This window comes from Pyxidicoccus caerfyrddinensis (assembly GCF_010894405.1).
Classification (GTDB): Bacteria; Myxococcota; Myxococcia; order Myxococcales; family Myxococcaceae; genus Myxococcus; species Myxococcus caerfyrddinensis.
In genome coordinates, this window is sequence record NZ_JAAIYA010000017.1 from 171,860 (window position 1) to 227,598 (window position 55,739).

A 55,739-nucleotide genomic window follows, 5' to 3' on the forward strand; every position below is an offset into this window, starting at 1 on the left:
TGAGCAGGTCCCTCCGGTCACTGATGGAGCTGGCGCCAGCCAGCAGCGACGTGGAGAACCAGATCCACGGCAGCAGGCCCACGAACACGAAGTACGTGTAGCTCTCGATCTTCTGCCGCATGTAGACGGTGAAGAGGAGCGAGTAGACGACCATCTGCAAGGTGGGATTGAGGAACGTCCACAGGAAGCCGAGCACCGAGTTGCGGTACCGGGCCTTCAGCTCCCGCTGGGTCAGGCTGAGCAGGAGCCCCCGGTACTGGTAGAGCTCACGCAGGTTGCGAATCATGCGGGCGTATCCATACAGCAAGCCGGCCGCATGAAGCGAGGATACGGGGCGAAGACCGTACCCACCGCTGGCCCGGCCGCATGCTGGGTGGCCGCGGCCGGGAAGCCATTCTTGGCGTTGAAAACAAAAAGGCCCCCTGGTTTCCCAGAGGGCCTTTTCGTTTTGGAGCGGGAAAAGGGATTTGAACCCTCGACCCTCGCCTTGGCAAGGCGATGCTCTACCGCTGAGCTATTCCCGCATCAGGAAGTTCAATTGGAGCGGGAAAAGGGATTTGAACCCTCGACCCTCGCCTTGGCAAGGCGATGCTCTACCGCTGAGCTATTCCCGCTTTTTGAACTTGCTTCCTGCTGACTTCTGGCCGTGGGGTGCGGCAGGCCAAAAGCGAAGGGGGGTATACAAAGCCGTGTCTGCCCCGTCAAACACTTTTCGCACCCGTGGGCTCGCCTCCACGCTTCGCGAGCATGGCGAGGAACGCACGGAAGTAGACGACAGCGCTCCACACCGAGAAGGCGCCCGAGAGGTAGACGAGCACCTTGCCCACGAGGTTGTAGTCCACGGGCACGTCGGTGGCGCCGATGCGCAGCGGGTGAACGTAGTGGACGCAGAGTGAAATGATGCCCACGAGCTGGAGGGACGTCTTCCACTTCCCCTCCTGGCCGGCGGCGATGACCATGCCCTCGCTGGCGGCAATGGTGCGCAGGCCGCTGACGATGAGCTCGCGCGCGAGCAGGACGATGACGACCCACGCGGCGATGCGGCCCAGCCGCACCATCATCACCAGGGCGGCCATGGCGATGAGCTTGTCGGCGAGCGGGTCCATGAACTTGCCGACGACGGTGATGAGGTTCCACTTGCGCGCCAGGTAGCCGTCAATCACATCGGTGATGGAGGCCACGGCGAAGACGAGCCCCGCCCACAGCGAGTTGAGGGGGTCCGCGTCGTAGGTGAGCCAGACGAAGAGCGGGATGAGGAGGATGCGCCCCAGCGTGAGCATGTTGGGGAGGTTCCAGAACTCCTGCACCAGCACGCTGGGCTGGCGCTCCGCGCGGCGGCGCGCCCGCTCCTCGCGCTTCAGCTTCTTCCGGGTCGCTCGGTCCGAGGCCATGGCACGCACCTTCTAGCGGACACCGAGGGCGATGAGGGCAAAACCTTCACCGCTCAGCTCCACCGCTGTCCGGAGCACTTCACCCGTGGGGGACTTGAGCAGCGGGACGACGCGGGGCGTGAGGTTTCCCTGCCAGCCCACCAGGTGCGTCAGCGGCACCGTCACCGCGCCATCCAGCCCCACCAGCACCGAGCGCAGCGGCCCCGGCAGGCTCAAGAGCACCCTGCCCTGCCCGCGCAGGTGCACCAGGTCCAGGTCCGGCGCGATGTCCGACGGCACGCGTCCGTTCTCGAACATCACCGGCTCTTCGAAGGCGAAGATGCACTCGTCGCGGAAGTAGGCGGACTCGTCGCCCAGGTCCACCGCGAGGAAGGTGCGCTTCTCGGAGGGCTCCACGTAGAGGACGCCCTTGCCCCGGGCGCGCACCATCCGCGCCGGGCCCTCGCCGAAGGACTTGTCCGTGGCGCGGCCCCGGAAGCGCTTCATCTCCGGCTGGAAGGCGAGCTGGCCGCTGAAGGCCACCAGCCCGTCCAGCCGCGTGAGCAGCTCCCCATCCACCGCCACCGAGAAGCTCCCCTCGCCCAGCATGAACGGGTGCGCCGCGTCCGCGCCCGCCAGCGCCACGGCGGGCGCCAGCTCGGCCAGCGGCGGCACGGTGGTCACCGCGAGCGACTCGGCCGGTGTGGAGGGTGCCTGCGTCGGGACGGCGCCGGCCTCCACGGAGACAGGCGCGGCGCGGGGGGCGGTCTCCACCGCGGCACTGCTCGCTTCAGCAGGAGCCACCGCGTCGGGTGCCGACGGAGCGGCCGGGCCCGAGCCCGCCGTCCTGGGCACCATGCCGGCGGGCCTCGCCACGGCGCGCGTGAGCTGCAGCTTCGTCAGCGGCACCGGGGTGAGCGGCACGCTGGCGGCGAGCGCGGCGGACGTCTCCTCGAACTCCGACTCCGGGGTCCGCGCGGCCGGAGGCTCGTGCTGCGCCTCCATGGCCAGCTCCTCCGCGTCCTCGGGCGTGGCGGTGAGGACCGGCAGCTCCTCCCCACCCGACGGCGACAGGGCGCTGGGACCTTCGTCCTCGGCGAGGCGGATCTCCTCCTCTTCCGGCTCCTGTCGGGCCGCGGCGGCCAGCGCCGCGGCGCTCGACGTCGGCTTCGCTCCCGCGTCGAGGCCAAGCTGCGAGCCCCAGTCCCCCTCCGTCAGCCCGCCGGAGCGGGGCTGCGCGCGGGGAGGCTCGGTGGGGGCCGGAGCGGGCGCGGCCACCGGCTCACCGCCCTGCTCGCTGCCTTCCAGCTCGCCGAGGCCGCGGGCCCTCGCGGGCTGCGCGGGCGAGGGCCGGGAGAAGCCCTCGCCGGCAATCGCGCGGCTCATCTTCTCCGCCATGGCGTCGCTGCCGGCCAGGAGGAAGTGCTCGCGCGCGCGGCCGTACTCGCCCATCTGCGCGAGCGTGAGGCCCAGGTAGTTCTGCGCCTTCTGGTGCTCGGGGGCCAGGTCGGTGGCCGTCTCGAACTCGCGCGCGGCGCGCTGGAGCGCGCTCGTCTTCAGGTACACGAGGCCCAGGTTGACCCGCAGTGTCGGGTCCACCGGGTTGTCGCGCACCAGCATCTCGTAGAGCTCCGCCGCCCGGTCGAACATGCCGAGCTTGAAGTAGCAGAGGCCCAGCAGGTTCTGCGCCTTCTCCTGGCGGGGTTGGAGCTGGTGGGCGCGCTCCAGGAACTCCTTCGCCTCGATGACCTTCCCGGCGGCCAGCAGCTCGCCACCGCGGTAGAGCTGTTGGAGGAACTCGTCGTCAGCGGGGCTCGTCTCCCCCCGCCCCTTCGCGCGCGTCGTCATTCTGGGATGTGGGCTCGCGGGGGCCGCTCTCGTCGGTCCGCTCGCGCTCCTTGTAGTGGAAGTAGAGCTGGAGCACCTTGCGCACGTACCCCTGCGTCTCTTCGTAGGGGGGCACCTTGCCACCGTAGCGCTTCACCGCCTCGGGGCCGGCGTTGTACGCCGCAATCATCTTCACCATGTCGCCGTCGAACTGGTTGGCGAGCACGCGCAGGTAGCGCACCCCGCCCTCGATGTTGTCGCGCTCGTTGAAGATGTCCTTCACGTACATGTCCGACGCGGTGGCCGGCATCAGCTGCATCAGCCCGCTGGCGCCCTTGTTGCTCAGCGCGTTCGGGTTGAAGTTGCTCTCGGTGTGCATGATGGCGCGCACCAGCGCCGTGGGGATGCGGTAGCGCAGCGCCGCCGCCACGATGTGCGGGTCCAGCTCCGGCGGCGTCTTCCTGCGCCCCACCACCGGCGCGCTCTTCGTCGGCGCGGGCGTGAAGGAGCCCTTGAGCTGCTTCGCCTTCTTGGCGCCGGCGGGCGGGACATTCGTATAGACGATGGTCCCGTCCTTCTCGACGTAGCGGTAGATGGACTCGGACGCCCCCGCCGTCAGCGGCAGGGTCAGCAGGGCGGCGGATGCGAGGAGCGCGGAGAGGGCACGCATATCGGCAGCCCTCAACCTTAGACAAGCGCCGGAAAGTCCTCAAGAAAACGCCTTGTTTCCAGCACTTACAGTCGTTAAGGCTGTCCGCCATGCCCCATCGGTTCGACTTTCTCGTCCTAGGGAGCGGCGTGGCGGGCCTCTCGTTCGCCCTCCAGGCGGCCCGGCACGGCACGGTGGCCGTCGTCACCAAGCGGGAGCGCGGGGAGAGCAACACCGCCTACGCCCAGGGGGGCATCGCCAGCGTGCTGGCCCCCACCGACAGCTTCGACGCCCACATCGAGGACACCCTCGTGGCCGGCGCGGGCCTGTGCCACCGGGACGCGGTGGAAGTCACGGTGAAGGAAGGCCCCGAGCGCGTGCGCGAACTGGTGCAGCTGGGCGCGGACTTCAACAAGCACCTCTCCGGCGAGTTCGACCTGACGCGCGAGGGTGGCCACTCCGCCCGCCGCATCATCCACTCGGGGGACATCACCGGCCGCGAGGTGCAGCGCGCGCTGCTGGCCGCGTGTGACGAGGCGCCCAACATCGCCTTCTTCCCGCACACGGCCGCCATCGACCTCATCCTGGACCGGCGCATGCCCAACCCCAGCGCCCACCGGTGCCTGGGCGCGTACGCGCTCCTGGAGAACGGAAGCATCGAGCGCTTCCTGGCGAAGGTGACGGTGCTGGCCACCGGCGGCGCGGGCAAGGTGTACCTGTACACGTCCAACCCGGACGTGGCCACGGGCGACGGCGTGGCCATGGCGTACCGCGCGGGCGCGCGGGTGGCGAACATGGAGTTCTACCAGTTCCACCCCACCTGCCTGTACCACCCGGAGGCCAAGAGCTTCCTCATCAGCGAGGCGCTGCGCGGCGAGGGCGGCAAGCTGCGGCTCAAGGGCGGCGCCACCTTCATGGAGCGCTACCACTCCATGGGCGCGCTCGCCCCGCGCGACGTGGTGGCGCGCGCCATCGACGCGGAGATGAAGCGCACCGGCGACGAGTGCGTCTACCTGGACATGACGCACCTGGGCCGAGCCTTCCTCACCGAGCGCTTCCCCAACATCTACGCCACCTGCAAGGCCTTCAACATCGACATGGCCGTGCAGCCCATCCCCGTGGTGCCCGCGGCCCACTACCAGTGCGGCGGCGTGGTGACGGACCTGGACGGGCGCACCAGCGTGCCGGGGCTCTACGCCATCGGCGAGGTGGCCTGCACCGGCCTGCACGGCGCCAACCGGCTCGCGTCCAACTCGCTGCTGGAGGGGCTGGTGTTCGGCCACCGCGCGGTGACGGTGGCCTTCGAGGAGATGGCCGGCCTGCCCGCCCGCACCGAGGACCCGCCGGCCTGGGACGCGGGCAGCGCGGTGGAGTCGGACGAGAGCGTCGTCGTCACCCACAACTGGGACGAGATTCGCCGGCTGATGTGGAACTACGTGGGCATCGTCCGCACGGACAAGCGGCTGATGCGCGCGCGGCGCCGGTTGGAGCTGCTGCGCGAGGAGATTCGCGACTACTACTGGCACTTCAAGGTGACTCGCGACGTCATCGAGCTGCGCAACATCGCGGAGGTGGCCTACCTCATCGTCGACTGCGCCAGCCGCCGCAAGGAGAGCCGCGGCCTGCACTTCACGCTCGACTACCCGCACACCGACGACCACCACTGGCTGCGCGACACCGTGCTCTCCCGGGAGCTGTGAGTCGTCATGGCGTCCCGCCAGCGCGGCAGCATCCTGGATTCGCTCCCCTCCGGCCCCGGCCGTGGGGAGGGCGCGCCTCCTCCTCCCACAGGTCCCCTGCCCCGGCCCTGGGTGTGCCAGGTCCTCCTGGTGTGCGCGATAGCGCTCTTCGGGGCGGAGCAGTTCCTCCCGCTGTCCCGGTTCATCGCCGTGGACGGGGCTCGGGTGGGCGTGCTGCCGCCGCTGGGCCTGTACGGGCCCGCCGTCCAGGCCGGCCAGTACTGGAGACTTCTGGGCGCGGTGCTGGAGCACGGTGGGGCGCTGCACCTCGTCTTCAACATGTCGGTGGTGGTGACGCTCGGCTTCACGCTGGAGCGCGGCATCGGCAGCCTGCGCTTCCTGGGGCTGTCGCTCGTCGCCGCGCTGGGCGCGTCCACCTTCTCTCTCCTCTTCAACTTCAACACCATCACCGTGGGCGCGTCCGGGATGATTCTGGGGTGGGCGGGCGCCATGCTCCCCATCTCCACGCAGCAGGGCCGGCGGGAGCTGTTCATCTGGCTGGCGCAGGTGGCCGTCTTGAGCCTGCTGCCCTTCGTGAGCTGGGCCGGGCACCTGGGCGGCTTCCTCTTCGGGCTGCCTTGCGGGCTGGCCCTGCGAATGGGGGGCCGGGTGTACGCGCGCGCCCTGCCCATCCTCCTCTTCCTCAGCCTCGTGGTGGCGCTCTTCGCCGCGCACCCCGAGCGGCGCGGGGGCCTGTGACATGGAAGTGAAGAGCGTCTGTGTGTTCTGCGGCTCGCGCCCCGGCGCGCGTCCCGAGTACGTCGAGTCCGCCACGCGGATGGGCGCCGAGCTGGCGCGGCGCGGCCTGACGCTCGTCTACGGCGGGGCCAGCGTGGGCATCATGGGCGCGGTGGCCGACGGCGCGCTGTCCGCCGGTGGCAGGGTGGTGGGCGTGCTGCCCGGCTTCATGGGCCCGAAGGAGCTTGCCCACCCGGGCCTCACGGAGCTGCACATGGTGGGCTCCATGCACGAGCGCAAGGCGCTGATGGCGGAGCGCGCGGACGCCTTCGTCGCCCTGCCCGGCGGCTTCGGCACGCTGGACGAGCTCTTCGAAATCGTCACCTGGGCCCAGCTCGGCTTGCACCGCAAGCCCATGGGGCTGTTGGACACGCGCGGCTACTTCCAGCCGCTGGTGGCCATGGCGCGGCACATGGCGCAGGAAGTCTTCGTCCCGGAAGCGCAGGCCCTGCCCTTCGCGGTGAGCGCCCTGCCCGAGGTGGTGGTGGACCGGCTGCTCGCCGGCCCCACCCTGCCGCCCGTGGAGAAGTGGCTGCGGCGCGGCACCCAGACGTGAGGCCGCGCGGGCCCGCACGCCGAGGCGGCTACTCCGCGGCCATCGTCATCTCGGCCTTCCCGAGCGCCGAGGCCATGCGGAACGTCACCTGCTTCGTCCCCGGGGGGATGACGGGCTGGCCGTTGGACAGCGTGGTGGGGAACTGCACCTTCCAGCCCGTCCAGAAGACGTCCGTGTACGGGTAGTACGCCCGCGTGTCGAGGTTCACCCGGCCGACCCGGATGATGCGCGTGGGCGTCACCTCGCCCGCGGGCGTCACCAGCGCGAGGCGCCAGATGGAGGTCTTCAGGTCGAAGCCGCCGTAGCGGTAGTCGTTGAGGTGCACGCCGAGGAAGAACTCGTGCACCTCGGCGGCCGCGGTGCGCTCCTCCGCGAGCAACTGCTCCACCTTGTTGGCCGGCAGCACCTGGAAGGCCGCCCGGCGGCGCACCCGGGCCTCGCGGAAGGCCGGCGTCTGCAGCGTGACCCCCGCGAAGACGCGCGTGTTGAAGCCGTCGTAGATTTCCTTCCGGCCCGAGTACTTCTCCAGGACCGACTGGTAGGCCTCCTCGGCCTGCTCGTCCTCGAGCGACGGTGCGTGCTCCCCGACGGTGGGCGGCGTGGTGACGCAGCCGGCCAGCAGGGCCAGCAGCGCCACGGTGACGAACGGCTTCCTCACGGGATGAAGTCCTTGCGGGTGAACAGGGTGAACAGCCGGTGGCCGGCGGCTTCCACGGCCTCGCGTCCACCCTCCAGCCGGTCCACCAGCGCGAAGGCGCCCAGCACCTTCAGGCCTTCCACCTGGGCCCGCTCGATGGCCTTCAGCGTGGAGGCGCCCGTCGTGACGACGTCCTCGACGATGGCCACCGCCGCGCCCGCGGGCATGCCACTGAGGCCTTCAATCCACTGGCCGGTGCCATGGCCCTTGGGCTCCTTGCGGACGATGAAGGCGGGGAGCGGGTGGCCGGACAGGTAGCCGGTGAGGCTCACCGCCGACGCCAGCGGGTCCGCGCCCAGCGTCAGTCCGCCCACGCCCATCGCCTGGGGCGCGTCGCGGCGGATGGCCTCCAGGAGCAGCCGGCCAATGAGGAAGTGCCCCTCGGCGAGCAGCGCCGTGCGCTTGCAGTCGATGTAGAAGTCCGACTCCTTGCCGGACGAAAGCACCACGCGCCGCCGCTCGAAGGAGCGCTCCGTGAGCAGCTCCAGCAGCCGGGCACGGTCGCGCGCGAGCGGTTCCGCCATGGTCTACAAACCCTCCAGGTAAGCCACCAGCTCCGACGAGTACCGCAGCTGCATCAGGAGCTCCGCCTTGCGCGAGTCGTCCAGCGCGGCGAACACGTCCGCCAGCAGCGAGAGGTCCTGGTTGATGGCCCCCAGCCGCTGCGAGACTTCCGACGCCAGCTCGTCGGCGTCGATTTCCTCTTCCACGCCCTCGGGAGCCAGCGTGTCCTCGGTGGCGAGCGCCTTCTCCAGCATGTCGCGCACCGCCGCGGTCAGCCGGCCCTGCGACTCCAGCTGCTCGCGCTTGGCCTCCAGCACCTCCGGCTCCACCGGGGTGGCGTGGATGGCATCCGCCAGGGACATGAGGAGCGCGTCCTCGTCCGACAGGCCCATGTGCACGCGCGCCTGCACCGCGTCCCGCTTGAGGAAGCGCAGCGCGGCCACGCGACGGAAGCCGCAGACCAGCTGGTAGCCGTCGTCGCCGACCGGACGCACGTCCACCGGGAACAGCTGCCCCAGCCGCGCGATGTCCGTGGCCAGCCCGGACACGTCATCCTCCGGACGCAGACGGAACGTGTCGTCGTCCCGGAGCTTCTCCAGCGGCATCAGCACCAGCGTCACCCGCCCCGCCAGGCGCTCCTCCGGAGCGGACAGCCCTTCCGGCAGCCCGCCCTCGTCGGTCTCCTGCTCGGACTCGTCCTCCGTCGCCACCTGGGACTCCTCATGCTGCTCGGAACCACCCTGCGCCTCGGCCCCGGGCTCGCCGCCCGGCGAGGCCTCGCGCGAAGCATCCTGGGAGGACTCGCCTCCCTCGACACGCTGCTCACCGGAGGAGGGCTCTCCTCCGTGCTGCTCGCCACCCTCGGGCTGACCGCCCTCGGCGCGCTGCTCACCGGGGGGAGGCTCACCTGACGGGCCAGACTCTGACGGGCCAGCCTCGGTCCGGTGCTCACCCTCAGGGTGGCCACCAGCCTGGTGCTCGCCGTGCGATTCGCCCTCGGCGCGGTGCTCACCGGGCGCACCTCCCGCGTGTCCGCCCTCCCCCGAGCGCGACTGGCCCTCGGTGGGCTCGGACGATGTCGAGCCACCCTCCGGAGAAGTCCCCGGTATCCCTTCCTGTCCGTCAACCCTGTGCTCGGCGTCCATGGCGGCACCCCTGGTCTGCCCACCCCCGCGCCACCGGAGTCGGTGGCGCGGGTGATGCGCTCTAGCGGGCCTTCTTCTTCACCACGACCTTCTTCTTAGCACCAGCACCCAACACGGACGGCGGCTCGGCACTGGTTGCCTGCTCAACCGGCGCGGGCGCCGGACGGGCCTCCACGCGCGTGGGCGGCGGAGGCGGAGGCATCGGCTTGGCCCCCGGACGAGCGGCCGGCGCCGCCGGAGCCGGGGCCGGACGCGTGGCGGCCGGAGGCGGCGCCGTGCGCGCGGGCGGCGGAGGCGGCGTCGGACGCGCGGCCGGAGGTGCCGGACGCGCCGGGGTGGTGGTGGGACGCGCCGTCGTCGTCGGACGCGCCACCGTGGGGCGCTCCGCCGGCAGCCGGCCCGGCTCCACGTCGCCCATGTCCACGCGGCCGCGGAAGCTGGCGCCGTCCACGATGATGACGCGCGGGGCGTGGATGTCGCCCACCATGCGGCCCTCGCGGGTGAGCTCCACGCTCTCCGTGGCGTTGATGTTGCCCACCACCACGCCGCTGACGATGGCGTTCTTCACCGCCACGTTCGCCTTCACCACGCCGGAGGGCTCGACAATGAGCGTCCGGCTGAGCGTCAGCTCACCCTCGACCCGTCCACGGACGGTGAGGTCCTCGTCGCCCGTCAACCGGCCGCTGATGAGGATGGAAGGCCCCACCACGGTGTTGTTGACGTTGTTGCTGCTCGAGAGCTCCTTCGGAGTGGCCACGAATCAGCGCTCCTTCATGTCCATGTCGACGTTGCCCTTGAAGGAGGCACCATCGGCGATGAGGATGCGCGGCGCCTTGATGTCGCCCACCACGCGGCAGTCCGTCTTCAGCTCGACCTTGTCGCTGGCGACGATGTTGCCCGTCACCCGGCCGGCAATCTCCACGTTCTGCGTCTCGATGTCCGCCTCGACGACGCCGCTGCCCTCGACGTACAGGCTCTCCTTGAGGGAGATCTTCCCCTTCACGGTGCCCTGGATGACCAGGTCCTCGTCTCCGGAGATTTCCCCGTCGATGACGATGCTCGAGCCAATGACCGTATTCGCCATGAGTGTTGTCCGCCCCTCTCGAAAGGTGTTTGCCGTGCGGTGCGCGGCGTGAGTCTCAGATGTCGTCCGGCAGCTTCACGTCCATCTCGATGGAGCCGTTGAACACGGCCCCATCTTCGATGACGACGCGCGGCGCCTTGATGTCGCCAGCCACCTTGGCCGAAGCGTTGATGGCCACGCGAGTCGAGGCGTCGATGTTGCCGCTCGCCTCGCCGTTGATGGTCAACTCCTCGGCCCGGATGTCCGCCTGCACCTTTCCGGTGCTCTCGATGGTGAGGTGGTTCTTCAGGGCAATCTGCCCCTCCACCCGGCCCTCGATGACGAGGTCCCCACCTCCCGTGAGGTTGCCCTTGATGACAATGCCCTTGCCGATGATGCCCGTCTCACCCGTTGCCATGCGGTGACCTCACCCAGCGCCAGCTCCTCCGTAGGAGCCGGGCGACCTGATTATGTCAGAGATGCGCGGAGATCCAGCCGGAGATATCCCGGAACACCTCGGCCCGCCCCACCTCGTTGAGCGGTTCGTGGCGCATGCCGGGGTACTCCTTGAACTTCTTGTCCGCCGCCCCCGCCGCCTCGAAGAAGACCCGCGCCGCCGCCGGAGCGGCCACGCCGTCCTCCGCGCCGCACAGGACGAACAGCGGAGCTTGAATCTTCGGCGCCAGGAGCATCGCCTCGGCCTGGGCCTTGGTGGACTCCAGGAACCAGCGGGGCGTGACGACGGTGAGGTAGAGCGGGTCCTCGCGAGTGGCGCGCTGCACCTCCAGGTCCTTGCTCAGGGCCTCCACCGTCAGCTCCGTCTTCAGGGGCAGCCACGGCACCAGCCTCCCCACCGCGCGCGCGGCCAGGAGCTTCAGGGCCGGGGGCGTAATCGCCAGCTTGAGGTAGGGGGCTGACAGCACCACCCCGGACAGCCCCTCCACCTTGCGCTCGCCCATCCACTTCACGGCCATCAGCCCACCGTGGCTGTGGGCCAGCATGAAGGTCTTCTTCCCGCCCGCGTCCTTGCGCACCCGCTCCCAGAAGGTCTCCAGGTCGTCCACGAAGTGCGGCCAGGCCTCGCTGTAGCCCCGGCGTCCGTCCGCGCGGCCGTGGCCCCGGTAGTCGAAGCCGTGCACCGCGAAGCCGTCCGCGAGCAGCGCGTCCGCGACATACCCGTAGCGGCCGAAGTGGTCTCCGTAGCCGTGGACCACCGCCACATGGGCGCGCGGCTCGCCGTCCGGGAGGCTCGACTTCCAGAAGAGCCGGGTGCCATCCCTGCCGTTGAAGAAGCCCTCGTCGTGACGCGCCATAGGCGCATCAACTTAGCGGCCCGACGAACGCGTGGGTAGCGCCTTGAGCTTGCGCTCCAGCAACGCGCGCTGTCCGGGGGGCTCCGCCGACTCGGGGTCCAGCGCCAGGACCTCCAAGGCGCGGCGCCAGGCACCCGCGGCCTCCTCGCTCCGGGAGGCCCGCTGGTAGGCGTCCCCCAGGTGCTCGAGGATGACGGGCTCGTCCGGGGACAGCAGGGAGGCCCGCTCCAGCGCCTCCACCGCGCGCTGGTACTCGCCGCGCCGGAAGTACACCCACCCCAGCGAGTCCAGGAAGGCCCCCGTGTCCGGGTGCAGCTCCAGCGCGCGCAGCACCCGCCGCTCGGCCTCGTCCAGGTTCGTCCCCGACTGGGCCAGCAGGTAGCCCAGGAAGTTCAGCGCCGCAGCGTGGTCCGGGTCCACCTCCAGCACCGCCCGCATCCGCGCCAGCGCGCCGTCCACGTCGCCCTGCCGCTCGTGGGCCGCGCCCAGCACGTAGAGCAACTCCTCGTCCCGGGGGCTCTTCGCCACCACGTCGCGGAGCAGCGCCAGCGCCTCCGTTCCCCGGCCCTGCCGCTGGAGCGTGGAGGCCAGCGCGTCGTACAGCGTGGCGGAGGGCGCGGAGACCAGCCCCTCCTTCAGGACGGACTCCGCCTTCGCGGGCGCCCCACCCCGCTCCAGCGCGCGGGCGTACTGCGTCCGCACCTCCACGTCCTCCGGCGCGTCCTGGAGGGCGGCCTTGAGCAGCGCCAGGGCGCGAGGGTGCGCGCCGGCCAGCGACAGGCAGCGGGCGCGGCGCAGGCGGGCGTCGGCGAACACTTCCGAGGTGGCGGGCACGGCGGCGAAGGCCTCCGCCGCCTCGGCGAAGCGGCGCATCCGCTCCTGCACCAGGCCCGCGTAGTAGGCCAGCCGGGGCTCGTCCGCCCCCGCCTTCCGGGCCGCCTCCAGCACCTCCGCGGCGGCGGCCGGCTCGCGCGCGGCGAGGAAGCTGAAGGCCACCCGCACCACCGTCTCCGGCTCGGTGGACAGCGACAGCAGCCGGTCGAAATACGCCCGCGCCCGCACGGCGGAGCCGGCCTTGAGCGCGACCCGGCCCGCGGCCAGCAGCACCTCCTGGCTGTCCGGGTCTCTTCGCAGGGCGCGCGCGAGGGCGTCCTCGGCCTCGGCGGGACGGCCGGACTCCTCGTACAGCTTCGCCAGCGCGGCCAGCACCTCCACGTCGCCCGGGTCCCTCTTGCTGGCCTCGCCCAGCAGGCGCTCGGCGCGGAGGGCGTCGCCGCGCTCGGCCAGGGCCAGGCCCAGGCGCCGGTAGCCGGAGGCCTCGCCGGGCAGTGCCACCGCCAGCGCCTCCACCACCTTCACCGCCTCGTCGGGTGCGCCAGCCTCCAGGTTCAGCTGGGCCAGCACCAGGTAGGCCTCGGGCTCGCGCGACTTGAGGGCCACCGCGCGCCGCAGGTGCATGCGCGCCCGGGTGAAGCGGCCGGATTCCATCAGTACGCGGCCGAGCAGCACGTGGGCCGGGTAGTACGCCGGAGCGCGCTCCACGGCCCGGCGCAGCTCGCGCTCGGCCTTGTCCAAATCCCCCAGCCGCGCGTACTCCTCGGCCAGCCGGGTGAGCAGCAGCGGGTGCCCGTCATCCGTAGCCAGGGCCAGCCGCAGCGCGTCCACCGCGCCCCGGTGGTCCCCGGCATGGTGCAGCAGCCGCGCCTGGAGGTAGTTGGCGTAGCTGGCGGAGGACGAGAAGGACTCCTCTTCCGAGACCGCCGCGTCCATCGCCTCGCGCATGGCCTCGCGGTCCACATGCGGCCGCTTGGGCGGAGGGGCCGCGAGGGCCCCCTGCGCCACGAGGGCGCCCAGCAGGACGGAGACGAGGAGACGGGAGGGGCTCACGCGAGAGGAAGTCTAGCGTGGCCCCGTCCGGCTTGCAGGCGGACCGTCAGGTCTCTTCCGGCGGCGGCGCGCCCAGCTTCTCCAGCAGCTTCTCCACCGGGTCGCTGTCCTGACTCACGTCGGCCACCGCCGAGCGGTACTCGGTGTCGGTGGCCTTCTCCACGTCCGGCAGCATGCGGCTGATGACGTTGCGCGCGGGCTCCGCCTGGCACTCGGGGAGGATGACGGCGAAGACGCCCCCGCCCAGGTGGGAGATGGCATCCGGGTGGCGCACCCGCTTGCGCATGATGTCCGCGATGCTGGCGGGCAGCGTGTCCACGGGCCGGTCCGGCCGCAGCACCGCGAGGCTGAGCGAGCGGTGGAAGCGACGGCTGCGCGCCACCTCCTGCTCCAGCCGCAGCAGCAGTCCGCGCCGGTCATGCAGGCCCGTGGCCGGGTCGCTGCCGGTGCGCCGCTGCAGGGAGCTGGCGCGCTCCTTCTCCTGCTGCTCGCGCTCGCCCTGGCGCAGCTTGAGGGCGCGATCGGTGCGGTTGAGGAGCTCCACCGCGTTGAACGGCTTGCTCATGTAGTCCACCGCGCCCAGGTTGAGCGCGCGGACCTTCTCCGCCACGCCCTGGTGGGCGGACAGGAGGATGACCGGGATGTGGGCCGTGTCCGACGAGGACTTGAGCGCCATGGCCGCGTCCAGGCCGTCCAGCTTGGGCAGGAACACGTCCATCACCACCAGGTCCGGCCGCTGCGCGCGCGCCTTGGCCAGGCCCTCGGCGCCGTCGCGCGCCACCTCCACCCGGTACTTCGAGCGCAGCACCTCCGAGAGCACCGCGGCGATTTCCGGCTCGTCCTCCACCACCAGCACGCGCGGCTGCTCGTGCGGGGCGGTGGCGGCGGGAAGCTGCGGCCTGGGGTTGCGCGGCGCCTCCTGCGCCAGCGGCAGCGTGAAGACGAAGATGCAGCCCTTGTCCTTCGGGCTCTCCGCCCAGATTTCGCCGCCGTGCAGCTCCACGAATTCCTTGCAGATGGCGAGGCCCAGGCCCGTGCCCTTGCCGCCGTGGCGGTAGCGGTCGAAGACCAGGTGCAGCTCGTCCGGGGGGATGCCCACGCCGTCGTCCTGCACGCACACCTTGGCCGCGTCGCCGTCCGGCCGCGCCAGCCGCTGCGTGCTCACCACCACCTCGCCGTCCTGCGCGGCATGGTGGATGGCGTTGGTGATGAGGTTCTGCAGCACCTCGTGCAGCTTCACCTCGTCGCCGATGAGCATCAGGCTGTCCGGGCACTCGGCGCGCAATGACACGCCGCGGTCGGCCGCGAGGATTTCCAGCTCGTTGACCGCGTCGCGGCACAGCTGCGCCACGTCCAGCACGCGCGGCTCAATGGACAGCCGCGCCGCCTCGCCCTTGCCCTTCTCCAGCAGCGACTCGACGAGCCCGAGGATCTTCTTGCCCTGGCGGATCATCGCCTCGGAGGACTGCTTCTGCTGGGGCTCCAGCGGGCCCTCCTGCAGCAGCCGGCCGTGCCCCAGCAACACCTGGAGCGGCGCGCGCAGGTCATGGCTGCAGACGGCGATGATCTCGTCCTTGAGGCGGTTGAGCTCCTTGAGGCGGCGGTTGGCGTCGTTCAGCTCCTGGTAGCGCTGCACGTACGCCAGCTCCAGGTCCTCGCGCTTCTTCTTCACCGCCGTGTGCAGGCGCGCGTTGCGGATGGAGTTGGCGAGCACGCCCGCCACTGCCTGGGCGAACTCCTGCTCGTCCCGGCCGAAGGACGCGTCCACCCGCGACACGCGCAGGAACAGCGCGCCCAGCAGGTCGTCCTGGCAGATGAGCGGCTGCACCAGGATGGACTTCACGCCCAGCGGGACGATGGAGGTGCGCACCTCCGCCATCAGCGGGTCTCGCTGCGCCTCTTCAATCAGCACCGGCTGCCGCGTCTCCAGCGCGCGGCGCAGCTCCGGGTAGCGGGCCACCTCGATGTCCAGCTCGACGAGGCTCGGGTCCTCCTGCGTGGCCACCACGCGCGCGGTGCGGGCATGGCTGCCCTCCACCAGCACCACCGAGCAGCGGTCCGTCCCGGTGACGCGGCCCACCTTGTCCACGGCGATGCGGAGGATTTCCTCCAGCTCCAGCGAGCTGGTGGCCGCCTGGGTGATTTCCAGCAGCATCCCCATGCGCATCCGGATGCGCTCTTCCCTGTCGCGAAGCCGGCCCGCGCGCAGCGCCGCTTCCAGCCGGGGCACCACCTCGTCCGCGCTGCGAATCCAATCGTCCACTGCCAGACGCTTGAAGGCCTCCGCGGAGCGTGTGCGCCCCAGGTCCACCAGGACCGGCAGTCGCTGCAGCCGCTCCAGCTTGCGCAGCGAGTCCAGCATCTCCGCCGCCCGCTTCGCCGTCACCGCCAGCAGCACCACCTCGGGTTGGAGGGCCTCGGCCACCTGCGCCAGGCCGCTCTCCTTCTCCGCCGCCGCGCACTGGTAGCCGCTCGCCGTGAGCCGCTCCATGAGCGCGTCGCCCGCCTCCTTGGCGGCCACCACCAGCACGCGTCCCCGCTGATCCGGCTGCATCTCGACTCTCACGGTGAACCTCGAACCCGCCGGCCCAGGAAGGACGGGTGGAGAGGCTGCGTCAACTCACTGCGTGCGAAAGGGTACATGGTTCGGATCCGGATCATGCCGCTGAACACGCCCTTGGGCCAGAGCAGCGGACATCGGTGGGAGGGTGGGCATGTGAGGGATGCTGCGCGACCCGGCCGCACCGTCCGTGCGGCTCGCGCCCCGTCCCCGCCAATGGCCCCTCCCTCATGCACCCCGGCTGGCTATCACGGTCCGCGTCAGTTCAGGAGTGCTTCGCGCCTCCTTGGGGGCGATGGCCGGCCGGCAGCCCCACCCACCGCCGATCAGGCGCCAGCACGGCTGCTATTGCAATCCCCTGGCGTTTACCCCTCCTAACGCCCGGTCCGAGCCCCCGCCAACCCGAGTCACGGCCCCAGACGGCCCAAGCCCCGGGGCCTTCCCCACCCGCCACGGTGATGCCCGGACGGTGGGTACGCGGTAGAGTGCTCCGCCATGTCCCAACCACCCCTGACGCGGCACGCGTGGCGCGCCGCCCTTGCCGTCGCCGCCTGCCTGGCCGCCGCCTGTGGCGACCCCAAGCCCCCTCCCACCCCGGACCCGCCCCAGGTCGCCCTCTCGGTGCCCAAGGCCGTCGTCGCGGGGACCAGCTTCAAGGTCATCGTCAACGTGTCCGGCTGCGACACCGTGACGAGCCTGACCCTGAATGACCGGGACACGCCCCTCAAGTCGTTCCCCTACACCGAGGGAGACGTCACCCTGGAGCTGCTGCCCGCCGACGTCCCGTTCCCGACGGCGGGCATGTCCGCCTACCTGTCGCTGAACGCCGAGGCGACGTGCAAGGACGGCCGGAAGAACAAGTCCCAGCCCCAGCCGGCCACCTTCCTTCCCGTCTCCCGCGTCGTCCTGGCCCCGGCCAACGGCGAGCAGGTCGTCACCGACGCCTTCGTCGTCGACGGCAGCGGCACCAGCGCCACCTTCGTCGGCTGCGGCGTCGAGGGTACGGGCATCTCCACCCTCTACAAAGTGGATGCCACCGGCAAGGAGGTGAAGAAGCAGGGGATGCCCTTCGCCTGCACCGCGGAGACGCTCATCACCGCCAGCAACGGCACCAGCGGCAAGCGCTGGCTGTGGACGCCGGGCGTAGGCGCGCTGGCCGTGGACTCCAACCTGAACATCTCCGGCTATACGCCGTCCGACCTCAAGCCCACCATGCTGTCGGTGACGCCGGACGGGGATGCCCTCATCGTCAACCGCATCAACGAAGTGCGGCGCCTGTCGCACATGCCCACCGCCACGTCGCAGACCACCGCCACGGTCAAGTGGCTCTACAAGTCCGTGGAGGGGCTACTCACCCCGCCGCTCGCGCGTGAGGACGGCATCGTGAAGATTGCCGCCATGGGGCCGGGCCCCAACGCCCTGATGACCAGCGTCATCGTGACGGACCTGAACGCCAACGACACGCCCAACGTGGAGAACCAGATCTTCGCGAAGCGCACGTACACGCTGCGCACGTTCTCCCGGAGCGAGCCCCTTCCGCTGGGCGTCCTCAACTCCGACGGCACCGTGCTGTACCTGGGCATCCAGCTGGCGAACAACCAGTCACACGTCGTGGCCTGCGTCGCGAACCCGTCGGGCGTGGAGGCGTGCGAGGGGAGCAACAACCCCTGGACGAGCGACGCCCTGCCCGCTTCGCTCGCCAGCGTGTACTTCCACCCCGAGTCCTCGCGGGTGCTGGCCATCGGCTCGCAGCGCGTGTGGTTCCTCGACGTCAGCAGCGGCGTGATTCGCACCAAGGAGAAGCGCTCCCTGGACGCGAACGGCGCGTTGATTGTGCAGCGCATCCTGAAGGGCCGCGGCTCGGAGCTCTACCTCCTCAACGCGCCCCAGCCGACCGGCAACCTGGGCACGCTGCCCGCGGAAATCGTCGGCGTGGACCAGTCCCCCAGCGGCGAGGCCCGGGAGCTCTTCCGCTACCAGGTGGTGGGCAGCCTGGGTGCCGGGGTGGACTCCGACGGTCGCGTGTGGATGCGCGACAGCGCCGACCTCGTCCAGATGTTGAGCACGGGCGAGTACCGCCGCCTCCGTCCGTAGGCGGCCGGCCAGCGCTCAGGGCATGTCGGCGACGAGGAGTGCCTCCACGTTGCCGGCGGGCCCGGGCACCGGCGAGTCCATCACCCCACGCACGGTGAGGCCCTGCTCGCGCACGAAGGCCGTCACCGTGTCGATGGCGTCCTGGCGGGCGGCGGCGTCGCGCACCACGCCGCCCTTGCCCACGCGCTCGGGGCCCACCTCGAACTGGGGCTTCACCAGCGCCACCAGCAGGCCGCCCGGCTCCAGGAAGGTGAGCACCGAGGGCAGCACCTGGGTGAGCGAGATGAAGCTCACGTCGATGACGATGGCGCCCACCTTCTCCGGCAAATCCTCGTCGGTGAGGTAGCGCGCGTTGACGCGCTCGCGCGAGCGCACGCGCGGGTCCTTCCGCATCTTCTCGTGGAGCTGGCCATAGCCCACGTCGATGGCGTGCACGCGCGTGGCGCCGTGCTGGAGCAGGCAGTCCGTGAAGCCGCCGGTGCTGGCGCCAATGTCCGCGCACACCCGGCCGCTCACGTCGAGCCCGAAGCGGTCCATGGCCGCCTTCAGCTTCAGCCCGCCGCGCGAGACGTAGGGCAGCACCTCGCCCTTGAGGCGCAGCTCCGCCTCCACCGGCACCAGCGAGCCGGGCTTGTCCACGCGTTGGTCATCCACCACCACCTGCCCGGCCAGGATGAGCGCCTGCGCCTTGGTGCGCGACTCCGCCAGCCCGCGCTCCACCACCAGCACGTCCACCCGCTCCTTGCGAGGCTTCACCGTCCGCCTCCTTCCAGCAGCTCGCGGCCCGCCCGCAGCAGGCCCGCCGCGTCCAGGCCCAGCTCCGCGCGCTGCACGCGCGCGTCGCCGTGCGGCACGAAGGTGTCCGGCAGGCCCACCAGGCGCACCCTCGGCGTGACTCCGCGCGCCGCGTAGAGCTCCAGCACCGCGCCGCCCAGCCCGCCGCGCGTGGTGCCCTCTTCCACCACCACCACGTGGCCGCACGCGGCGGCCTCCAGCAGCGCGGCCTCATCCAGCGGGGAGGCGCAGCGCGCGTCCAGCACGCTCCAGCCCGGCTCGCTTCGCGCGACCTCCAGCGCCGCGATTCCCAGCGGGCCCAGCGTCACCAGCGTCAGCCGGGGGCGCTCGGCGCGGCGCAGCCACCGCGCGCCCGCCAGCGGTGCCTCGCCGGCGAACACGTCCGGAGGCAGCGGCGGCAGCGTGCCGCGCGGGAAGCGGAGGACGGAAGGGTGCGGCGCCGCCAGCGCGGTGGCCAGCATGGGCGCCAGGTCCTCGCCCACCATGGGCGACCAGAGCTGCAGTCCGGGCAGCGGGCGCAGCGACGCCACGTCGTAGGTGCCCTGGTGCGTGGCACCGTCCGCGCCCACCAGCCCCGCGCGGTCCACCGCGAAGACGACGGGCAGGCCCGGCAGGCATACGTCGTGGATGACCTGGTCGTACGCACGCTGCAGGAACGTCGAGTAGATGGCGCACACGGGGCGCGCACCCGCGGCGGCCAGCCCCGCGCTGAAGGTGACGGCGTGCTGCTCGGCGATGCCCACGTCGTGCACGCGGTCCGGGAAGCGCGCCTTCAATTCATTGAGCGCCGAGCCCTCCAGCATCGCCGGCGTCACCGCCACCACGCGCGAGTCCTTCGCCATGGCGTCCTCCAGCACCGCCGCGAAGGCCTCGCTGAAGGTCCGCTGCCCCTTGCGCGAGCGCACCAGCTTGCCGTCGCGCCACTCGTACGGGCCCATGGCATGCCCGCGCGTCTGCGCGTCCGCCTCCGCCGGCGGGAAGCCCTTCCCCTTGAGCGTCAGCGCGTGCACCACGACGGGCCGCGAGGACACCTTCGCCTCGCGCAGCGCGTGCACCAGCGCGCCCAAATCATGCCCGTCCACGGGCCCCACGTAGGTGAAGCCCAGCCCCTCGAAGAAGGTGCGCGCGCCGCGGGTGCGCAGCAGCGCGGGAATCGCGCCCACGTTGGCGCTGATGGACATCTGGTTGTCGTTGAGCACCACCACCAGCGGCAGGTGGCTGCCCCCCGCGTTGTTGAGCCCCTCGAAGGTGAGCCCACCGGTGAGCCCGCCGTCGCCCAGCACCGCCACCACGTGCCCGCGTTTTCCCAGCACGCGGCGCCCCTCCAGCATCCCCAGGGCCGCGGACACCGCCGTGCACGAGTGCCCCGCCAGCAGCGCGTCGTGCGGACTCTCACGCGGGTCCAAAAACGGCGCGAGCCCCCCGGCCTGCCGCAGCGTGTGCATGCGCTCGCGCCGCCCGGTGAGGAGCTTGTGCGCGTACGCTTGGTGGCCCACGTCGAAGAGGAGCGCGTCCGTCGGCGAGTGGAACACGCGGTGCAACGCGACGATGAGCTCCACCGCCCCCAGGGACGCGCCCAGGTGGCCCCCCACGCGGCCGCAGAGGGAGATGATGTCCTCGCGCAGTTCCTCGCAAAGCGCCGGCAATTCCGCCTCCGGAAGCGCCCGCACGTCCGAGGGCGAGGCGATGCGTGCCAGCACCCCCGCCATCAGGACTTCCGCTCCACGGAGTACCGCGCCAGCGCCGCCAGCGGCCCGTCCGCCCCTTCGAGAGGCCGCACCGCCGCCATCGCCTGCGCCACCTTCTCCTCCGCCATTCGCTTCGACGCCTCCAGGCCCACCACCGCCGGGAAGGTGAAGCGCCCCGCCGCCGCGTCCGCGCCCGCGGGCTTGCCCAGCTGCTCCGGCGTGGCCGTCACGTCCAGCACGTCATCGGCAATCTGGAAGGCCAGCCCCACCGCGTCGCCATAGCTATCCGCGCGGGCCAGCGCGTCCGCGTCCCCGCCTCCGGCCAGCACGCCCATGCGGCACGCGGCGCGGATGAGCGCGCCCGTCTTCAGCCGGTGCAGCCGGACGAGGTAGTCCAGCGCGGACGGCCGGTCCTCGGCGATATCCAGCACCTGCCCGCCCACCATGCCCGCCGCACCCGCCGCCACCGCCAGCTCGCGGCAGAGCGCGGCGCGCACCGGCTCCGGCCCCGAGGCCACCAGCGAGAAGGCCTCCGTCAAGAGCGCGTCACCCGCGAGGATGGCCATCGCCTCGCCGTACACCTTGTGGTTCGTGAGCCGGCCCCGGCGGTAGTCGTCGTCGTCCATGGCCGGCAGGTCGTCGTGCACCAGCGAGTACGTGTGCACGTACTCCAGCGCGCACGCCGCGTCGCCCGACACGGCGGAGGCGTTGCTGGCACGGGCCACCGTGTCCGCGAAGGCCAGGCACATCACCGGGCGCAGGCGCTTGCCGCCGGCCAGCAGCGAGTAGCGCATGGCCTCCGCCAGCTTCGGCGGCGTGCCCGACGTCATGAGACGGTCCGCCCGCTCGCGCAGCAGTGCCTCCACCCGCGCCTGCTGGGCGCCCAGGAAGGAGTCCAAGTCGAAAGATGCCAAGAGTCCGTGCTCCTCTAGGAGGCCTGCGTGGCCACGAGCTCGCGGATGCGCTTGACGAGCTTGTCCATGTCCAGCGGCTTGACGAAGTAGTCCGCGGCGCCGACCTCGAAGCCGTGCCGCTTGTCCTCGGGGTCCCCGCGTCCGCTGATGAAGACGACGGGGATTTCCCGGAAGTGTTCGTTCTTCTTCACCGCCCGGCACAGCTCGAAGCCGTCAATCCAGGACATGTTCACGTCCAGGAGGATGGCGTGCGGCCGGTGCAGCTGCAGCGAGGCGATGAGCCGCAGACCGTTGGCGGCCATGGTGACGTCGAAGCCCTCGTCCTCCAGGGCCGCCGCCAAGAGCTCCCGCGTATCGCGGTCATCATCGACGATGGTGATCTTCGGCTTCGACATGCCGGAAGTGGGCGCCCGCACCGCCTAGAACGGGACGTCATCCTCCGGGGGAGGCCGGGGAGCAGGCGCAGCAGGCGCCCGGGTGGCCGCAGGCGGGGCCGGACGCGCCGCCACCGACAGGGGCGCCACCACGTCCTTGCCATCCTCGTCCAGCAGCAGCTGTTCGATTCGCTGCTCCGCCTCGGTGAGCAGCTTCTCGCCGCGGCGCACAAGCTTGATGCCCTCTTCGAAGGCCTTGAGCGAGTCCTCCAGGGACAGGTTGCCGCTCTCCAGCCGGCCCACCGTCTCCTCGAGTCGCGTCACCACGTCCCCGTACTGCTCGGGAACCTCGGCCTCCGCCGCCACCTTGTCCGCCTTGGACTTCGCCACAGCCTTCCACCTCCCCGTGTGGGGCGCGGGACTCTAGAGGGTGGCCCGTTAGCAGTCCACCGGCCCTTTCACGCCCGTGACGGTGGCTTCGACTTCCTCACACCCGCCCAGCGTCTTCGCCCCGTTCACCGCGAGTTTGATGCCCAGCCGCTCTCCCACCTGTACGTCGGTGCTGGTGCGCACCACCACGCCGTCCCGCTGGCGGAAGACCACCGAGTACCCACGCGACATGACCTTCAACGGACTCAGCGCGTCCAACCGTCCCTCCAGACGCTGGAAACGCCTCTGCGCATCCGCCAGGGCTGCCTGCTGGAGCGCCAGCAACCGCGCCCGGTGCGCGGCCAGCCGGGCACGCTCCCTCGCCACCCGCGCCGCCGGTGAGGCCCGCTCCAGCCCCAGGTGCGCCGCCGCCAGCGTCGCCTGCCGGGACGCCACACCCGAGCGCGCCGCCTCCGACAGCCGCATCGCCAGCTTGAACAGGTGAGCCCGCTGCTCGCCCAGCCGCGCCTGGGGCCGCGCCCGCTGCAGGCGCTCGGACAGCGTGCGCAGCCCGTCCCGGTGCTCGCGCACCGCGGGCCGCAATACGCGCATCATCGCCTCCACCTGCTCGGACAGGTGCAGGCGCTGGTGGTTGATGGCGCGCCGCGGGTCTTCCAGCTGCGCCGAGAACTGGCCCAGCTCCTCGCGCAGCTCCAGCACCCGCCGCTCAGTGGCGCGCCGCAGCCGCCCGGCCTGCGTGGCCAGCGTCAGCTCCAGGTCCGCCAGCACCGGCGCCAGCCGCTCCGCCGCCGCGCTGGGCGTGGGCGCCCGCCAGTCCGCCACGAAGTCGGAGATGGTGAAGTCGATTTCGTGGCCGATGGCCGACACCACCGGCACCGGCGAGGCGAAGATGGCGCGCGCCACCAGCTCCTCGTTGAACGTCCAGAGGTCCTCCACGGAGCCTCCGCCGCGAGTCACCACGATGACGTCCACGTCCGTGCGCGACAGCCGCTCGATGGCCCGGGCCACCTCCACCGCGGAGCCCTCGCCCTGCACGCGCGCGTCCGCCAGCAGCACGCTCTGCCGCGGGTTGCGCGAGTGCAGCACGCGCAGGAAGTCCTGGAGCGCCGCGCCGGTGCGGCTGGTGACGATGCCGATGCGCCGGGGCAAGAACGGCAGTGGACGCGGCGGGCGCACGCGCCGGTCGCCGATGAGCCCCTCCGCCGCGAGCCGCTCCTTGAGCTGCTCGAAGGCGAGCGCCAGCGCGCCCTCCCCCACCGGCTCCATCCGCTGGACGATGAGGCTGTAGCGCCCCTGCGGCTCGTAGAGGTCGACGCTGCCCTCGGCCACCACCTCCATGCCGTCGCGGAGCATGAAGCGCAGCCGGCCCGCCAGGGACGCCCACACCTTCGTGTCGATGGCGGCGGACGCGTCCTTCAGCGAGAAGTACCAGTGCCCGCGCGCGTTGGGCCCGCGAAAGCCCGTCACCTCGCCGCGCACGATGACGCGCGCGAAGCGCGACTCCAGCGTCTGCTTCAACTGCCGCGTCAGCTCACCCACCGACAGCACCGAGCGCTCGGGCTTCGGCGGCGGCGGAGGCGCGCCCTCCAGCGGCCCCAGCAGCGCCGTGCCGTCCGCGTCCACCGGCGGCGGAGGGGGCGGCGGCCTGCGGGGCATGGCCACGACGCGGGCCTGGGGCAGGGCCTCCTCGGAGGAAGCCGGGGGGGCCGGAGGCGTGGCGGATGCGCCGAACAAATCCCCCTGGAAGCCGGGAGGCATGACTGGCGGCGGGCCGCCCCGGGTCTTCTTCATCGCGAGAGCTTCTCGACCCAGGTCTGCGCCTTCTGGTGGTACTCGTCGTCGGGCGGCGTCATGGCCACCACGTCCTTGAACTTGGGCAGCGCGTCCTCGGGGGCGGAGTCCTTGATGGAGTAGGCGGAGAGGTACAGGTCCTTCGCCTTGGTCTTCATCTCGCTGATGATGTTGGTGGCGCCGGCATGGCCCGAGTCGGCCTGCAGCGCGCGGCGCGCGTACTCCATGGCGCGGCCCCACTGGCCCGCCGCCTTCGCCGCGCTGGCGCCCTTGTAGAAGATGGTGGCCGCACGCGTGCCCGCGTTGCGCGCCATCTTGCTGGGCCGGCCGTCGGTGATGTCCTTGTCCAGCGCCAGGAGCTTCGTCAGGTTCTTGGCGTCCAGGTCCTCCAGCTTCTTGTAGAGGTTGCTGAACTCGTTGATCTGCGCGAGCAGCTTCTTGCACTGGGGCGTGCGGGCCATGCACGCGTTGAGGATGGCCACCGCGCCGGACGTGTCACCGTCGCGGAAGCGGTCCACGGCCGGCTCCCACGGCTTGGGCGCGGGGCCCTGGATGACGGGCCTCGGCGCGTCGCGCTGGGTGATGGACTGCACCGCCGCCTCGTTGATGAGCTTCGCGTCGCGGTAGTCGGGCACGGCCACCAGCACGTCGTCGGTGATGGCCTTGGCCTCGTCGTACTGGCTGCTGTCCAGCGCCGCGCGCGCCGCCACCGTGCGCTTGCTGGCCGCAGCCGCCAGGTCCCGCTTCAGCTGGCGCACCGGCTCGTCGAGGAACTGCGTCTTGCCCGTCTTCGCCAGCGCGGCCGAGGCCTTGCCCAGCTCGTTCTTCCCGAGCGCCGCCCGCGCCTCCTCCAGGCTGCGCTGGATGGGAATCTCCCGCTCCGCGTGCCCGAGGTAGTCCGTCACGCCCGGGTAGTCCGGCGCCTGCGCCTGGAGCTCCTCCAGCTTCGCCTGCGCCTCAATCCACTTGCCCTCGCGCACCAGGTTCTTCGCGTCCTGGAACAGCGCGCTGAGCGCGTCCCGGCGGGCCTTGGTCTCCATGGCCTTCGCCAGCTCCACGGCCTGATTGCGGTTGACGTTCATCCGCACCAGCCCCAGGCCGGCGAACAGCACCACCACCACGCCGGCCGCGGCCAGCTTGATGCGCATCTTCTTCTTCAGCACTTCGGGGCTCGGCGGCGTGGCGGCCGTGGCGCGCGAGCTGCGCACGCGTCCGCCCTCGGTGCGCGGCGGCGGGCGGGGCGGCACCCCGGGTCGGTCACCGGAGCCTCTGGAGCCGCTGGTCGACGGCCGGGGCCGCGAGCCGCTGGGAGGCGCGGAGATGTTCATCGTGGAGTTGGCCACGTCCTCGAAGCGCAGCTCCGTGTCGCCCAGGGTGATGACGTCGCCGTTGGCCAGCGGCGTCTCGTCGCTGATGACGTCGCCGTTGACCATGGTGCCGTTGCCGGAGCCCAAATCACTCACCGCCCAGCCCGTGCCCAGCTTGCGCACCATGACGTGCTTGCGGGACACGGACGTGTCGGGGATGCAGATGGGGTTGTCGGTGGCGCGGCCGATGACGTACTCGCCGTCCTCCAGGGTGAACTCCTCACCCGCCTTGGGGCCAGCGACGCACATGAGTCGCGGACTGGCGGACGCGGGAGCGGGCCGGCCCGGGGCCGCGCCGGTGGAAGGCCTGCGCGCGGCCGGGCGGGACCCGGTGCCTCCCGAGGGCGACCCGCCGCCGGAAGGCGTTCCGGAAGTGGGCCTGCGACGCGCCGGAGGGGAACCGTTCGACATGGGAATTCACCGACTTCCTACGAGGGGGGCACGGGGTTACAGCTCGTGCTCGTAAGCCAACTCCAGCGCCCGATTGTGGCAGCGATGCTCGGCTGTAGGGAAGCGCCTGCTGACCTCCTGCAGGGCTGCCCGGGCCTTCTTCGCGTTCCGGAACTGTACGCTGCGTTGGAAATCGAGCATCAGCTGGCTGCACTTGTGGTCGAGCTCGGCTGACACCTGACCAAGCTGGAAGCGCACGTCCTGGTACAGGTCCGGCTTCTCGTCCAGGGCCTCCAGGGTGAGCCACGCGAAGCGGTACTGCTGCCAGGCCTTGAAGAGGTTCTCCGAGCCAATGGCCCGCGTCTCGTAGAACCGGGCCCCGGCCACCGCGTACTGGCGCGCCTTCGTCACCAGCTCGTCGCGGGACAGCTCCGGCACGGGGATGATTTCCAGGCGCAGGTTCCACACCCGCCACGACTCGTTGCCGGGCGGGTTGCGCACGTTGTCGAAGACGACGGTGTTCAGGTCGTTCCGCTTGAGCGAAATGATGGGGAGGATGAACTCCAGCTCGCGCTCCATGGCGCTGGCTGTGTCCGGCGGCACCCACCCCAGGTTGGCCCCGTTGAGCACCAGCGCCACCTCCTCCTTGGAGATGCCGCTGGCCTGGTAGTGCAGCACCGCCACCGCCCGCGTGGGCGTGACGAACTGGAACTCGAACGACTTCTGGTCCGGGCGCTCCCACTGCACGCCCTCTCCCAGGCCGAACGAGTCCGGCACCGGGTCCACCCCGAGCGACAGCGGCTCCGGTCCGCGCCTGCCGGATTTTCCGCCCTCGGGCAGGAACACCCAGCCCAGCGCCCCCAGGCCGCCCGCCAGCACCAGCGCCATGCCCAGGCCCACCACCACCCGGGCCCCGCGCGACAGCTCGCCCCACCACAGCGCCAGCTGCCCACCCCCGCTGCCGGCCAGCTCGCGGCGGCGGCGGGCGCGCTCGGCGGCCGTCATCCCCTCGGCGGCGGGCGCGGGCGCCGGACGCGCGGGCACGGAGCGGGCGTCCGCCTTCTCCAGAGCCATCGCCGGAGGCGGCGAGTCCGCGGGGCGCTGCGGGGTGACGGCGGGGAGCTTTCCGGTGGGGAGGACGTCGGGCGGGCCGTCCAAGGGGCCCCCCAGCGCCGCGGTGCGGCGGATGGGGCGGGTGGCGTCCTCGTCTCCGTCGGGGGGCACCCAGACGAAGGTGAACTCCACGGGGCCCACGGTGATGCGGTCCCCGTCCCTCAGCTGCTGCTCACCCGGGAGCAGCGTGCCGTTGAGGGAGGTGCCGTTGGAGCTGCCCACGTCCGCGGCGAAGTACAGCCCCGCGCGCTCGATGATGCGCGCATGCCGACGGGAGACGCCGTGGTCGTGCAGCACCAGGTCGTTCTCCGAGGTGCGGCCGATCTTCACCTCGGCCTGCTCGAAGACGAGCTCCCGTCCCTCCTGGAGCCCCTTGGTGATGGTCAGACGGATAGGCAGGGCAACGACCTCAGGCCAGCTCACCGAAGAAGAACTGGAACACGATGGGCCCGAACAGCACCATGAACACCGTCGGGAAGATGCAGGCGATGAGCGGGAAGAGCATCTTCACCGGGGCCTCGCCGGCCAGCTTCTCCGCGCGCTGGGTGCGGTCGATGCGCATCTGCGTGGACTGGATGCGCAGCACCTTGCCCAGGCTGGTGCCCATCTTGTCCGCCTGGATGAGCGCGGTGACGAACGTCGTCAGCGACGGCAGGTCCACGCGGACGATCATGCTCTTCATCGCCTCTTCACGCGTCTTGCCCATCTTCAGCTGCTTGAGCACCAGCTGCAGCTCCTCGCGCAGCGGGCCCTGCTTGCCCTTCTCCACCACCTTCGCCAGCGCCGCGGTGAAGTCCAGGCCCGCTTCCACCGACAGCGTGAGCAGGTCCAGGTTGTAGGGCAGCGCGCGGCTGATCTGCAGGTGGCGCTTCTTCACCTGGTCGTTCAGCCACATCAGCGGGTAGTACATACCGAAGAGCGCGAAGACGAGGCACCAGCCCAGGTTCTGGCCCAGGCCGTTGAGCATGAACAGGCCCATCAGCAGGCCCACCACGAAGCTCACCTCCTGCAGCGCCATGATGTCCTCGGGCTTGTAGCCCTGAGGCTCACCGGCCTTGATGAGGTTGCGGCGCGCCTTGGCCTCGTAGCTCGGCCACATGAAGCGGCGGTTCATGGCGCCCAGCCGGCGGATGGCCACGCCACCCGCGCCCTTCATGCCACCGGCCGACTCGTCGCGCACCTCGGAGAGGAAGCGCTCGAGGAGCGTCTGGTACAGGCCCAGGCCCAGGAACCCGATGGCCCCCGCGAAGAGCAGCGCCGAGCTGCCGACCAGCACTTGCGTCAGGACATCCACGGTGCACCCCTCAGATATCGATGTTGACGATGCGGCGGATGATGAGGATGCCCATGATTTCCATGATGGCGATGATCACCACCAGGATCCACCCGAAGAGGTGGTTCATCATGGGCTCCATCAGGTCCGGCCGCATGTAGTTGAGCACCATGCCCAGCACCCCGGGCATGGCCGCGACAATCCACCCCTGCAGCTTGCCCTGCGAGGTGAGCGCGTCGATCTTGCCTTCCAGGCGGAAGCGCTCGCGGATCACCGTGGAGATGGTCTCGAACATCTCCGCCATGTTGCCGCCAAGCTGCCGGGCGATGTTCGTGGACACCACCACCAGCTCCAGGTCGTCGCTGCCCACCCGGCGCCCCATGTTGATGAGCGCCTCTTCCAGGGGCACGCCCAGCTTCACTTCCTTCACGAAGAGGCCGAACTCCTGGGACAGCGGAGGCATGGCCTCGCGCGCCACGTGCTCGATGGCCTGCGGGAAGGTGAGGCCCGCCTTGAAGGCGTTGGCCATGGCCTGCAGCGCGTCCACCAGCTGGACGTTGAACTTCTTGATGCGCCGCTTGCGGTAGTGCTTCACCATCAGCATCGGCACGAAGAAGCCGAACACCGTGGCGATGACCGCGAGGATGGGGTTGAAGATGATGTACGAGAGGATCCCCAGCAAGCACATGCTCGCGATGTTGAGGATCAACATCTGGCGCGGGTCGATGAAGAGGAACATGTCGCTCAAGTCGTTCATCGACTTGGCGACGTAGCGCTCCTGGTACTGCTCGTACGCCTTCGACAGGACGCTGAAGATCACCAGGCTGAAGAAGAAGACAGACCCGGTGACGAGGAGGAGGACGATTCCGGCGAGCATGGGCGTGGTTCCCTGGAGGACCCGCGTGGAGCGCCGTTACGGCGCTGCCGCGCCCGCGGCCTTCTCCGCGCCGCCCTTGATGATCTGGATGATTTCCCGGCGCTTCTGCTCCAGCACGCGGGTGCGCTCGCCGGACAGCAGCGTGCTGATGGTGGCGCGGCCGCGCTCCTCGATGAGGTCCACGTCGTCCTCGTTGCGCAGGGTGAGCGTCAGCGCGCCCAGTTCCGTCGCCAGCACCAGGATTTCCGCCTCTTCCGGCAGCACCATCAGCGAGATGTTGCTGTACTCGCGCTGGTTCTCCGGAATCAGGTTCACGTTCGTGGTGCCGGTGATCTTGCCGGTGGCCACCACGATGACGTTCTGGAGCAGCGTCACCGCGACGCTCTCGTCCGTCTGCGGATCCCGGAAGGTGCCGATGACGTCCACCTTGTCGTTGGGGCGGATCCACCCACCGACGGACGTGGTGTTCTTCGCCTCGATGGTGATGGCGCGGGCCTTGCGCTGCACCTTCGTGGACAGGCGCTCGGCGGCCTTCGTGGTCTCGAACTGGCTCCACAGCAGCGGATCACCCGACTGCAGCGCCACGAGCACCTTCTGGTTCACGACGTAGGAAGCGGAGTCAGGACGCACCACCGACGAGGTGACGAACTGCTCCGGCACCGAGCGCTGGGAGATCATCTCGAAGGTGATGACCGTGCCCTCGGGGATGTCCTGCGCCGCCACGACGACAGGCACCAGGTTCCAACCGCGGCGAACGTCCGCCTCCTTCTTCTTGATGGCGGAATACGCGATGACGCCGGCCAGCAGGCCCAGCACGAGCGCAACGACGAGCGGAGTCTTGCCCTTCAGCATGGTTCAGGAACCTCCAAAACGGGGGGTGCCGTTCGGCGGTGAAGTCCAGAGGGGGTGTGCGAGTACAATCCTGCGCAACAAGCGCGAATGGCGCGGGATGTTAGCCGTGCGATACGCCGGGTGTCAAAACCACCTCTCGCGATAGCCCGGCATCCCGCGCCATTCCGGAAGAAAAAACCAGGGTGCTACAGGTCGGCCAGGTCGGCGCGGTCCCCCGACGTCAGGCCCTTGCTCTCGGTGATGCTGTAGATGGCGTGCTGCACCACGTCGACCTCCTCTTCCCCCGACACGCGCTTGCCGTCCACCAGGCCCAGCAGCTCCTTCAGGGCCGAGTCGCTGGTGACGGGCCCCATCCGGTAGGGCGTGCCCGTGTCGTTGGGGAGAAGGGCCTCGTTGAGGCAGTACGTGAAGAGGGGCACCACGTGCGCGCCGGTGTCCACGCCGCCGTCGGGCAGCCCGCCCGGGCCCGGGGGCGTGGGCGGCACCGTCACGACGACGCGCTCCACCAGCAGGCCGTTCTGGAAGGTCTCCGAGGCGGCGACGATGACGAGGCCCGGCGGGAAGACCACCTCCACCGGCCCGCCAGTGGTGTTGCGCAGCGGCACGCAGACCTTCACGAATTCACCCGAGCCATGGCCCGGGGCCCCATTGCCGCAGTCGTCGGTGATGTCGTGCGCCCCGTACACCGGGCCGCTGACCGCCACGCCCGAAGGCAGGGTGAAGGGGGTGCCCAGGGGGTCTCCCGGGTCGTCTCCCAGGCCGGGCCGGACCTCGTTCACGCCCGCGTCGGGCGTGTCCGTCCCGTCGTCGCCGTCATCATCCCCGTCGCACGCCAACACGCCCGCCCCCACCGCCGCCGCGACGACCAGCCACTTCCAGGCCACATGCGCCATTGCGCGCTCCCTGTCCGTCGTGGACGAGCCATGGACTACAGGTCCCGGATGCCCTCGCGGTCGTCCGCCGTCAGTCCCGAGCCGTCGGTGATGCTGTAGATGGCCTCCTGGACGACCTCCACCTTGGTGCCATCGTCGTAGACGTCCTTGCCCTGCAGGAGCGTGTAGAGCTCCCGCATCTGCGGGTGGTCGGTGATGGGCCCCAGCTCGTAGCGCGCGGACGGGTCGGACGGGTCGCTCGCCTTGTTGATGCAATAGAAGTGCAGCGGCACGTTCACCGTCTCCGGGTTGCTGCCGCCGTCGAGCCCGCCGGGGCCACCCGACGTGGGGGGCACGGTGATGACGACGCGCTCCACCAGCAGGCCGTTCTGGTAGCTCTCCGAGGTGGAGACGATGACGAGGCCCTGAGGAAAGGTCACCTGGACCGGGCCACCGCTGGTGTTGGTGAGCTTGAGGCAGCCGCGCACCCAGAGGCCGCTGCCCACGTCCTGCGTCTGCGGCTGCGGGCAGTTGCCGTCATCATCCGCGCCGACGATGGCTCCGGACACCTGCACGCCCGCGGGCAGCGAGAACGGTGTGCCCTTCGGCTGGCGCCGGTCCTTGCCGAAGCCGGGCTGCGCCCCCGAATCCCCGCCACCGTCCGTCCCCTCCCCGTCCGACCCGTCGTCCTTGCATGCCCCAAGCCCCACCAGGGCCGCCACCAGTAGCCACGTCCAACGCGCCTTTGCCATGTGCGCCTCTCCCTGAAGTGCCAGCGGCCCCCATCTGGAGGGACCGCCGGGTCAACGTCTACCCGGAGCCTCACCGAGCCTGTATTTCCAGGCAACCCCGCAAGCAGCCCCCCGTCAAGGAAGCAATGGTGCGGGGGGTTCGGCGGCAGGCAGGTCAGGGTTGAAGAGGCCGGTGAGCACCACGGGCTCGCCGGTGTCGTCCCGCAGCAGCGCCGGCCGCCCCTGCTCCAGGCCGACGACGCGCAGGGAGAAGGTGACGCCGTCGGGGGAGACGAAGAGCCAGACATCCCCGGGGACGGTGCGCTCGGCGGCCGCGCGGGGAGTCTCCACGCGCAGCACCCGCGCCGGCACGCTCTGGAAGGTCCTGTCCCGGACGCGGGCGTCGGCGCGGAAGGCCTGCTCGAGGAGGGCCTGCCAGGGCGCCGTCTCGACGGGCACCTCGGCCCGCGTCTGGAGCTGGTCCACCATCGCCAGGTGCACGCGCCGTGCGGAGGCGAGGAAGGCCAGGTTGGCCCTCGGCTCCGAGCGCGTGTCCACTGGATCCCGGCCGGAGACGAGCGTCCCCGCGACGCCGGCGAGCACCGCCAGGGAGGCCCACAGCGGCGCGGAGCGGCCCCTTGCCAGGGACACCAGCAGGCGCACCAGGCCCACGGCCGCCACCACCGAGCCCAGCAGCATCCCCCCCCGTGGAGGAGCACCCACGTGGAAGGGCTGCGAGAGCGCGTCCACGAGGTGCCGCCACTCGGGACGGGACGCGCCCAGCGGCACCGCCGCCAGGGCCAGGAAGACGCCCGCGTGCACGAGCCGCAGGCCCCAGGGTGAAGAGCTCCCCTCCCCCTTCCGGGCCACCGCCGTCATGGGAACGGCAGGTTGAGCACGAAGTAGTACGAGTCGTAATAGACCTGGTAGGCCTCGAGGAAGAGGTCGATGACGTTGGACTGCCGGTCATCGGTCCACTTGACCTTCACGGACGCTCCGACGACGAGCGCCACGACGAGGATCCAGTTGAGCAGGGAGTACTCCAACATCGCCTGCCCTCGGCGCGCACGGCGGCTGGAGCGCGGCGTCTTCGTCGCGGAGTTCATGGGCTCTCCTCTTCCTCTTCCTGCAACCAGGGGAGGTTGGCGAACTTCTCGTCGGCGTACTCGAGGTGGATCTCAGGCTCGGTCGGCTGCGGCATGCGGATGCGGGACTTCGCATCCACACCATACTCCGCCACCTCCATGCTCTGGCCGATGCCGGGAATCTCTATCTTCGCCAGGTTGATGACGGGAATCTCCCGGCTCATCCACATGCGCTTGATGACGGTGGAGCGCACGACGACTTCCACCGGGACGGCGGTGACGGTGCCCGCGTGGGTCATCAGGCGCGCCTCCTTGCCGGAGCGCACCACGGGACGGTACGCGGCGGGGACTGCCGGGGCCGGAGCGGCCTTCGCCCTGGCGGCATCGGGGGCCGGCTCCTTCTTCTTGTCGAGCATGGCCTCCAGCGCCTCCTGCGAGTACTCCTGCGGCTTGCCATAGCCCGCGGAGGCGATGAGGCGGGTGATGGCGTGCCGGCGCGGGTCGTCCGCCTCACCCAGGACGACCAGCATCTTCATCTGCCCCAGGGGTGCGCGCATCGCGGGGTGCGTGCCGAACTCCACCTCCATCCACACCGCGTCCCGCTCGTACCGGTCCTTCTCCTGGCCCACGACGGCCATGCGCCAGTAGTGCACGCGTGCGCCGCCGCCATCCATGCGGTAGGTGACCCAGTCGCCCACGCGCGAGGCCCGCGCGCCCCGGGACATGTGGTCCATCAGGGCCTTCATCGTGGGCGCGGGCCCGGACGACGCGGCCCGGGCGGGCCCGGTGGCGAGCAGCACGGCCAGCACGAGGCAGGTCACCAGGGCCTTCACTTCTTGCCTTCCTTGGCCGCGCGCTGGCCGCGCTCATGGGCCTCACGGCTCTCTCGCACGGCGGCATCGTTGGGCATGGCGTCGGGCCGGTCGGAGCCCACCCACATCTGTACCATGGCGGTGAGCCCGTCCTCCACGGGCCGGAGCGTCGTCACCACCTGCTCGCCCTTGCGCGCATGCTCCAGGGTGAGCTGCGTTTCCCCACCGAGCTTCATCGCACCCTGCCGCACCGGCTGGTAGCCCTGCTTCTCGAGCTCCTGGGTGACGCGCTGGCGCACGTCTTCCAGGTTGCCCTGCACGAGCGAGGAGCGGTTCTGCGAGCCGCCCGGCGCATCACGCGTGGCGAGGTCCTGGGTGAAGAGCATCCCCTCCACCTTCACCAGGCCGGGAGCGGAGTTGCGCGGCGCGCTCACCCACAAGTCCCGCAGCACGGTGAAGCCCACCGTCTTGCCGAGGTGCCGGCGAAGGACGACGCCCCGCTGCAGCCCCTCGCGCGTGTACAGGGCGGACACCACCGCCTCGTTCTCCAGGTCACCGTCCACCGCGGTGGGGTAGCCCTGCGAGCGCCAGTGGCGGGTGAAGTAGTCCGCGACCTTCTCCAGCGGGTCGTCCGTGGTGAAGTACGCCATGCGGTAGTACTCACCGGCGATGACCAGGTCATTGCCGATGCGCGTGTGCACCGTGCCCGGATAGACGGGCAGCTCCTGCTGGGCGTGGGCCGCCAGGGCCCCCACCGTCAGCAGCAACGCACAGAGCCGTGCCAGGGAGCTACTCACAGTTGACGATGTCCTCGTTCTTGTCGCCCTTCGTCGCGTCGGCGCTATTGGGGGCGGAGGGGTCTTCGGCCTGCGGATTCTTGCAACCCATGAAGTGCTCGCCACGGGCCTCGAAGATCTTCTTGTACTGCGCATCCGAATACTCGGTGTCGCGGAAGGGCGCCGTGTCGAAGCACTGAGGCCGCTCGTGGTCGAGCAACTCCAGGTCGTTCGACATCTGGTCCTGGAGGCCATGCGCCGCGGCCGTGGGGTAGGCGACCACGCCGTCGCACTGGGACGGGTCCCCACCCTGCAACCCGTAGTTCTTGGAGATGACGAAGGTGCCGAGGAAGGCCGGCGCGAAGTTGTTGAAGGTCGACAGCACGCCGCCCAGCGGCGAGCCCTCGATGCGATCCTTGACGCCCAGGAAGGTCATCCGGTTGACCTGAGCGTAGAGGCCGTGCACGTCGTCGCCCTCGGTGTGGCCGCCCGCGCGCCGGCCGTTGACGACGGCGTCGCTGCCGTCCGGCAGGTTCCACCCGGTGGCGTACATGGAGTGGTGGGCGCTGAGCCGCAGGCTGGCGATGTTCCTGCCGCCGAAGGTGTCCACCTTGAAGAAGTCACCCGTGCTCTGCTCCAGGTAGCGCTGGGGGAGGATGACGTTGTCGAACTGCATCGATACCCGGGACTCCACCCAGCCCTTGGTGTTGAACTTCCAGAAGCCCAGCAGGCCGTTGGCGCCGCCATTGATCGCGCCGAGGACGGAGTTGGCCATGCCGTCGCCACTGTTGCCCAGCACCAGGCCCGCCTCGATGAAGGGCACGTCCTTGTTGACCACGTCCGCCTGGATGTTGGTGTAGCGGGCGATGAAGGAGCCGGGCGGAGCATTGGTCTCCACCGAGTCCATGTCCTTGAAGCGCTCCGTTACCTCCTCCATCGCCTCCCGCTTCGCGTCCGCGAAGGCGGCGTCGTGGTCGGCGTTGCCGAAGTCGGACAGGGTGTAGCTGGCCATCTCCCACGTGGCGTAGCGCGCCAGCTCCAGGAGCTTCAGCTTCGCCCTCACCAATTCGGTGAGGTACATGCTGAACATGAGGATCATCACCAGCACCGGCACCGAGAGCGCGAACTCGACGGTGGCGGCGCCGCGGTGCGGGGCCCTGCGCTGTCTTGGGTATCTCATCAGCGAAGTCCCGGCTTAGTGGGTGATGATCTTGGGGGCAATGTTCTTCAGCGGGCCTGGCAGGGCGTCATTCAGGCTGCCAGCCAGGGGCAGGTTGTGGCGGCCCTGGTACACGGAGGCCAGGCGCGGGCGCCAGTACGGATTGAAGAAGTTGGGCTGCTCCGTCCAGTTGCCGGGCCGGTGGTAGTAGCTCTGGCCGCGGGTGATGACGTTGAGCCCCTCGGAGAAGCTGAGGAACTTCTTCCGGTTGTTCTCCAGCTCCAGCGCGTCCGTGTCCGCCGTGAAGTTGAAGCGGATCTTCCCGTTCGCGTTCAGCAGCGCGGGCGCGTTGGTGCCCGCCTCCTTGTCCTTGAGGTCCCGGTTGGTGATTTCGTCCGGCGACTTGTTGAGCGCGACCCAGGTGGACGGCTGGTTGAAGTCGAACTTGTAGCGCGGGGCCGCGTCGTTGGTGACCGTGCGGCCGCACACGCTCTGGAACTGACCGGGCTCGAAGTGCATGAACGGGACGATGCCCTTCCACGGGTGGTTGCCGTCCTCCGCGGGGTGCACGTTCGCCGTGTAGACATCCATCTTCCCCTTGCCGAAGGGGCACAAACCGAAGGGGATGGTACAGATCTCGTTCTTGGTGACTCCCACCTCTCCCTCGGAGCCCTGGGGGCGCCGGCGGTTGCGCCACGCGCTGTCACCCGTGGGCAGGCGCTGGGGGTGGACACGCCAGTGCACGCCGCCATCGCGGTACGAGCCCTCCTGGTCGTTCAGGGCCCAGATGCTCGTCTTGGACATCCACTGGTAGGGCAGCTTCTTGCGGGACGTGTCCTCGAGGCCCTTGCGAGGATCACCCCAGCAGCGTCCGACGTTCTCCTCGTCCGTCTTGCAGGCCAGTGGGTTCGTCACGCCGGGGAAGTTCGCGGGGCCGAACTTGAGCCAGTACAGGTCGTCCGAGCCCAGGTTGTCGCCCTGGGCCATCATGCCGAGCGTTGGGGCGATGCCGTCATTCCAGTCGCGGATGTAGTTGCGCGTCTTGCTCGTCTTGACGAGCTTGTCCCGGTAGTCGGCGATGTGCGTCAGCATGCGGGTCTGCCCCAGCTTGCCGAAGCTGAAGACCCCGGGGATGTTGATATCGTTGCTGAGCCAGTCGCCGATGATGCCCAGCCAGGGCGGCAGGGGGAGGAGGTCTCCTATCCGGCGCGAGGTGATGAACTTCTGCTGGCAGGACAAGAGGTCTACCCCGCCGACGCCCAACCCGCCCTTCGAGTCACACGCGTAGCGCGTGGCATTGGAGATGCCGCCCATGGAGCGCTTGGCGCGGGCCTCCTTCGACGCCAGGGCTGTCTCCTTGGGGTCGATGGCCTTGAATGGGTTGGCGGGTGTGCCCAGCGGGCGGCCTCCGGCCTCGGCGAAGTGCGTCTGGTCGAAGAGGCATTGGCTGATGACGCCGGTGAGGCCCTGACTGATGAGCGAGTTGATGTTCTTGTCGTTGTCCGCGATGACCGTGTCCGTGGTCTGGAACACGTGCGTGGACGCGGACATCATCATCGCCTGGGATGCGAAGAACAGCACGCTGTTGAGCACCCAGTGCGTGGGGATGACCAGCTTGCCGATGAGCTTGTCCGGGTTGGTGGTGACCAACAGTTGATGGAAGGTCCTCACCACGATCTTCCAGGCATCCATCGCCGTGTCGATGACCTTGAGCACCTGCCCCACCACCGGAATCAGCTTCAAGAGGGGACAGGCTATCTTCCAGAAGAAGCCGTCAGCGTCTCCCGCGCAGGGGTTCAAGGTCTTCATGAACCCGTAGGTGTCCGCGAGGAACGCCTCGGCGAAGTAGATGAGTGACAGCAGCGACTGCCACAGCATCGCCGAGACGTAGTGCGACACCTGCGTGCGGTTGGCGTACGCGTAGAAGTTGAAGGCGCGCGCCTCCATGGCGGCCATGGAGTAGGCGGCGGAGTCCGCCGTGTTCTGCAGGCGGATGCGCTCGTGCACGGTGTGGCCGATGTTGACGGTGGTCAACACGGCGATGGACATGACGAGCACCATCAGCGCGGCCAGCACCAGCGCCTGGCCTTCCTGGCGGCGGAAGCTCTGTCGGAGGGTCCGGGTGATCATGGTCGGTGGGTCCTCTTACAGGCCCCAGTCGGGGTTGAGGTGCATGATCCACTTCCGGTGGAAGTTGGACTGCATGCGCATGGTGTACGTGGCCGTCAGCGGGATGAAGTAGCGCCGGCCCGCGAAGTTGGAGACCAGGGGAATGCTGCCTGTGGCCAGGCCCCAGAGCACCGCCATCTCCAGCGGATACACGGAGTCATAGCCCTTCTCGTGCTGGATGCCCCGGACGGACGCCGCGGCCAGGCCATTGATGTTGCCGTCGGCCATGATGTTGGCGCCCGGAGTGATGGTCGCCCGGTCGATGGCGCCGTGGAGCGCCAGGCCCGCGTTGGAGGCGAACCACGAGGTGAAGATGATCCAGTTCGCGAAGGGCACGCGCAGCTGGTACCAGTAGCGCAGGCGGATGGTGAGCCGCGTGGACTTGCGGTAGACGAGCTCCGACTCGTCCGGCTCCGGCAGGTTGAAGAACTTGCGGATGTGGTTCTCCAGCGAGGGCACCTCGGGGAAGCTGTCCGCCCCGTCGAAGTCCAGCTCCTGCCAGTTGACGCCGTTGCGCAGCTTCCAGATGGTGTTGATGGGCGTGAAGTACGCCGGGTTGATGGTGTCCACCCGGACGATGCCCAGCAGGTTGGAGCCGTTGACGGTGCGGGGCACCACGCCGCCGCCGAAGTTCAACGCGCTCATGCCGGTGTCGTAGAGCTGGTGCAGCGCGAGCGTCGTCCCCAGCTTCGTGATGTCGTTGGTCGCGCCCATCGTGGGCAGCAGCGCGACGATGGCCGCGTCGTGCATGCGCTCGTTGTTGCCGTTCCACACGATGCCGGCCCGCGCCGCCTGGTACGCGGCGTACTCGGTCATCAGCTTCGCGTGCTGCATCATCGTGAGCTGGATGATTCCCAGCGTCATGAAGACGGTCAGCGGCATGATCATCGCCGCTTCCACCGCGGCCTGGCCCGACTGCGCGCGAGACGCCCCCCGCGCCCGCCCACCATCCTGTGCTTCCTGTCCCATGCCGCCATTATCCGGTGAGGCGCGCCGGACTCGCATCGGTCAAATGGACAGACCTACACCCACGTTTCCGTCCATTTTCTATTTGCTCAGAAACCGCAGACCCTCATTTCTGGGGTTCAGCGGATTTCGGGGCGGCCTCGCGGGTTGCGGGCTCGCGGGACAGCATGCGGCGAGCGGCCTGGGCGGCGCTGGAGCCCGGATCATCGGCGATGACCTGCTTGCAGGCGGCGGTGCCTTGGGCCTGACGGCCCAGGGAGAGCTCCGCGTCGCAGAGGCGGTTGAGGAGCCCGAGCCGCTCCGAGCGGGAGGGCCCGGCGGCCAGCGCCGAGCGCAGCAGCCCCGCCTCCAGGTCACGGTCCCCGGCAAGGTACGCCTGACGGGCCTTGCTCGACAGCTCCGCCACGGACGGCCCTGGCTCCGCCTGGGCGCGAGGCGCCGGCATCGCGGCGGCGGGGGTCGCGGCTTCGCTTCGCTTCGCCTTCTTCGCGGGCGCTTCGGACGGGGCGGGCGCACGGCGCTCGGCCAGGGACTCCGTCTGCGCGAGCGCGCCGGTGGCCACATCCGCTCGGCCTCCGGACGGAGACGGGGACGCGGGGGCCGCCGTCGGGGCCGCCGTCGTGGTCGCGGGAGGCCCGGCTGAAACGGACGCGGAGCCCACGGCCTGGGGGGCGTCGCCGCCCGCGAAGACCTTGTCGTACGCGCCGTCGTCTTCGTCGGCGGCCTGGGCCTGCGCCTGGGCCCCGGACAACGAACCACCCAGCTTCAGCGAGTCCTGCTTCGGCGCGGCGTACGCATCGCGCGGCGCGGACTCGGGCAGCGATTCCTCGTCGGGGGCGTCCTTCTCGCCGAAGGCGAACTTCGAGGCCTTCGAGGGGGCGGGCTTCGAAAGCGGCTGCCGGGACGTCTTGGCCCGCGCGCGCTCCGAGGCGCCCTTGCCGTACCCGGCCTTCGCCTTCATCTCCTCCTCGCGAACGATGCGGGCGTCGAGCCCGCCGCCGCTGCCCGCGTTGCGCCAGTCGTCGGCGCGCGCCACTTCCTTCGCGGTGCCCTCGTCCAGGAGCGCCTCCGCGGGAGGCGGGGGCGCTGGCGCGGGGGCCTCCGCGCTCGCGACCACGGGCTCGGGCGCGGCGATGCCGGGCGCAGGTGCGGCGTCCTTCGCCTTCGCCATCTCGGCCTTCGCCGCCACCTGGGCCGGGGAGGGGCTCGCGGGAGCGTGCTCGTTCGCCTCGAGGACGAGGATGCCGAAGGTGCTCACCGAGGCCAGGCCCAGCACCGGCAGCAGCCAGCGGCGCCAGCGCGAGGGCTTGGGCGCGGGGCCCGCGGCGGCGCGGCGCGCGGCCTGCTGCGCGTAGGCCATGAGCGACTCGAGCCCGGCGTCCGGCGCGGGCTCCGAGGAGAGCTGGGACATGGTGGCGCGCACGCCGCGGATGTCGTCCAGGGCCTGGGTGCAGCGAGCGCAGCCCGACAGGTGCGCCTCCATGGCCCGGGCCTCGGGGGTGGGCAGCTCGCCGTAGGCGAAGTCGAGGAGCCGGTCCTCGTGCGCGTGGGCATTCTGCGGATTCATCCCGTCACCGTCCTTCCGTCCTCGGCGAGGTCGCCGTCCACGCCCATGTCCGACAGGCGTCGTCGCAACCCGTCGAGCGCGTAGCGCATCCGGCTCTTCACGGTGTTCTCGGACACACCCGTCACCTCGGCGATGTCCTTGAAGGGAATGCCGCTGTACTCACGCAGGATGAACACCTCTCGCTGCTCCTCCGGGAGGGCCGCCAGGGCGCGCTCCAGCAGGGGCCGGAGGCGGGCGTTGTACGCACCGCGCTCGGGGCTGGCCCCCGTGTCCGGCAGCCCCTCGCCCAGCGGACGTCCCTCTTCCCCATCCGCACCCGCGGCGGGGGCTTCCAGGGACGACGCCTGGCGGTAGCTCTCTTTGCGCGCGCTGTCCACGCAGAGGTTCCTCGCAATCGTATAGAGCCAGGTCGTGAACTTCGCCTTGGGCGTGTACTCGCCGGCGCTCCGTACCACCTTCAGCCACGTCTCCTGCAGCACGTCCTCCGCTCGTGCCCGATGCCCGACGAATCGAAGGACGAAGTTGAACACCGGCGTCCGGTGCTTGCGCACCAGCGCCTCGAACGCGCGCGCGTCCCCCGCCTGAAAGGCGAGCATCAGCCGCTCGTCTGAGGTCTCCGGTCCCAACACTCCCCCATCTCTCCTGGAGCACCCGACACCCCGACCCCTCCTCAACCCGTGCCCTCATAACGGGCGACGGGCCACGAAGGTCTACTCCGGGCGTGGTCTCCGGTAAGTGGCGAGAATGACAGGGAGCGCCACCGCTGTCACGAGGGCGGCCTGGGCCAGAAGCACCGCCGGCAGGGGCCGCTGGACATGCACCTGGAGCGAGCGGCCGAGCGCCAGCCCCAGCAGCACCCCGGTGAGCGTGCGCACCGCGTTGGAGCCGGCCGCCGGGCGGAAGCGCCCCACCGCCCAGTCCACCAGCGCGGGCAGCGTGAGGGCCAGCACCACCGGGATGTCCCAGCGCCACTCGCGCGGGGCGCGCAGGGCGAAGAGGCCCACGAGCGTCACCAGCAGCACCGGATACGTGCCCAGGCAGCGCGCGCAGACGCGCACTCCGCCCAGCACGTAGGTCCGGTTGTACTCATCCGGGTGATGGTGGCTGAGCCAGAACACCGGCATCACCTCCGGAGGCGGGGGCGGCAGTGACTTCGCGGGAGTCGCCCTCCACGAGAAAACAAGCGGCCGTGTGCCCTCCGCCGAGCGGGTACAGCGGCGGCGACTCGCGCCGGCAGCGCTCCATGACGTGGGGGCAGCGCGGGTGGAAGGCGCAGCCGGACGGCGGGTTGAGCGGCGACGGCGGCTCGCCCGGTACGAGAAGGCGGGTGCGCGCGCGGCCCGGGTCCGGCACCGGCACGGAGGACAGGAGCGCCTGCGTGTACGGATGGCGCGGGCGGCGGTACAGCTCCGCGGCGGGCGCCAGCTCCACGATGCGGCCCAGGTACATGACGGCCACGCGGGTGGAGACGTACTCGACGATTTTGAGGTCGTGCGCGATGAAGACGTAGGTGAGGCCGCGCTCGCGCTGCAGGTCCACCAGGAGATTGACGATCTGCGCCTGGATGGACACGTCCAGCGCGCTGATGGGCTCGTCGGCCACCACCAGGTCCGGGCGCAATGCGATGGCTCGTGCAATGCCGATGCGCTGGCGCTGTCCACCGGAGAACTCGTGGGGGTAGCGCTCCAACGCCTCGCGCGGCAGGCCCATGGCGTCCACGAGGGCGGACACCTCGCGCTCCCGCTCGCCGCGCTCGCGCGCGAGGCCGTGGATGGCGAAGGGCTCGCCGAGAATCTCCCGCACCGTCATCCGCGGGTTGAGCGAGGCGTACGGGTCCTGGAAGACGAGCTGCATGCGGCGGCGCAGCGGGCGCAGCCGCCGCTGGGACTGGCCCGTCAGCTCCTGCCCGTCGAAGCGGATGGAGCCGGCGGTGGGCTCCACCAGCCGCAACAGTGCGCGCCCCAGCGTGCTCTTGCCGCAGCCGCTCTCGCCCACCAGTCCGAGCGTCTCTCCGCGCACCACGTCGAAGCCCACCCCGTCCACGGCCTTCACCGCGCCGCGCACGCGCCCCAAGAGTCCCCCGCGCACGGGGAAGTGGACCTTCAAGTCACGTACCTGCAGCAGCGGCCCGGAGCTCATGGCACGGGCACCGGGTTGTGGCAGGCGGCAAGCTGTCCGTCCCGCTTGGGCTCCAGCGGCGGCACCACGCGCGCGCAGATTTCGAGCGCACGGTCGCACCTGTCGCGGAAGGCGCAGCCGGAGGGCAGCCTGCGCAGCGAGGGCACCATGCCGGGAATGGCCCGCAGCCTCCGCTGCGAGGCGGCGCCACCCTCCCCCGTCGCCACCTGGAGCGAGGGAATGGAGCGCAAGAGGCCCGCGGTGTACGGGTGCGCCGGCCGGGAGAACAGCTCGCGCACCGGGGCGCGCTCCACCACGCGGCCCGCGTACATCACCACGACGGTGTCGCAGCTCTCCGCCACCACGCCCAGGTCGTGGGTGATCAGCATCACCGCCATGCCACGCTCGGCCTGGAGTCGCTTGAGCAGGTCCAGAATCTGGGCCTGGATGGTGACGTCCAGCGCGGTGGTGGGCTCGTCGGCGATGAGCAGCGCCGGGTCACACGCGAGCGCCATCGCAATCATCACCCGCTGCCGCATGCCGCCGGAGAGCTGGTGCGGGTACGCGTCCACGCGCTCCTCCGGCGCGGGAATGCCCACCTGCCGCAGCATCTCCACCGCCCGCTCACGCGCCTTCGCGCGCGAGGCGCCCAGGTGCAGCCGGACGCCCTCGGCGATCTGCTCCCCCACGGTGAAGACGGGGTTGAGCGACGTCATCGGCTCCTGGAAGACCATCGCCGCGTGGTGGCCGCGCAGGCGGCGCAGCTCGGCCTCGGGCAGCTTGAGTAGATCCCGGCCCTGGAAGAGGACCTCGCCTCCCACCACGCGCACCGGCGGGTTGGGCGCCAGCCCCAGCACGGACAGGGCGGTGAGGCTCTTGCCGCAGCCACTCTCCCCCACCACCCCGAGCGTTCCGCCCGGGGGCACGGAGAAGGACACGCCGTCCACCGCGCGCACCGGGCCTTCCTCCAGGGACAGCTCGGCGGTGAGGCCGCGGACGTCCAGGAGGGGCCGCTCCGCGTCGGGGCGCTGGACGGCGGCCGTCACTTCCTCGCCAGCTCCTCCAGGAACTCCCCTTCCTGGATGAGGCCCTTGCGGATGAGCAGGCGGATGAGGCTCGCCACCATGCGGGCGGGCTTCACCTTCTCCGTGTCCAGCGAGGCCTCTTCACCCCGGGAGATGCGCTCGATGTCGTCGAGGACGGCCAGGTCCTCGTCGGAGAACTGCGGCGTCGGCGTGAGGGGCATGGAGGGCTTGGCGCCCTGCGCTGCTCCACCGAACAGCACCACAGGCACGCGGGGCTTGCCCCCAGCTCCGTCAGGAGGAGGCGGCGGCGGAGGCTTCGCCGTGGCGGCGGGCTCCACGCCCAGCAGGTCATCCAGCATGTCCGCGCCCGGAGGGGGCGGCGGAGTCGCCACGGGCGGAGGCGGAGGCGAGCTTCGCAGCGTGGGCCTCGCGGCAGCGGCCGGCTTCGGCGCGGGCGGAGGGGCTGCGGGCTTCGGGGGCTCCGGGAAGTCCCACTCCAGGGACGCGCCCGAGCCCACCGGCGGAGGCGGCGGCGTACCCGGCTCCTCGTCCAGCGCCTCGGCCTCCACGATGTCCAGCGGCTCGCCGCGAGCGCGAGCCAGCGCGGTGTCCAGGTCGTCCGCGGCGACGACGAAGACGCGCACCTGCTTGCGCAGCTGGAAGCGCAGCTCGTCCACCAGCGTCAGGTCACCCGGGTCCTCCACGGCGATGTGGATGCGCTCGCTGCGCCCCTCCATCTCCACGCGGAAGGGCATCACGCGGTGCTCGGACTGGAAGTCCACGGACACCAGCCCGGTGACGGCCGGGGGGATGTCCTCCGGCAGCTCCACGAAGGGCAGGCCCGTCTGGGCGGCCAGGGCGCGGCCGATGTCCGCGGACGTGCACAGGCCCTGGGCCACGAGCACCTCGCCCAGCCGCTGATTTCCCGGAGCGCCGCGGCGGCCGAGCGCCACCCGCACCTGCTCCTCCGTCACCACACCCGCCTCGATGAGCAGCTCGCCAATCTTCTTGCGCATGGGCCGGGGCTACCGCTTGACCTTGGCGAGGTACTCCTCGCGCGAGAAGACACCCTTCTCGATGAGCAACTCCACCATCGCCTTGAGGGCGGCGACCTCCTTGCGCTGCACGTCCTCCACGCTGCGCAGCAGCTCCGCGGGGCTGCCGCTGGCGGCCGGGCGCACCGCGGGCGTCTCCGTGCTCGGGCGCGTGGCGGCGGGGGCCGGAGGAGGCGGAGGCGGACGGGCCGCGGGAGCGGCGGCCACGGCGGCCGCTGCCGGGTCCAGGTCCTTGAGGTTCTTCACCACCGTGCGGCCCTGCGCGTCCACCACCTTGAAGTTGGTGTCCGCGTCCTCCAGCTCCGCGTTCTCCTCGTAGATGCGCTGGAAGGCCCGGGCAATGGAGCTGCGGCCCGCCACGTTGGGGACGATGCGGCACTTGGTGACGGCGCGCAGCTCGTCCAGCATCCGCACGTTGAGCGGGTCGGACATCGCCACCACCAGCGTCTTGCCGTCGTCGCGCAGCTGCAGCGGCAGCACGGAGAAGTCGCGCGCCGTCTGCGAGGAAATCTTCGCCTTGACGTGCGGCGGCACCATCTGCACCGCGTCCAGGTTCACCGCCGGCATGCCGAGCTGCTTGGACAGCGCGCGCACCAGGATGTCCTCGGAGACGAGGCTCATCCTGACCAGGATTTCGCCCAGCTTTCCGCCCCACTTCGCCTGTTCGGCGAGCGCGGCCTTGAGCTGGCTCTCCTGGAGCACATTCGCCTTGATCAGCAGTTCTCCGAGCTTGATCTGTGCCATGTCGTGGGGGGCACTCTAGATCGACTCGGCGGTCAGCGCCCCTTCTTCCGCGCCTGCCCGGTCAGGAACCCGGCACTGCCGGTGCGGGCTCGGACGAGACGGGGGGCTGAGAGGGCGCCCCGGCCGGCAGCTCCCGGCCGCGCTCGTCCACCTCCACCACCTTGGCCCCCTCCGGGGGGAGCAGCTCGTAGAGCGTGAGGTCCGGCCGCCCGTTGAGGGAGATCTGCTGGTAGCGCAGCTGAAGCTGCGTCTTCGCCTGCTCGGCCACCAGCTCCACCTTGCCGGGGAAGATGAGCGAGCCCTTCTCCTGGAAGTCGTCGAAGCCCAGGTCGTACCCGGGCACGCCCCGCACCTGGCTCTTCATCACGCGCAGGTATTTGGTGTGCACGTGGAGTACCTGGGTGGCCGGCCCGCTGTAGAGCGTCAACACGTAGACACCCTTCTTGCGGTCCAGCTCCAGCGTCATCCGCTCCGGGGGGACGAGGGGCACCTGGCCGAGCATGATGGCCACCAGCTCCTGGTTGGGCAGCACCACCGGCAGGAAGCGCGACACGTTCTCCGGGCTCGCGGGCCCCTGGTAGTACGTGTTCGTTTCCGTCTGGTACAGGCCGAAGCCCTTCCCGTCCGACACCAGGGAGGCGAGCGGGCGGTTGAAGAAGTCGAACGTCTCCAGGTGCAGCAGGGCCGGCCGGGTGACGGAGACGAACATGCTCAACGTGCCACTGCCCTGCGGGGACTCGACGCGCAGCTTGGAGTCGCCCTCCAGGGACACGATGTTGTCCTGATTCTCGCGGACGCGCTGGTAGACGACCTTCGCGTCGGTGATTTCGCCTTCAGGACCGAACTCAATTCGCTTGGGGCAGGCCGAACAGAGGACTGCCAGGAAGATTGCGGCGGCTGCGCGGTTCATATCTCCTAGTCTGGGCCATGCCGCCCTGCCTGGTCACCCACCAATGAGCCTGAACGACATCCTCCACTACCTTCGCCTGGGCGGCGTCACCCTCGCCCTGCTGCTGCTGGCCTCCGTCGTCGCGCTGGTCGTCGCCGTCGAGCGGCTCATCGCGCTGTGGGGGGTGAGCGAGCGCTCCCGCACCCTGGGCGAGACCGTCAACAAGCACCTCTTGCGTGGCGACATGGCCGCCGCCCGCACCGCCGCCGAGCGCTCGGACTCGGTGACGGCCGACATCTTCCTCGCCGGCTTCGACCGCCTGGAGCGCTCTCGCACCAGCGGGGGCGCCGGCGTGGAGGCCGCCGTGGAGCGCGAGCGCGCCCAGGTGGGCCTGAAGCTGCGCCGCCACCTGTGGGTGCTCGCCACCATCGGCTCGATTACCCCCTTCGTCGGCCTGTTCGGCACCGTGGCGGGCATCATGCGCTCCTTCAAGGACCTGGGCCTGGACGTGGAGGCCGGCGGCACCGGCGGCAGCGCGGCCGTGATGACGGGCATCTCCGAGGCGCTCGTCGCCACCGCCGTGGGCATCCTCGTCGCGGTGCAGGCCATGCTCTTCTACAACTACTTCCAGGCCCGCCTGTCGCGCGTGCTGGTGGAGCTGCGCCTGCTGGGTGACGAGTTCGTGGAGTTGCTCAAGGAGCGCGCCTCGGGCGTCCCCCTGCCCCCCGAGCCGGCCCCCACCCGCGAGTCCCAGCCCCCCGCCGTGCCTCGCCCCGACCCGAAGCTGGCTTGAGCCCGGAGGACCTCCACCATGGCCATGGGCAGAACTCCGGGTGACAACGAAGGCGACGAGGGCGTCTTCGCGGAAATCAACATCACCCCCCTCACCGACATCTTCCTGGTGCTGCTCATCATCTTCATGGTGACCAGCTCCGTCATCGTCCAGCAGGGGCCCGGCGGCGGCGCCAAGGCCGGCTTGAAGGTCAATCTGCCCAAGGGCGGCGCGGCGGACGTCACCGCGCGCAGCACGGACTTGTCCGTGGCGGTGCTCGCCGACGGGCGCTTCGTGCTCGCCGGCAACGTCGTCTCCGAGGACGAGCTGCGCAAGACTTTCGACAACGCGAAGCTCAAGGACCCGGACACCGTGGTCATCGTCCAGGCAGACGAAGGCGTCCCCCACGGCACCGTGGTGCAGGTGATGGAGCTGGCGAAGAAGGCCGGCCTCGGTCAGCTCGCCATCGGCGTGCGAGAGAGCGACTAGCGCCCGGAAGCCTTCGGGCTCGCGTGGAAAAACACAGAGGCCACCCAGGCGAAGGAGCCCGGGTGGCCTCAGGTGTTTCAGGTGCCCCCGGTGAAGGGTCGGTGACTCAGACGGAGCCGAAGGCGGCGTCCGAGATGTCCATCGGCGAGGTGTCCTCGGTGGCAATCATCCGCGCGGCCTGCTCCACGCCGGGCAGCACGTTGCGCGCGTAGTAGAGGGCGCTGAACTTCTTGCCCTCGTAGAAGGCGCGGTCCGGGTGGTCCGCGGACACGGTGCCCTGGGCCTTGTCGGCGATGAGGGCGGCGTCCAGCAGCAGCCAGCCCACCGCCAGCTCGGACATCATCTGCAGGAAGCGGTTGGCGGACAGCGGAATCAGCGGGAACTTCGCGCCGTCCTGGGACCAGCTGAACACCGTCATCGCGCTGGCCATGACGGCCTCCTGCGCGGACGCCAGCGTCTTCACGGCCTCGCCGTACACGGCGTGCTCGCGGTTGGCCTCGATGAAGGCGCCCACGTCACCCATGAACTGCTGGAAGTGCGTGCCGCCGGCCTGCCCCAGCTTGCGGCCCACCAGGTCCATGGCCTGGATGTGGTTGGTGCCCTCGTAGATGGAGAAGATCTTCGAGTCGCGCGTGTACTGCTCCACCGGGTAGTCCTGGATGTAGCCGGCGCCGCCGTAGACCTGGATGGCCTGGGCGCACAGGCGGAAGGCCTGGTCGGAGCCGTAGGCCTTCACCAGCGGGGTGAGCAGCTCCACCTGTCCCTTGTGGTAGGTGGCCGCGTCGTCGTCCTTGCCGGCCAGCTGGCGCGCCTTGTCCAGGTGCATGGCCAGCTTGATGATGAGCGAGCGGATGCCCTCCACGTGCGCCTTGATGTCCAGCAGCATGCGGCGCACGTCCGGGTGCTCGATGATGGCGGCGCGGGGCGCGGTGGGGTCCTTCCACTTGGTGAAGTGCGAGCCCTGCTTGCGGTCCTTCGCGTAGTCGAGCGCGTTGTAGTACGCGGCCGACGCGAGCCCGAGGCCCTGGATGCCCACGGCGATGCGCGCGCCGTTCATCATCTTGAACATCTGGCTCATGCCGACGTGCTCGACGGTGCCGACGAGCTCGCCAATACACGCGTCGCTCTCACCGAAGTTGATGACACAGGTGGCGGAGCCGTTGATGCCCATCTTGTGCTCGATGGAGCCCACGCCCACGTCGTTCGCCTTGCCGGCGCTGCCGTCCGCGTTGATGCGCAGCTTGGGGACGATGAACAGCGACAGGCCCTTGGTGCCCGGCGAGGCACCGTCGATGCGCGCGAGCACGAGGTGGATGATGTTGTCCGCCATGTCGTGGTCGCCGCCGGAGATGAAGATCTTCGTCCCGCGGATGTTGTAGGTGCCGTCGCCGTTGCGGCGGGCGGTGGACTTGGCCGCGCCCACGTCGGAGCCGGCGTGCGGCTCGGTGAGGCACATGGTGCCGCCCCACGTGCCGTTGAGCATCCGCTCCACGAACATCTTCTGCTGGGCGGGCGTCCCGCACTCGGCGATGACTTCCGCCGCGCCGAAGGCCAGGCCGGGGTACATGTTGAACGCGGTGTTGGCCCCCGACAGCAGCTCCTCCACCGTCACCTGGAGCATCATCGGCGCGCCCTGGCCACCGTGCTCGGGGTCCACGGCTACCGTTTTGAAGCCCTGCTCATAGAGCTTCTTCCACGCGTCCTTGAAGCCGGTGGGGGTAAAGACGGAGCCGTTCTCCACCCGGCAGCCCTCGCGGTCGCCCACCGAGTTGAGGGGCCCGAGCACCTCGCGCGCGAAGCGGTACGTCTCCGTGAGCACCGCCTTGGCCTCGTCCGGGCCCCAGGCCTCGTACGGGGCCTGGCCGGACACCTGGCCGAAGCCGAACTGCTCGAACAGCGTGAAGAAGATTTCTCTGAGGTCGGTCTTGTAGGTGTTGATGCCGGCGGACATGGCCACTCCTGCGTGACGGCTCACTGCCTGCCCTCCAGGAGGGCAAAAGGGTCAGTGGCCCAGGTAAGACGCAGGAAGTGTGGCGGCGACTGATTTTTGAGTCAACCCTGAATGACACCGCGCGTTGAGGGGCGGTCAGAACCGCCCGTCAAGCGCGCGGGAAAGAGCCTACTTCTTCGCCTTCTTGGCGGTAGGCAGGGACGCCGTCTTGGCGGCGGGCTTCTCTCGGGGAGCGGTCTTCTTGGAAGAAGCGCCAGTGCGGCGCTCGTCCCCCTCCTCGCCCTCCTCGAGAGCGGCCTCGCCGCTGGCGGCGGCGGCAGCCGGGGCGGCGGTGCTCAGGCTCTCTCGGGGGACTTCCACGACGATGGGCGCCTGGCCGGAGCGCTGCCGGTTCTCGTCCTCGAGGGAGAAGAAGAGCTGGATTTGCGAGGTGCCCTTCATCACCAGCTCGCCGCGCTGGTTCTCCGCCCAGAGGTCGATTTCGACGAAGTAGCGGCCGCCGGTGCCGTGCCTGTCACTGACGCGGCCCTTGCAGACGACGGTGTCGCCCGGCCACACCATCTTGATGAAGCGCACGTTGTAGCGCCGCATCTGGCCGCCGCGGGCCCAGTCGCTGATGAGCTGGCCGAGCATGCCCATGACCAGCATGCCGGGCGCGTAGACGCTCGGCATGCCCACGCTCTTGGCGTAGATCTCGTCCACGTGGACGGGGTTGTAGTCACCGGAGGCACCGGCGTAGCGGGACAGCTGCACGCGGTCGACGGGCGCCTTGGCCAGGGCCGGCAGCTCGTCACCTACGCGGATGGACTCGAAGTACAACTTGCGCGCGGGCATCACGGGGTCTCCTTGGTGGCGCGGACCACCAGCGTCCGGCGGGCGCGGAACACGAGATTGCCCTCCTCGTCACGGCCCTCGTCCTCGATGACGGCGATGTCCATGCGCCCGGAGATGCCGGGGCGCTCGAACACATCCGACACGCGGGTGGAGACGTAGATGCGGTCACCCGCGAAGATGGGCCGCTCGTAGTCGAAGCCCTGCTCGGCGTGCAGCAGGCTCTTGATGCCCACCCCCAGAAGCTCCCGCAGGTCCGCCGCGGAGTGGAAGGACGCGGGGAACGTGGGAGGAGCGATGATGGTGGGATAGCCGGACGCCCGCGCGTACTCCTCGTCGTAGTAGATGGGGTTGTAGTCGCCGATTGCCTCCGCGAAGCGGCGGATGGCACCCTTCTCGACCTCATTGAGCGTCGGCGGCGAGGCGCGACCGATCGCGTTCTTGTCCAGCATTTCCCTCTCCTGACTCTAACGTCCGGCCGGAAGCTCGAGCACCGTGAGGAGCCCTGCTTCGGCAGCCGTCAAGCGTGGCGCGGCATTCACCAGCGCATTCGCGGTGGCCCGGTCGCCCGCCACTCCCCCCGGGATTTCCAGCACCAGCTTCGGGTCCGCGTCGATTTCGATGCGGTCCTTCGGGTCGTCCGCCCCCACGGCGATGGTCAGCTCCAGCCGTACCCGCTCCTGCCCCTCCTCCAAACCCACCACGGACTGGAACATGCCCGCCACCCGCCCCTTCTTCACAGGGAATGCGCCGCCGGTGATGTCCTCCTCGGCGAACACGGGGGCTACTTCTTCTTCGTAGTCGTCGCAATCCAGCCCGAGTCCCAGGGCCGCCAGCGCCGCGGACTCCACCAGGCCGACATGGCCGAGCTGCTCGCTGTCCACCAGCTCGAAGAACTCGTCCTCCGTCAGGCCCGCGCCCACCTTGCGCTGCAGGGCCTCGCGCCGCAGGCGTGCGTCCACCACGCGCGTCGCGGTGGCGCGGCGCACCGGCCCGCACACCTGGCCGGCGATGGCCACCAGCCTGTCCAGCACGAAGCCGGGATTGACGCCGGTGCCCACCACCGCCACGCCCGCCTTCTGCGCGGCCTGCTCCAGCTTGTCCGCCAGCTCCGGGTACTTGAGGTACGGGAAGGCCAGCTCCTCGCAGGTGCTGGCCACCGGCAGGCCCAGCTTCAGCGCCGCCAGAATCTGCTCCATCACCTGCGGCAGCCTGGAGCCGGTGGCGTGCAGCAGCACCACGCCCTTGCGCTTCGCCACCGCCTTCTCCAGCGAGTCCACCACCTTCACGCGAGGCGCGGGACCGCCCAGCACGTCTCCCAGGGCACTCCCCACCAGCGAAGGCTGCGTGTCCACGGCGCCGATGAGCTCCACCTCGGGAGACGACATCGCGGCCCTGGCAATCTCCTGACCGATGAACCCCAGCCCCATCACCACCACCGGCACTGGCCCTTCGGGGGCTCTAGCCATCGGAGATTGCTCCAGGATTCCAAGGGGTTAGCGACACCACGCGGACTGCGTTGGCACCATAAAACACACCTTGGCGAGCAGGCAAGCGTCACTTGGATGTGCGACTCTTCCGGACTGAGAGAACCTCCAAGGATTTCCGGGACTTGCGAGCACACAAGCGCCATGGGGCCCCTGTTTTGACGGCGAGGGACGCGTGTATAAGGGAGAGCAAGCTCGCCTCCCCGGAGAATCCGCAGACATGGACCGAATCCTCGTGGTGGATGACGACGTGCTCATCCTCGCCGCGCTCTCCCGGATTCTGCAGACGGAAGGTTACGAGGTCATTACGCACAGCGACCCGGCGCTGGCGGCGCGCGAGGTGGGCTTCCACGTCGTGCTGACGGACTTCATGATGCCGTACCTCAACGGCGTCGAGTTGCTGGGCGCACTGCGCGAGCGGAACCCGAAGGCCGTGCGGCTGATGCTGACGGCGGCGGCGGACTTCCGCACCGCGTCCGAGGCCGTCAACCGCGGCGAGGTCTTCCGCCTGCTGGGCAAGCCCTGGTCCCTGAGCGAGCTGACGAGCAGCGTGCGGCAGGCCTTCGAGCACTACCGCCTGGTGGACGCCAACGAGCGGCTGACGCGCGAGGTGGCGGAGAAGAACGCGGAATTGGTGGCCATCAACCGCGACCTGGAGCGCCGGGTGGTGGAGCGCACCGCGGGCCTGCTGGACGGGCTCATCAGCGCGCTGGACTACCGCGACACGGAGACGCAGTGGCACTCGCGCCGGGTGTCGCTCTACTCGCGGCGGCTGGCCCAGGAAGTGGGGATGACGGGGGCCGCGCTGGACGTGGTGGAACAGGGCGCGCTGCTGCATGACATCGGCAAGATTGGCGTGCGCGACTCCATCCTGCTCAAGCCCGGCCCGCTGACGCCGGATGAATGGGTGGAGATGCGCAAGCACCCGGAGTTCGGCTACCGGATGCTGGCGAAGATGCCCTACCTGCACGAGGCGGCGCTCATCGTGCTGCAGCACCAGGAGCGCTGGGACGGCAAGGGCTACCCGCAGAACCTGGGGGGCGAGGACATCGTCCTCGGGGCGCGCATCTTCTGCATCGCGGACACGGTGGACGCGATTACGTCGGACCGGCCCTACCGCAAGGGGCGGCCCATGAGCGTGGCGCGGGACGAAATCCGCCGCTGCGCGGGCACCCAGTTCGACCCGGCGCTGGCGGAGGCCTTCCTGCGCATCCCGGAGACGGAGTGGCAGCGCATCCGCCAGGAGGTGGAGGCGATGGAGGAGGAGGAGAACCGGCGGTGGCATGGCCACCCGCTCGGCCCTCCGTCGATGGCCAAGGCCAGCGGCGCCTGAGCGTCGAGGCCTACGGCGACAGCTGCACCGCGCGCACCTCGCGGATGATGTCCCCCTCGAGGAGCGCATCCACCACGTCCATTCCGGACACCACCTCGCCGAAGGCCGTGTAGCGGCCGTCCAGGTGGGGCTGCGGCGCGTGGGTGAAGAAGAACTGGCTGCCGCCGGTGTCCTTGCCCGCGAGCGCCATGCCCACGGTGCCCCGGAGGTACGGCCGGCGCGTCATCTCGCAGCGGATGGAGTAGCCGGGGCCACCCTCCCCGTCCCCGCGCGGGTCTCCGCCCTGCGCGACGAAGTCCGGGACGACGCGGTGGAACGTGGTGCCGTTGAAGTAGCCCTTGAGCGCCAGCGCGTACAGGTTGCCCGAAGTCAGCGGCGCCTCCTCCGCGTCCAGGCGCACGGTGATGTCGCCCTTGGCGGTGCGGAAGACGAGGCCGGCCCGGGCGGGCGCGGGCTCGGGACGGAAGGTGTCCGCCGGAAGCTCCACGCGCTCCGAGCGCACGGGCTGGCCGGTGAGCTGCGTGAGGGCCTCGGCGGCCACGCGGCGCACGTTGGCGTTGGGGTGCTTCAGCCACTCGCGGAAGCGCGGCTCCGCGGCGCTGCCCTGGAGGGCGACGAGCGCGCCGGCCACCGGCTCGGCCAGGTCTCCCGGCTCCTTCGGCACGCGGTCGGCGAGTCTCTCCACCACGGGCAGGAGGACCTTGGCGTCGATCTTCCCGAGCGTGGCCGCGGCCGCGCCGGCCACCACCAGGTCATCGCCCTCGACGAGCGGCTGCACCGCCGTGGCCGTCCGGAGCACCGGCCGGGCGCCCAGGGCCTCCAGCGCCGCGAGGCGCACGCGCGCGTCCCGGTGGCGCAGGTAGCCCACCGCGAAGTCCGCGGCGCCCTTCCCCTGCGACAGCGCCGTCTCGCGAATGCCCAGGGCCAGCCGCCGCTCGTCCTGCACGCGGCCGAAGCCACAGGAGCGCGAGTCCCCGGGCACGCCGCGCTGCCGGTCCAGCGCCGCCGCCAGCCGGCAGTCCAGCCACCCGAGGTCCGTGCGCGCCAGGTCCGAGGCCGCGCCCCGCTCCGCGTCCGCCAGCGCCAACCGCAGTGACACGAGCAGGGGCGCGGCGAACTCGGGCAGCCCCTGCTGCGCGAGCGCCAGAATCGCGTGCCCCTCCGAGGAGCGGGCCAGCGTCTCCACCTTCGCGTCCGCGCCGTCGCTGCCGCGCGACTCCGCAGCCGCTCCAGCGGCGCCCTGGGACGTGCGGCCGGCACCACTCGCCGTCGAGCCTTCAGCACCCGCGCCTCCGGCCTCGGTGCTCGTTACCTCCGGTGCCTCCAGCCCCCGCGCCACGCGCTTCGCCCGGGGCGCCAGCGCCTCCAGCGCATCCACCGCCGTGCACGGGCCGCTGCACTTCGCGGCCAGCTTCGCCAGCGAGCGCGCCGCCTCCGCCGCCACGCGCGGCACCGGGTCCTCCAACAACCGCCCCAGCACCAGCGCATCCTCCGGCCCGCCCAGGTCGCCGAAGGCCTTCGCGCACAGGCCGCGCACGTCCGCGTCCGCATCCCCCAGGCAGCCGCGCAGCACGGGCAGCGCCTCCGCGCGCTTCGCCGTCATCAGCAGATACGCGCCTCCGTAGCGCGCCTCCACCGGCCGCTCCGCCGCCAGCAGCGCGACCACGGGCAACAGCGACACGCCCGACACCACCGCCGCCCCACCCCGCCGCGCGGCCACGCCCAGCGACAGCGCGGCCCGGCCCGCCACCTCCACGTCCTCGCCCTGGAGCCGCTCCACCAGCCGCGCCACCGCCGCCGGAGTGCCCGCGCGGCCCAGCGCGTCCAGCAACGTCGTGCGCACCCGCGCCTCGCGCTCCGCGCCCTCGGCCTCCAGCAGCGCGTCCGCCAGCCGCGTGCGCTCCGCCTCCGTCAGCGGCTCCCACGACAGGGCCAGTTCCCCGGCGGCGAAGGCGGCCTCGTCGCGCACGCCGGGCTCCGCGTCCTTCAGCCCCGCCACCACCGTGTCCAGCGTGGCCGGGTCCTGGATGCGGGCCAGCGCCCGCTGGGCCCTCGCGCGCACCCGCGCGTCCTGCGCGCCCGTGGCCAGCGCCAGGAGCGCCCCGTCTCCCAGCGAGCGGCGGTCCTCCCAGTCCTGGATGCGGGCCAGGGTCGCCGCGTCCACCGGCTCCGTGTCCGGCGAGGGCACGGCGCGGACACAGCCGGAGGACAGCGCGAGGACAGCGAGGCAGGCAGTCAATGCACGGGCGGTGCGCAGGCGGCTCATGCGCTGGGGCCTAGGTCAATTCCCCGCGAAAATCCAGGGGTTAGGACGCAGCGGGTTTGACACGCGCGGGCCGGGGCTCCGAAGATGCATCCTCGTTTCTCTCCTCGGGAGCGCTGGTCCTGAACTGTCCTGGCTGCGGCTCGAAGGTAGCCGCCAACACGTCCATCTGTTCCGTCTGCGACTACATCATCGACGGATCCTTCCTCTCCGCCGAGCCCCCCGCAGACGACGACAACGAGGCCACCGGCGCCGAGGAGGACCCTCGGCCGGCGAAGCCCGCCGCGTCCGCGCGTCCCAAGGGCAAGTCGGGGAGCCGCACCGCGGCGCCGCCGCCGGACTCGGAGTCCACCAACATCCGCAGCATGGATGAAATCGCCCGGGCCGCGCCCGCTCGCGCCGCCCGGCCCGCACGCGCCGCGCCTCGCCGCGCGCCGCCTCCGCCCGTGGCAGACCCCGTCGAGGCGGGGCCGGACCCGTGGGACCGCTCGCCCCGGGGCGGCTCCGGCGACAACCCCGTCGTGGACCCGGAGGAGGTCATCCGCGACGCGAAGGAGCTGTTCGGCCTGCTCGCGGGCGGGGACAAGATTGCCTTCTGGAGCGCGGCGGCGGTGCTGTTCTCGTGCTTCCTGCCGTGGAAGGAGACGGCGGCGGACGGCGACGTGCTGGGGCTGATGAG

The 55,739-nt window shown here is 70.5% G+C and carries 55 protein-coding genes and 2 tRNA genes (2 of these 57 running past the window's edge); 9 read left to right on the forward strand and 48 right to left on the reverse strand.

All coding sequences use genetic code 11. The features are described from left to right. The 6 genes from G4D86_RS34125 to G4D86_RS34150 all read right to left on the reverse strand — a co-directional run. A protein-coding gene (locus G4D86_RS34125) for an ABC transporter permease (protein WP_163998297.1) crosses the window boundary here: on the reverse strand, positions 1–286 show its start. 494 nt of this gene lie to the left of the window's left edge; the window shows 286 of its 780 coding nt (coding positions 1–286); it begins with the start codon at positions 284–286; its stop codon lies off the left edge, out of view. Between the two features lie 163 nt (positions 287–449). Further along, a tRNA-Gly gene (locus G4D86_RS34130) sits at positions 450–524 on the reverse strand. Between the two features lie 15 nt (positions 525–539). Beyond that, a tRNA-Gly gene (locus tag G4D86_RS34135) sits at positions 540–614 on the reverse strand. An 87-nt stretch (positions 615–701) separates the two neighbouring features. Further along, entirely contained in the window at positions 702–1,391 is a 690-nt protein-coding gene (gene pgsA / locus G4D86_RS34140) for a CDP-diacylglycerol--glycerol-3-phosphate 3-phosphatidyltransferase (RefSeq protein WP_163998298.1), read from the reverse strand. A gap of 12 nt (positions 1,392–1,403) precedes the next feature. Then, positions 1,404–3,218 (reverse strand): tetratricopeptide repeat protein, encoded by a 1,815-nt coding sequence (locus G4D86_RS34145; RefSeq protein ID WP_163998299.1) that lies wholly within the window; start codon positions 3,216–3,218, stop codon positions 1,404–1,406. Next, positions 3,175–3,867: a lytic transglycosylase domain-containing protein gene (locus G4D86_RS34150; protein ID WP_163998300.1), complete on the reverse strand. Its 693-nt coding sequence runs from the start codon at positions 3,865–3,867 to the stop codon at positions 3,175–3,177. Before G4D86_RS34150 ends, G4D86_RS34145 begins: the two co-directional genes overlap by 44 nt. An 89-nt stretch (positions 3,868–3,956) precedes the next feature. Here G4D86_RS34150 and nadB point away from each other — a divergent pair, with 89 nt between their 5' ends. Genes nadB through G4D86_RS34165 form a run of 3 tightly spaced genes read left to right on the forward strand, consistent with a single transcriptional unit; the run spans position 3,957 to position 6,879 of the window. Continuing rightward, complete coding sequence (gene nadB, locus G4D86_RS34155) at positions 3,957–5,546, forward strand: L-aspartate oxidase (protein WP_163998301.1); 1,590 nt, start codon at positions 3,957–3,959, stop codon at positions 5,544–5,546. 6 nt (positions 5,547–5,552) lie between these two features. Then, positions 5,553–6,284: a rhomboid family intramembrane serine protease gene (locus G4D86_RS34160; protein ID WP_163998302.1), complete on the forward strand. Its 732-nt coding sequence runs from the start codon at positions 5,553–5,555 to the stop codon at positions 6,282–6,284. A gap of 1 nt (position 6,285) precedes the next feature. Continuing rightward, positions 6,286–6,879, forward strand: coding sequence for an LOG family protein (locus G4D86_RS34165; protein ID WP_163998303.1), 594 nt, complete (start codon positions 6,286–6,288; stop codon positions 6,877–6,879). A 28-nt stretch (positions 6,880–6,907) separates the two neighbouring features. Here G4D86_RS34165 and G4D86_RS34170 read toward each other — a convergent pair whose 3' ends face one another. From G4D86_RS34170 to G4D86_RS53210, 3 genes are read right to left on the reverse strand one after another with little or no spacing between them, the layout of a single operon-like run. Then, entirely contained in the window at positions 6,908–7,537 is a 630-nt protein-coding gene (locus G4D86_RS34170; protein ID WP_163998304.1) for a hypothetical protein, read from the reverse strand. Further along, positions 7,534–8,100 carry an orotate phosphoribosyltransferase gene (gene pyrE / locus G4D86_RS34175; RefSeq protein ID WP_163998305.1) on the reverse strand — a complete coding sequence of 189 codons (567 nt, stop codon included), beginning with the start codon at positions 8,098–8,100 and terminating at the stop codon, positions 7,534–7,536. Before pyrE ends, G4D86_RS34170 begins: the two co-directional genes overlap by 4 nt. Before the next feature lie 3 nt (positions 8,101–8,103). Continuing rightward, on the reverse strand, positions 8,104–8,790 hold the full coding sequence (locus G4D86_RS53210) for a ParB/RepB/Spo0J family partition protein (RefSeq protein ID WP_240360622.1): 687 nt from the start codon (positions 8,788–8,790) through the stop codon (positions 8,104–8,106). 12 nt (positions 8,791–8,802) lie between these two features. Between G4D86_RS53210 and G4D86_RS53215 the strand changes: the two genes are divergently transcribed. Further along, positions 8,803–8,991: a hypothetical protein gene (locus tag G4D86_RS53215; RefSeq protein ID WP_240360623.1), complete on the forward strand. Its 189-nt coding sequence runs from the start codon at positions 8,803–8,805 to the stop codon at positions 8,989–8,991. 295 nt (positions 8,992–9,286) lie between these two features. Here the strand turns inward: G4D86_RS53215 and bacP are convergent, their stop codons facing one another. From bacP to G4D86_RS34210, 6 genes are read right to left on the reverse strand one after another with little or no spacing between them, the layout of a single operon-like run. After that, positions 9,287–9,982 (reverse strand): bactofilin BacP, encoded by a 696-nt coding sequence (gene bacP, locus G4D86_RS34185; protein ID WP_163998307.1) that lies wholly within the window; start codon positions 9,980–9,982, stop codon positions 9,287–9,289. A gap of 3 nt (positions 9,983–9,985) precedes the next feature. Continuing rightward, entirely contained in the window at positions 9,986–10,309 is a 324-nt protein-coding gene (locus tag G4D86_RS34190) for a bactofilin family protein (protein WP_002636698.1), read from the reverse strand. Positions 10,310–10,364: 55 nt separating this feature from the next. Further along, positions 10,365–10,706 (reverse strand): bactofilin BacN, encoded by a 342-nt coding sequence (gene bacN, locus G4D86_RS34195; RefSeq protein ID WP_163998308.1) that lies wholly within the window; start codon positions 10,704–10,706, stop codon positions 10,365–10,367. 55 nt (positions 10,707–10,761) lie between these two features. Further along, complete coding sequence (locus G4D86_RS34200; protein WP_163998309.1) at positions 10,762–11,601, reverse strand: alpha/beta hydrolase; 840 nt, start codon at positions 11,599–11,601, stop codon at positions 10,762–10,764. 12 nt (positions 11,602–11,613) lie between these two features. Next, positions 11,614–13,488, reverse strand: coding sequence for a tetratricopeptide repeat protein (locus G4D86_RS34205; protein ID WP_163998310.1), 1,875 nt, complete (start codon positions 13,486–13,488; stop codon positions 11,614–11,616). Positions 13,489–13,534: 46 nt separating this feature from the next. Further along, complete coding sequence (locus tag G4D86_RS34210) at positions 13,535–16,042, reverse strand: ATP-binding protein (RefSeq protein ID WP_163998377.1); 2,508 nt, start codon at positions 16,040–16,042, stop codon at positions 13,535–13,537. A 501-nt stretch (positions 16,043–16,543) separates the two neighbouring features. Here G4D86_RS34210 and G4D86_RS34215 point away from each other — a divergent pair. Then, positions 16,544–18,142 carry a hypothetical protein gene (locus tag G4D86_RS34215; protein WP_163998311.1) on the forward strand — a complete coding sequence of 533 codons (1,599 nt, stop codon included), beginning with the start codon at positions 16,544–16,546 and terminating at the stop codon, positions 18,140–18,142. 15 nt (positions 18,143–18,157) lie between these two features. On the opposite strand, the gene G4D86_RS34220 is transcribed toward G4D86_RS34215, so the two are convergent. From G4D86_RS34220 to G4D86_RS34355, 28 genes are all read right to left on the reverse strand, one after another. Then, positions 18,158–18,898 carry a TlyA family RNA methyltransferase gene (locus tag G4D86_RS34220; RefSeq protein ID WP_163998312.1) on the reverse strand — a complete coding sequence of 247 codons (741 nt, stop codon included), beginning with the start codon at positions 18,896–18,898 and terminating at the stop codon, positions 18,158–18,160. After that, positions 18,895–20,646 (reverse strand): 1-deoxy-D-xylulose-5-phosphate synthase, encoded by a 1,752-nt coding sequence (locus tag G4D86_RS34225; RefSeq protein ID WP_163998313.1) that lies wholly within the window; start codon positions 20,644–20,646, stop codon positions 18,895–18,897. The genes G4D86_RS34220 and G4D86_RS34225 overlap by 4 nt, the downstream gene beginning before the upstream one ends. Then, positions 20,646–21,539, reverse strand: a complete 894-nt coding sequence (locus G4D86_RS34230) for a polyprenyl synthetase family protein (protein ID WP_163998314.1) — start codon at positions 21,537–21,539, stop codon at positions 20,646–20,648. The genes G4D86_RS34225 and G4D86_RS34230 overlap by 1 nt, the downstream gene beginning before the upstream one ends. 14 nt (positions 21,540–21,553) lie before the next feature. Beyond that, positions 21,554–21,934, reverse strand: coding sequence for a response regulator (locus tag G4D86_RS34235; protein ID WP_163998315.1), 381 nt, complete (start codon positions 21,932–21,934; stop codon positions 21,554–21,556). A gap of 24 nt (positions 21,935–21,958) precedes the next feature. Then, positions 21,959–22,303: an exodeoxyribonuclease VII small subunit gene (gene xseB / locus G4D86_RS34240; RefSeq protein ID WP_163998316.1), complete on the reverse strand. Its 345-nt coding sequence runs from the start codon at positions 22,301–22,303 to the stop codon at positions 21,959–21,961. A 48-nt stretch (positions 22,304–22,351) separates the two neighbouring features. Further along, entirely contained in the window at positions 22,352–24,094 is a 1,743-nt protein-coding gene (gene xseA, locus G4D86_RS34245; protein WP_163998317.1) for an exodeoxyribonuclease VII large subunit, read from the reverse strand. Continuing rightward, positions 24,091–25,872: an FHA domain-containing protein gene (locus G4D86_RS34250; RefSeq protein WP_163998318.1), complete on the reverse strand. Its 1,782-nt coding sequence runs from the start codon at positions 25,870–25,872 to the stop codon at positions 24,091–24,093. Before G4D86_RS34250 ends, xseA begins: the two co-directional genes overlap by 4 nt. Before the next feature lie 36 nt (positions 25,873–25,908). After that, positions 25,909–27,387 (reverse strand): FHA domain-containing protein, encoded by a 1,479-nt coding sequence (locus G4D86_RS34255; protein WP_240360619.1) that lies wholly within the window; start codon positions 27,385–27,387, stop codon positions 25,909–25,911. Beyond that, positions 27,374–28,258 (reverse strand): type II secretion system F family protein, encoded by an 885-nt coding sequence (locus G4D86_RS34260; RefSeq protein WP_163998319.1) that lies wholly within the window; start codon positions 28,256–28,258, stop codon positions 27,374–27,376. The genes G4D86_RS34255 and G4D86_RS34260 overlap by 14 nt, the downstream gene beginning before the upstream one ends. 10 nt (positions 28,259–28,268) lie before the next feature. Then, positions 28,269–29,114 (reverse strand): type II secretion system F family protein, encoded by an 846-nt coding sequence (locus G4D86_RS34265; protein WP_163998320.1) that lies wholly within the window; start codon positions 29,112–29,114, stop codon positions 28,269–28,271. A gap of 36 nt (positions 29,115–29,150) precedes the next feature. Next, positions 29,151–29,966: a Flp pilus assembly protein CpaB gene (cpaB, locus tag G4D86_RS34270; protein ID WP_163998321.1), complete on the reverse strand. Its 816-nt coding sequence runs from the start codon at positions 29,964–29,966 to the stop codon at positions 29,151–29,153. A 185-nt stretch (positions 29,967–30,151) separates the two neighbouring features. Then, on the reverse strand, positions 30,152–30,859 hold the full coding sequence (locus G4D86_RS34275; protein WP_163998322.1) for a hypothetical protein: 708 nt from the start codon (positions 30,857–30,859) through the stop codon (positions 30,152–30,154). A 35-nt stretch (positions 30,860–30,894) separates the two neighbouring features. Beyond that, the gene (locus G4D86_RS34280) at positions 30,895–31,590 is read right to left on the reverse strand and encodes a hypothetical protein (RefSeq protein WP_163998323.1); all 696 of its coding nucleotides are present in this window, start codon (positions 31,588–31,590) and stop codon (positions 30,895–30,897) included. 114 nt (positions 31,591–31,704) lie between these two features. After that, on the reverse strand, positions 31,705–32,448 hold the full coding sequence (locus G4D86_RS34285) for a hypothetical protein (protein WP_163998324.1): 744 nt from the start codon (positions 32,446–32,448) through the stop codon (positions 31,705–31,707). After that, entirely contained in the window at positions 32,445–32,675 is a 231-nt protein-coding gene (locus G4D86_RS34290; RefSeq protein ID WP_163998325.1) for a hypothetical protein, read from the reverse strand. Before G4D86_RS34290 ends, G4D86_RS34285 begins: the two co-directional genes overlap by 4 nt. Continuing rightward, positions 32,672–33,487 carry a hypothetical protein gene (locus G4D86_RS34295; protein WP_163998326.1) on the reverse strand — a complete coding sequence of 272 codons (816 nt, stop codon included), beginning with the start codon at positions 33,485–33,487 and terminating at the stop codon, positions 32,672–32,674. The genes G4D86_RS34290 and G4D86_RS34295 overlap by 4 nt, the downstream gene beginning before the upstream one ends. Further along, positions 33,484–34,263, reverse strand: coding sequence for a hypothetical protein (locus tag G4D86_RS34300; protein ID WP_163998327.1), 780 nt, complete (start codon positions 34,261–34,263; stop codon positions 33,484–33,486). Before G4D86_RS34300 ends, G4D86_RS34295 begins: the two co-directional genes overlap by 4 nt. After that, on the reverse strand, positions 34,256–35,422 hold the full coding sequence (locus tag G4D86_RS34305; protein ID WP_163998328.1) for a TadE/TadG family type IV pilus assembly protein: 1,167 nt from the start codon (positions 35,420–35,422) through the stop codon (positions 34,256–34,258). Before G4D86_RS34305 ends, G4D86_RS34300 begins: the two co-directional genes overlap by 8 nt. Positions 35,423–35,437: 15 nt before the next feature. Continuing rightward, a complete protein-coding gene (locus tag G4D86_RS34310) occupies positions 35,438–37,531 on the reverse strand; it encodes a TadE/TadG family type IV pilus assembly protein (protein ID WP_163998329.1) in 2,094 nt (697 codons plus the stop codon). 15 nt (positions 37,532–37,546) lie between these two features. Then, positions 37,547–38,539: a TadE/TadG family type IV pilus assembly protein gene (locus G4D86_RS34315; RefSeq protein WP_163998330.1), complete on the reverse strand. Its 993-nt coding sequence runs from the start codon at positions 38,537–38,539 to the stop codon at positions 37,547–37,549. A 103-nt stretch (positions 38,540–38,642) separates the two neighbouring features. Continuing rightward, complete coding sequence (locus G4D86_RS34320) at positions 38,643–40,103, reverse strand: anti-sigma factor family protein (RefSeq protein WP_163998331.1); 1,461 nt, start codon at positions 40,101–40,103, stop codon at positions 38,643–38,645. Beyond that, positions 40,100–40,732 carry an RNA polymerase sigma factor gene (locus G4D86_RS34325; RefSeq protein WP_163998332.1) on the reverse strand — a complete coding sequence of 211 codons (633 nt, stop codon included), beginning with the start codon at positions 40,730–40,732 and terminating at the stop codon, positions 40,100–40,102. The genes G4D86_RS34320 and G4D86_RS34325 overlap by 4 nt, the downstream gene beginning before the upstream one ends. Positions 40,733–40,813: 81 nt before the next feature. Then, positions 40,814–41,221: a DUF2085 domain-containing protein gene (locus G4D86_RS34330; RefSeq protein ID WP_163998333.1), complete on the reverse strand. Its 408-nt coding sequence runs from the start codon at positions 41,219–41,221 to the stop codon at positions 40,814–40,816. Next, positions 41,190–42,242, reverse strand: a complete 1,053-nt coding sequence (locus tag G4D86_RS34335) for an ABC transporter ATP-binding protein (protein ID WP_163998334.1) — start codon at positions 42,240–42,242, stop codon at positions 41,190–41,192. Before G4D86_RS34335 ends, G4D86_RS34330 begins: the two co-directional genes overlap by 32 nt. Beyond that, the gene (locus G4D86_RS34340) at positions 42,239–43,267 is read right to left on the reverse strand and encodes an ABC transporter ATP-binding protein (protein ID WP_163998335.1); all 1,029 of its coding nucleotides are present in this window, start codon (positions 43,265–43,267) and stop codon (positions 42,239–42,241) included. Before G4D86_RS34340 ends, G4D86_RS34335 begins: the two co-directional genes overlap by 4 nt. Beyond that, on the reverse strand, positions 43,264–44,262 hold the full coding sequence (locus G4D86_RS34345; protein ID WP_163998336.1) for a GspE/PulE/PilB domain-containing protein: 999 nt from the start codon (positions 44,260–44,262) through the stop codon (positions 43,264–43,266). Before G4D86_RS34345 ends, G4D86_RS34340 begins: the two co-directional genes overlap by 4 nt. A gap of 9 nt (positions 44,263–44,271) precedes the next feature. Continuing rightward, on the reverse strand, positions 44,272–45,045 hold the full coding sequence (locus tag G4D86_RS34350; RefSeq protein ID WP_163998337.1) for a cyclic di-GMP-binding domain-containing protein, MshE-related: 774 nt from the start codon (positions 45,043–45,045) through the stop codon (positions 44,272–44,274). A 61-nt stretch (positions 45,046–45,106) separates the two neighbouring features. Next, on the reverse strand, positions 45,107–45,955 hold the full coding sequence (locus G4D86_RS34355) for a DUF4292 domain-containing protein (RefSeq protein WP_163998338.1): 849 nt from the start codon (positions 45,953–45,955) through the stop codon (positions 45,107–45,109). A gap of 43 nt (positions 45,956–45,998) precedes the next feature. On the opposite strand from G4D86_RS34355, the gene G4D86_RS34360 reads away from it, so the two are divergent. Then, on the forward strand, positions 45,999–46,727 hold the full coding sequence (locus G4D86_RS34360; protein ID WP_163998339.1) for a MotA/TolQ/ExbB proton channel family protein: 729 nt from the start codon (positions 45,999–46,001) through the stop codon (positions 46,725–46,727). Positions 46,728–46,745: 18 nt separating this feature from the next. After that, positions 46,746–47,195: an ExbD/TolR family protein gene (locus G4D86_RS34365; protein WP_163998340.1), complete on the forward strand. Its 450-nt coding sequence runs from the start codon at positions 46,746–46,748 to the stop codon at positions 47,193–47,195. A 106-nt stretch (positions 47,196–47,301) separates the two neighbouring features. Here the strand turns inward: G4D86_RS34365 and G4D86_RS34370 are convergent, their stop codons facing one another. The 4 genes from G4D86_RS34370 to G4D86_RS34385 form a co-directional block, all read right to left on the reverse strand. Then, positions 47,302–49,146 (reverse strand): acyl-CoA dehydrogenase, encoded by a 1,845-nt coding sequence (locus G4D86_RS34370; protein ID WP_163998341.1) that lies wholly within the window; start codon positions 49,144–49,146, stop codon positions 47,302–47,304. Positions 49,147–49,314: 168 nt separating this feature from the next. Further along, positions 49,315–49,980, reverse strand: a complete 666-nt coding sequence (locus G4D86_RS34375; protein ID WP_163998342.1) for a MaoC family dehydratase — start codon at positions 49,978–49,980, stop codon at positions 49,315–49,317. Continuing rightward, complete coding sequence (locus G4D86_RS34380; RefSeq protein WP_163998343.1) at positions 49,980–50,429, reverse strand: MaoC family dehydratase N-terminal domain-containing protein; 450 nt, start codon at positions 50,427–50,429, stop codon at positions 49,980–49,982. The genes G4D86_RS34375 and G4D86_RS34380 overlap by 1 nt, the downstream gene beginning before the upstream one ends. A gap of 15 nt (positions 50,430–50,444) precedes the next feature. After that, positions 50,445–51,446, reverse strand: a complete 1,002-nt coding sequence (locus G4D86_RS34385) for an NAD(P)H-dependent amine dehydrogenase family protein (RefSeq protein WP_163998344.1) — start codon at positions 51,444–51,446, stop codon at positions 50,445–50,447. Positions 51,447–51,684: 238 nt separating this feature from the next. Between G4D86_RS34385 and G4D86_RS34390 the strand changes: the two genes are divergently transcribed. Next, a complete protein-coding gene (locus G4D86_RS34390; RefSeq protein WP_163998345.1) occupies positions 51,685–52,797 on the forward strand; it encodes an HD domain-containing phosphohydrolase in 1,113 nt (370 codons plus the stop codon). Positions 52,798–52,807: 10 nt separating this feature from the next. Here G4D86_RS34390 and G4D86_RS34395 read toward each other — a convergent pair whose 3' ends face one another. After that, positions 52,808–55,063, reverse strand: a complete 2,256-nt coding sequence (locus tag G4D86_RS34395; protein ID WP_163998346.1) for a peptidylprolyl isomerase — start codon at positions 55,061–55,063, stop codon at positions 52,808–52,810. Positions 55,064–55,119: 56 nt separating this feature from the next. Between G4D86_RS34395 and G4D86_RS34400 the strand changes: the two genes are divergently transcribed. Continuing rightward, positions 55,120–55,739, forward strand: the 5' portion of a protein-coding gene (locus G4D86_RS34400) for a hypothetical protein (protein ID WP_163998347.1). It continues 307 nt past the right edge of the window; the window shows 620 of its 927 coding nt (coding positions 1–620); it begins with the start codon at positions 55,120–55,122; the stop codon falls past the right edge of the window.

Coding starts and splice junctions, on each gene's coding strand:
- G4D86_RS34265 (WP_163998320.1), bottom strand. CDS start 29,114: ATGCTCGCCGGAATCGTCCTCCTCCTCGTCACCGGGTCTGTCTTCTTC.
- G4D86_RS34380 (WP_163998343.1), bottom strand. CDS start 50,429: ATGCTGGACAAGAACGCGATCGGTCGCGCCTCGCCGCCGACGCTCAAT.
- G4D86_RS34375 (WP_163998342.1), bottom strand. CDS start 49,980: ATGCCCGCGCGCAAGTTGTACTTCGAGTCCATCCGCGTAGGTGACGAG.
- G4D86_RS34280 (WP_163998323.1), bottom strand. CDS start 31,590: ATGGCAAAGGCGCGTTGGACGTGGCTACTGGTGGCGGCCCTGGTGGGG.
- G4D86_RS34190 (WP_002636698.1), bottom strand. CDS start 10,309: ATGGCGAATACGGTCATTGGCTCGAGCATCGTCATCGACGGGGAAATC.
- G4D86_RS34200 (WP_163998309.1), bottom strand. CDS start 11,601: ATGGCGCGTCACGACGAGGGCTTCTTCAACGGCAGGGATGGCACCCGG.
- G4D86_RS34275 (WP_163998322.1), bottom strand. CDS start 30,859: ATGGCGCATGTGGCCTGGAAGTGGCTGGTCGTCGCGGCGGCGGTGGGG.
- G4D86_RS34390 (WP_163998345.1), top strand. CDS start 51,685: ATGGACCGAATCCTCGTGGTGGATGACGACGTGCTCATCCTCGCCGCG.
- pgsA (WP_163998298.1), bottom strand. CDS start 1,391: ATGGCCTCGGACCGAGCGACCCGGAAGAAGCTGAAGCGCGAGGAGCGG.
- G4D86_RS34210 (WP_163998377.1), bottom strand. CDS start 16,042: ATGCAGCCGGATCAGCGGGGACGCGTGCTGGTGGTGGCCGCCAAGGAG.
- G4D86_RS53215 (WP_240360623.1), top strand. CDS start 8,803: ATGCTGCTCGGAACCACCCTGCGCCTCGGCCCCGGGCTCGCCGCCCGG.
- G4D86_RS34150 (WP_163998300.1), bottom strand. CDS start 3,867: ATGCGTGCCCTCTCCGCGCTCCTCGCATCCGCCGCCCTGCTGACCCTG.
- bacN (WP_163998308.1), bottom strand. CDS start 10,706: ATGGCAACGGGTGAGACGGGCATCATCGGCAAGGGCATTGTCATCAAG.
- G4D86_RS34345 (WP_163998336.1), bottom strand. CDS start 44,262: ATGCGCAAGAAGATTGGCGAGCTGCTCATCGAGGCGGGTGTGGTGACG.
- xseA (WP_163998317.1), bottom strand. CDS start 24,094: ATGAAGAAGACCCGGGGCGGCCCGCCGCCAGTCATGCCTCCCGGCTTC.
- G4D86_RS34310 (WP_163998329.1), bottom strand. CDS start 37,531: ATGATCACCCGGACCCTCCGACAGAGCTTCCGCCGCCAGGAAGGCCAG.
- G4D86_RS34250 (WP_163998318.1), bottom strand. CDS start 25,872: ATGTCGAACGGTTCCCCTCCGGCGCGTCGCAGGCCCACTTCCGGAACG.
- nadB (WP_163998301.1), top strand. CDS start 3,957: ATGCCCCATCGGTTCGACTTTCTCGTCCTAGGGAGCGGCGTGGCGGGC.
- G4D86_RS34315 (WP_163998330.1), bottom strand. CDS start 38,539: ATGGGACAGGAAGCACAGGATGGTGGGCGGGCGCGGGGGGCGTCTCGC.
- G4D86_RS34360 (WP_163998339.1), top strand. CDS start 45,999: ATGAGCCTGAACGACATCCTCCACTACCTTCGCCTGGGCGGCGTCACC.
- G4D86_RS34235 (WP_163998315.1), bottom strand. CDS start 21,934: ATGTCGAAGCCGAAGATCACCATCGTCGATGATGACCGCGATACGCGG.
- G4D86_RS34395 (WP_163998346.1), bottom strand. CDS start 55,063: ATGAGCCGCCTGCGCACCGCCCGTGCATTGACTGCCTGCCTCGCTGTC.
- G4D86_RS34160 (WP_163998302.1), top strand. CDS start 5,553: ATGGCGTCCCGCCAGCGCGGCAGCATCCTGGATTCGCTCCCCTCCGGC.
- pyrE (WP_163998305.1), bottom strand. CDS start 8,100: ATGGCGGAACCGCTCGCGCGCGACCGTGCCCGGCTGCTGGAGCTGCTC.
- G4D86_RS34285 (WP_163998324.1), bottom strand. CDS start 32,448: ATGACGGCGGTGGCCCGGAAGGGGGAGGGGAGCTCTTCACCCTGGGGC.
- G4D86_RS34335 (WP_163998334.1), bottom strand. CDS start 42,242: ATGAGCTCCGGGCCGCTGCTGCAGGTACGTGACTTGAAGGTCCACTTC.
- G4D86_RS34320 (WP_163998331.1), bottom strand. CDS start 40,103: ATGAATCCGCAGAATGCCCACGCGCACGAGGACCGGCTCCTCGACTTC.
- cpaB (WP_163998321.1), bottom strand. CDS start 29,966: ATGCTGAAGGGCAAGACTCCGCTCGTCGTTGCGCTCGTGCTGGGCCTG.
- G4D86_RS34215 (WP_163998311.1), top strand. CDS start 16,544: ATGTCCCAACCACCCCTGACGCGGCACGCGTGGCGCGCCGCCCTTGCC.
- G4D86_RS34290 (WP_163998325.1), bottom strand. CDS start 32,675: ATGAACTCCGCGACGAAGACGCCGCGCTCCAGCCGCCGTGCGCGCCGA.
- G4D86_RS34165 (WP_163998303.1), top strand. CDS start 6,286: ATGGAAGTGAAGAGCGTCTGTGTGTTCTGCGGCTCGCGCCCCGGCGCG.
- G4D86_RS34350 (WP_163998337.1), bottom strand. CDS start 45,045: ATGGCACAGATCAAGCTCGGAGAACTGCTGATCAAGGCGAATGTGCTC.
- G4D86_RS34225 (WP_163998313.1), bottom strand. CDS start 20,646: ATGGCGGGGGTGCTGGCACGCATCGCCTCGCCCTCGGACGTGCGGGCG.
- G4D86_RS34385 (WP_163998344.1), bottom strand. CDS start 51,446: ATGGCTAGAGCCCCCGAAGGGCCAGTGCCGGTGGTGGTGATGGGGCTG.
- G4D86_RS34145 (WP_163998299.1), bottom strand. CDS start 3,218: ATGACGACGCGCGCGAAGGGGCGGGGGGAGACGAGCCCCGCTGACGAC.
- G4D86_RS34305 (WP_163998328.1), bottom strand. CDS start 35,422: ATGAGATACCCAAGACAGCGCAGGGCCCCGCACCGCGGCGCCGCCACC.
- G4D86_RS34370 (WP_163998341.1), bottom strand. CDS start 49,146: ATGTCCGCCGGCATCAACACCTACAAGACCGACCTCAGAGAAATCTTC.
- G4D86_RS34355 (WP_163998338.1), bottom strand. CDS start 45,955: ATGAACCGCGCAGCCGCCGCAATCTTCCTGGCAGTCCTCTGTTCGGCC.
- G4D86_RS34365 (WP_163998340.1), top strand. CDS start 46,746: ATGGCCATGGGCAGAACTCCGGGTGACAACGAAGGCGACGAGGGCGTC.